47 protein-coding genes (1 of these 47 running past the window's edge) are annotated in these 57,671 nt (G+C 63.6%); 12 read left to right on the forward strand and 35 right to left on the reverse strand.

Going from position 1 to position 57,671, the window contains the following annotated elements; genetic code table 11:
- Nucleotides 1-238 precede the first annotated feature (238 nt).
- The 9 genes from R2N11_RS04775 to R2N11_RS04815 form a co-directional block, all read right to left on the reverse strand.
- On the reverse strand, nucleotides 239-1,114 hold the full coding sequence (locus R2N11_RS04775; RefSeq protein ID WP_316680347.1) for a hypothetical protein: 876 nt from the start codon (nucleotides 1,112-1,114) through the stop codon (nucleotides 239-241).
- A 9-nt stretch (nucleotides 1,115-1,123) separates the two neighbouring features.
- Nucleotides 1,124-3,751, reverse strand: a complete 2,628-nt coding sequence (locus R2N11_RS04780) for a S8 family peptidase (RefSeq protein WP_316680348.1) — start codon at nucleotides 3,749-3,751, stop codon at nucleotides 1,124-1,126.
- A complete protein-coding gene (locus tag R2N11_RS04785; protein ID WP_316680349.1) occupies nucleotides 3,636-4,631 on the reverse strand; it encodes an AAA family ATPase in 996 nt (331 codons plus the stop codon). The genes R2N11_RS04780 and R2N11_RS04785 overlap by 116 nt, the downstream gene beginning before the upstream one ends.
- Before the next feature lie 82 nt (nucleotides 4,632-4,713).
- A complete protein-coding gene (locus R2N11_RS04790) occupies nucleotides 4,714-5,004 on the reverse strand; it encodes a hypothetical protein (protein ID WP_316680350.1) in 291 nt (96 codons plus the stop codon).
- Nucleotides 5,005-5,296: 292 nt separating this feature from the next.
- Entirely contained in the window at nucleotides 5,297-6,073 is a 777-nt protein-coding gene (locus R2N11_RS04795) for a metallophosphoesterase (protein WP_316680351.1), read from the reverse strand.
- On the reverse strand, nucleotides 6,051-6,290 hold the full coding sequence (locus R2N11_RS04800) for a hypothetical protein (RefSeq protein WP_316680352.1): 240 nt from the start codon (nucleotides 6,288-6,290) through the stop codon (nucleotides 6,051-6,053). The genes R2N11_RS04795 and R2N11_RS04800 overlap by 23 nt, the downstream gene beginning before the upstream one ends.
- Nucleotides 6,291-6,417: 127 nt before the next feature.
- Nucleotides 6,418-7,638 (reverse strand): AAA family ATPase, encoded by a 1,221-nt coding sequence (locus tag R2N11_RS04805; protein WP_316680353.1) that lies wholly within the window; start codon nucleotides 7,636-7,638, stop codon nucleotides 6,418-6,420.
- 333 nt (nucleotides 7,639-7,971) lie between these two features.
- Complete coding sequence (locus tag R2N11_RS04810) at nucleotides 7,972-8,817, reverse strand: DUF2971 domain-containing protein (protein WP_316680354.1); 846 nt, start codon at nucleotides 8,815-8,817, stop codon at nucleotides 7,972-7,974.
- Between the two features lie 125 nt (nucleotides 8,818-8,942).
- Nucleotides 8,943-9,698, reverse strand: coding sequence for a DUF1353 domain-containing protein (locus R2N11_RS04815; protein ID WP_199032417.1), 756 nt, complete (start codon nucleotides 9,696-9,698; stop codon nucleotides 8,943-8,945).
- Between the two features lie 525 nt (nucleotides 9,699-10,223).
- On the opposite strand from R2N11_RS04815, the gene R2N11_RS04820 reads away from it, so the two are divergent.
- From R2N11_RS04820 to ubiA, 5 genes are all read left to right on the forward strand, one after another.
- The gene (locus R2N11_RS04820) at nucleotides 10,224-11,171 is read left to right on the forward strand and encodes a LysR substrate-binding domain-containing protein (RefSeq protein ID WP_316680355.1); all 948 of its coding nucleotides are present in this window, start codon (nucleotides 10,224-10,226) and stop codon (nucleotides 11,169-11,171) included.
- 345 nt (nucleotides 11,172-11,516) lie between these two features.
- Nucleotides 11,517-11,759: a hypothetical protein gene (locus R2N11_RS04825; protein WP_199032419.1), complete on the forward strand. Its 243-nt coding sequence runs from the start codon at nucleotides 11,517-11,519 to the stop codon at nucleotides 11,757-11,759.
- A 141-nt stretch (nucleotides 11,760-11,900) separates the two neighbouring features.
- The gene (locus tag R2N11_RS04830; protein WP_199032414.1) at nucleotides 11,901-12,401 is read left to right on the forward strand and encodes a Dps family protein; all 501 of its coding nucleotides are present in this window, start codon (nucleotides 11,901-11,903) and stop codon (nucleotides 12,399-12,401) included.
- A gap of 125 nt (nucleotides 12,402-12,526) precedes the next feature.
- Nucleotides 12,527-14,698 (forward strand): catalase/peroxidase HPI, encoded by a 2,172-nt coding sequence (katG, locus tag R2N11_RS04835; RefSeq protein WP_199032413.1) that lies wholly within the window; start codon nucleotides 12,527-12,529, stop codon nucleotides 14,696-14,698.
- Nucleotides 14,699-14,779: 81 nt separating this feature from the next.
- Nucleotides 14,780-15,655, forward strand: coding sequence for a 4-hydroxybenzoate octaprenyltransferase (gene ubiA, locus R2N11_RS04840; protein ID WP_316680356.1), 876 nt, complete (start codon nucleotides 14,780-14,782; stop codon nucleotides 15,653-15,655).
- Here ubiA and R2N11_RS04845 read toward each other — a convergent pair.
- Genes R2N11_RS04845 through R2N11_RS04855 form a run of 3 tightly spaced genes read right to left on the reverse strand, consistent with a single transcriptional unit; the run spans nucleotide 15,652 to nucleotide 17,529 of the window.
- Nucleotides 15,652-15,927 carry a hypothetical protein gene (locus R2N11_RS04845; RefSeq protein WP_316680357.1) on the reverse strand — a complete coding sequence of 92 codons (276 nt, stop codon included), beginning with the start codon at nucleotides 15,925-15,927 and terminating at the stop codon, nucleotides 15,652-15,654. The genes ubiA and R2N11_RS04845 overlap by 4 nt on opposite strands.
- A 17-nt stretch (nucleotides 15,928-15,944) precedes the next feature.
- Nucleotides 15,945-16,769 (reverse strand): pyrroline-5-carboxylate reductase, encoded by an 825-nt coding sequence (gene proC / locus R2N11_RS04850; RefSeq protein WP_199032410.1) that lies wholly within the window; start codon nucleotides 16,767-16,769, stop codon nucleotides 15,945-15,947.
- Nucleotides 16,770-16,806: 37 nt separating this feature from the next.
- Nucleotides 16,807-17,529 (reverse strand): YggS family pyridoxal phosphate-dependent enzyme, encoded by a 723-nt coding sequence (locus tag R2N11_RS04855; RefSeq protein ID WP_316680358.1) that lies wholly within the window; start codon nucleotides 17,527-17,529, stop codon nucleotides 16,807-16,809.
- A gap of 122 nt (nucleotides 17,530-17,651) precedes the next feature.
- Between R2N11_RS04855 and R2N11_RS04860 the strand changes: the two genes are divergently transcribed.
- From R2N11_RS04860 to R2N11_RS04870, 3 genes are all read left to right on the forward strand, one after another.
- The gene (locus R2N11_RS04860) at nucleotides 17,652-18,695 is read left to right on the forward strand and encodes a type IV pilus twitching motility protein PilT (protein WP_024974790.1); all 1,044 of its coding nucleotides are present in this window, start codon (nucleotides 17,652-17,654) and stop codon (nucleotides 18,693-18,695) included.
- A 68-nt stretch (nucleotides 18,696-18,763) separates the two neighbouring features.
- On the forward strand, nucleotides 18,764-19,903 hold the full coding sequence (locus tag R2N11_RS04865; protein ID WP_199032408.1) for a PilT/PilU family type 4a pilus ATPase: 1,140 nt from the start codon (nucleotides 18,764-18,766) through the stop codon (nucleotides 19,901-19,903).
- 400 nt (nucleotides 19,904-20,303) lie between these two features.
- Nucleotides 20,304-20,807 carry a glutathione peroxidase gene (locus tag R2N11_RS04870; protein WP_199032452.1) on the forward strand — a complete coding sequence of 168 codons (504 nt, stop codon included), beginning with the start codon at nucleotides 20,304-20,306 and terminating at the stop codon, nucleotides 20,805-20,807.
- Here R2N11_RS04870 and R2N11_RS04875 read toward each other — a convergent pair.
- From R2N11_RS04875 to R2N11_RS04925, 11 genes are all read right to left on the reverse strand, one after another.
- Nucleotides 20,804-21,502, reverse strand: a complete 699-nt coding sequence (locus R2N11_RS04875) for a helix-turn-helix transcriptional regulator (RefSeq protein WP_199032451.1) — start codon at nucleotides 21,500-21,502, stop codon at nucleotides 20,804-20,806. The genes R2N11_RS04870 and R2N11_RS04875 overlap by 4 nt on opposite strands.
- A 66-nt stretch (nucleotides 21,503-21,568) precedes the next feature.
- Entirely contained in the window at nucleotides 21,569-22,048 is a 480-nt protein-coding gene (locus R2N11_RS04880) for a cupin domain-containing protein (RefSeq protein ID WP_199032450.1), read from the reverse strand.
- A gap of 70 nt (nucleotides 22,049-22,118) precedes the next feature.
- Nucleotides 22,119-22,514 (reverse strand): VOC family protein, encoded by a 396-nt coding sequence (locus tag R2N11_RS04885; RefSeq protein ID WP_199032449.1) that lies wholly within the window; start codon nucleotides 22,512-22,514, stop codon nucleotides 22,119-22,121.
- Nucleotides 22,515-22,682: 168 nt separating this feature from the next.
- Nucleotides 22,683-23,414 (reverse strand): LrgB family protein, encoded by a 732-nt coding sequence (locus tag R2N11_RS04890; RefSeq protein WP_316680359.1) that lies wholly within the window; start codon nucleotides 23,412-23,414, stop codon nucleotides 22,683-22,685.
- A complete protein-coding gene (locus R2N11_RS04895; RefSeq protein WP_021195925.1) occupies nucleotides 23,411-23,788 on the reverse strand; it encodes a CidA/LrgA family protein in 378 nt (125 codons plus the stop codon). The genes R2N11_RS04890 and R2N11_RS04895 overlap by 4 nt, the downstream gene beginning before the upstream one ends.
- Nucleotides 23,789-23,840: 52 nt before the next feature.
- The gene (gene glcF, locus R2N11_RS04900) at nucleotides 23,841-25,094 is read right to left on the reverse strand and encodes a glycolate oxidase subunit GlcF (RefSeq protein ID WP_199032447.1); all 1,254 of its coding nucleotides are present in this window, start codon (nucleotides 25,092-25,094) and stop codon (nucleotides 23,841-23,843) included.
- A gap of 12 nt (nucleotides 25,095-25,106) precedes the next feature.
- On the reverse strand, nucleotides 25,107-26,240 hold the full coding sequence (glcE, locus tag R2N11_RS04905; RefSeq protein ID WP_316680360.1) for a glycolate oxidase subunit GlcE: 1,134 nt from the start codon (nucleotides 26,238-26,240) through the stop codon (nucleotides 25,107-25,109).
- A 24-nt stretch (nucleotides 26,241-26,264) separates the two neighbouring features.
- Complete coding sequence (locus tag R2N11_RS04910) at nucleotides 26,265-27,185, reverse strand: ion transporter (RefSeq protein ID WP_199032445.1); 921 nt, start codon at nucleotides 27,183-27,185, stop codon at nucleotides 26,265-26,267.
- Between the two features lie 17 nt (nucleotides 27,186-27,202).
- The gene (locus R2N11_RS04915) at nucleotides 27,203-28,696 is read right to left on the reverse strand and encodes an FAD-linked oxidase C-terminal domain-containing protein (RefSeq protein ID WP_316680361.1); all 1,494 of its coding nucleotides are present in this window, start codon (nucleotides 28,694-28,696) and stop codon (nucleotides 27,203-27,205) included.
- Nucleotides 28,697-29,203: 507 nt separating this feature from the next.
- Nucleotides 29,204-30,094, reverse strand: a complete 891-nt coding sequence (locus tag R2N11_RS04920; RefSeq protein WP_199032443.1) for a LysR substrate-binding domain-containing protein — start codon at nucleotides 30,092-30,094, stop codon at nucleotides 29,204-29,206.
- Nucleotides 30,095-30,121: 27 nt separating this feature from the next.
- The gene (locus tag R2N11_RS04925) at nucleotides 30,122-31,540 is read right to left on the reverse strand and encodes an FAD-binding oxidoreductase (protein WP_199032442.1); all 1,419 of its coding nucleotides are present in this window, start codon (nucleotides 31,538-31,540) and stop codon (nucleotides 30,122-30,124) included.
- A gap of 132 nt (nucleotides 31,541-31,672) precedes the next feature.
- Between R2N11_RS04925 and R2N11_RS04930 the strand changes: the two genes are divergently transcribed.
- On the forward strand, nucleotides 31,673-32,242 hold the full coding sequence (locus R2N11_RS04930) for a cob(I)yrinic acid a,c-diamide adenosyltransferase (protein ID WP_199032441.1): 570 nt from the start codon (nucleotides 31,673-31,675) through the stop codon (nucleotides 32,240-32,242).
- A 69-nt stretch (nucleotides 32,243-32,311) separates the two neighbouring features.
- On the opposite strand, the gene R2N11_RS04935 is transcribed toward R2N11_RS04930, so the two are convergent.
- The 6 genes from R2N11_RS04935 to R2N11_RS04960 form a co-directional block, all read right to left on the reverse strand.
- Complete coding sequence (locus R2N11_RS04935; protein ID WP_199032440.1) at nucleotides 32,312-33,214, reverse strand: mechanosensitive ion channel family protein; 903 nt, start codon at nucleotides 33,212-33,214, stop codon at nucleotides 32,312-32,314.
- 139 nt (nucleotides 33,215-33,353) lie between these two features.
- A complete protein-coding gene (locus R2N11_RS04940) occupies nucleotides 33,354-35,516 on the reverse strand; it encodes a c-type cytochrome (protein ID WP_316680362.1) in 2,163 nt (720 codons plus the stop codon).
- A gap of 219 nt (nucleotides 35,517-35,735) precedes the next feature.
- The gene (aroG, locus tag R2N11_RS04945; protein WP_199031365.1) at nucleotides 35,736-36,815 is read right to left on the reverse strand and encodes a 3-deoxy-7-phosphoheptulonate synthase AroG; all 1,080 of its coding nucleotides are present in this window, start codon (nucleotides 36,813-36,815) and stop codon (nucleotides 35,736-35,738) included.
- A 389-nt stretch (nucleotides 36,816-37,204) separates the two neighbouring features.
- Nucleotides 37,205-38,668, reverse strand: a complete 1,464-nt coding sequence (gene tldD / locus R2N11_RS04950) for a metalloprotease TldD (RefSeq protein WP_316680363.1) — start codon at nucleotides 38,666-38,668, stop codon at nucleotides 37,205-37,207.
- 166 nt (nucleotides 38,669-38,834) lie between these two features.
- The gene (locus tag R2N11_RS04955) at nucleotides 38,835-39,716 is read right to left on the reverse strand and encodes a carbon-nitrogen hydrolase family protein (protein WP_316680364.1); all 882 of its coding nucleotides are present in this window, start codon (nucleotides 39,714-39,716) and stop codon (nucleotides 38,835-38,837) included.
- 5 nt (nucleotides 39,717-39,721) lie between these two features.
- Nucleotides 39,722-43,978: a YhdP family protein gene (locus R2N11_RS04960; RefSeq protein WP_316680365.1), complete on the reverse strand. Its 4,257-nt coding sequence runs from the start codon at nucleotides 43,976-43,978 to the stop codon at nucleotides 39,722-39,724.
- Nucleotides 43,979-44,156: 178 nt separating this feature from the next.
- On the opposite strand from R2N11_RS04960, the gene glnE reads away from it, so the two are divergent.
- Both glnE and rrtA read left to right on the forward strand, forming a co-directional pair.
- Nucleotides 44,157-47,039, forward strand: a complete 2,883-nt coding sequence (gene glnE / locus R2N11_RS04965) for a bifunctional [glutamate--ammonia ligase]-adenylyl-L-tyrosine phosphorylase/[glutamate--ammonia-ligase] adenylyltransferase (protein WP_316680583.1) — start codon at nucleotides 44,157-44,159, stop codon at nucleotides 47,037-47,039.
- Nucleotides 47,036-47,665 (forward strand): rhombosortase, encoded by a 630-nt coding sequence (gene rrtA, locus R2N11_RS04970; protein WP_316680366.1) that lies wholly within the window; start codon nucleotides 47,036-47,038, stop codon nucleotides 47,663-47,665. The genes glnE and rrtA overlap by 4 nt, the downstream gene beginning before the upstream one ends.
- Nucleotides 47,666-47,731: 66 nt before the next feature.
- Here rrtA and R2N11_RS04975 read toward each other — a convergent pair whose 3' ends face one another.
- From R2N11_RS04975 to R2N11_RS05000, 6 genes are all read right to left on the reverse strand, one after another.
- On the reverse strand, nucleotides 47,732-49,780 hold the full coding sequence (locus R2N11_RS04975; protein ID WP_316680367.1) for a S8 family serine peptidase: 2,049 nt from the start codon (nucleotides 49,778-49,780) through the stop codon (nucleotides 47,732-47,734).
- A 239-nt stretch (nucleotides 49,781-50,019) separates the two neighbouring features.
- Nucleotides 50,020-52,011 (reverse strand): S8 family peptidase, encoded by a 1,992-nt coding sequence (locus R2N11_RS04980; protein WP_316680368.1) that lies wholly within the window; start codon nucleotides 52,009-52,011, stop codon nucleotides 50,020-50,022.
- A 186-nt stretch (nucleotides 52,012-52,197) separates the two neighbouring features.
- The gene (mprA, locus tag R2N11_RS04985; RefSeq protein ID WP_316680369.1) at nucleotides 52,198-53,853 is read right to left on the reverse strand and encodes an MprA protease, GlyGly-CTERM protein-sorting domain-containing form; all 1,656 of its coding nucleotides are present in this window, start codon (nucleotides 53,851-53,853) and stop codon (nucleotides 52,198-52,200) included.
- 278 nt (nucleotides 53,854-54,131) lie between these two features.
- Nucleotides 54,132-54,578, reverse strand: a complete 447-nt coding sequence (locus tag R2N11_RS04990; RefSeq protein ID WP_316680370.1) for a hypothetical protein — start codon at nucleotides 54,576-54,578, stop codon at nucleotides 54,132-54,134.
- 93 nt (nucleotides 54,579-54,671) lie between these two features.
- A complete protein-coding gene (gene recN / locus R2N11_RS04995) occupies nucleotides 54,672-56,378 on the reverse strand; it encodes a DNA repair protein RecN (RefSeq protein WP_316680371.1) in 1,707 nt (568 codons plus the stop codon).
- A gap of 22 nt (nucleotides 56,379-56,400) precedes the next feature.
- Nucleotides 56,401-57,330 carry an NAD kinase gene (locus R2N11_RS05000; RefSeq protein WP_199031376.1) on the reverse strand — a complete coding sequence of 310 codons (930 nt, stop codon included), beginning with the start codon at nucleotides 57,328-57,330 and terminating at the stop codon, nucleotides 56,401-56,403.
- Nucleotides 57,331-57,440: 110 nt separating this feature from the next.
- Between R2N11_RS05000 and hrcA the strand changes: the two genes are divergently transcribed.
- A protein-coding gene (hrcA, locus tag R2N11_RS05005) for a heat-inducible transcriptional repressor HrcA (RefSeq protein ID WP_199031377.1) crosses the window boundary here: on the forward strand, nucleotides 57,441-57,671 show its 5' end (the start). It continues 828 nt past the right edge of the window; only the first 231 of its 1,059 coding nucleotides appear in the window; its start codon is at nucleotides 57,441-57,443; its stop codon lies off the right edge, out of view.

Below are 57,671 nucleotides of genomic sequence, written 5' to 3' on the forward strand. Positions count from 1 at the left end.
CGCGACTGCCGACCCACAAGGCGGCCGACATCGCCGAACTGCTCCCGCATCGCTGGACGCCCAGCGCCACCTAGCTGGCAAGACGGGTTCACCGGGTGCTTACAGTTCATTTTCCGGAGTGAAAAAAAGCAGAGCCGGCGAAGCGGCTCTGCTTTTTTGGTTGAAGTCACCAACCGAAACGATGACGTGGGAAGACGCAGTCTCGGACAATGCGGTACTTGCCGAGTGTGCTACCGCGTCAAGAAAACGCTGAAACTCCGAAAACCATGTAGTTCACCCTTGTCTCAGCCCCATCTGTCATTTTCATCGACTGTGACTGGCTGTCCCACACCACACCGTCCCAGTTCCACGTGTTCTCGTTCGTCTGAACAACAACGTATGATCCTAGGCGCAGGCGCGCGGAGGTAGCGTTGTTACTGAAGTCCAAGCCAAGGTTGAATGTATGCACCTGGCGGTTCTTGTTTCGGGTCAACGCAGCTTTTACCACTGAGCCCGCGAGATCCGCGAAGGGCTTGAGCACGGGTTGGGCGGAGGTGATGAGCGAAAGGCCACTCTTGAAAGTCGAGCTATCCAAGGCGGTCAGGATTGCGTTGTCGGCATTGCTGCCGATGTTGACAGTTCGGCCTTCAAAAGAGATGCCATCGCTGCCAACCGTCAGCCCCAGAAATATTGGATGTCCACTGATGCTGGCGCTTTGTCCATCCTGGGCGAACGTGCGTAGCGCGAACCTCAACTCCTCTGTCTCACTGGAAATCTGGTTCTTGCCAGTGAACTCGCACAATATCTCATGCGAACCCAGGCCTGGATATGACGCGACATGGAACTTGTCCAGACTGATTTTGATCCGTGTCCCGATCAAGCTGCGGTCACTTTCGAGCGTACCTGCGCCAACGATAGGCGAGGTGCTTGCCGGAACCGTTCCGTGAGGTTGCACATAACCGAGGGCTAGACCAGTCTGTGAGTACGTTGGGGAGCGGAGTGAGAGTCCTTGACCGGAGACTCCCGAACCAATGAATCGCTGTGCCCCATCCAAATCGTCAAGAAGTAGCAGGTACTGAGCGATTTCATCGGGGCCGAGCGCACCCAACGATTCCGAGGCGTTAAATTGCGGCATGATTTTTCCTTATGTGCGAGTCCTGAGGCGACTACGTACGGTGACCGCATTGCTCACCTCGGTATAAACCATACCCTTGGCAGACTGAGCCAGCTCCAGGGATACCGCTAATGCATAGGGCACTTTGGCTGTTTCGCACGTAGGGTGAGTGGCGCGGCATTGGACTCCTATGAAGATGCCCTTGGGGTCTGCTGCGAGCCTGACAAGCTTCTTCCCTTCAAAGATGTGATGGATAATCGTGCCGCGCTCAGTGGTTGTGCTGTTGGGCTGATCGCAATGCCGCTGCACGCCTTTCCAGAACTTCCGCTCACCTTTTTCATCCACGAGTGCCAAGGTAACCCCTCGATATTCCGCTGTCGTTACAAGGACCGGGGTGGTCCACGCCAACGTAATCGTGATCCGGCGAAGCTCCCTATTGCCGATCATTTCCGATGGCACCGGAACGCGATATTCGTGCAGTGTCTCCGGTTCAATGACATCGTCAGCCAGTAGCGTGACGAGATTCTCGTTCCCTGAAAGTACTCTTTCGGCGTTTACACCTCCGTATCCAAGGAAGCGAGCAATGGTCTCCCTTCGAGCGTGCCTGCGATTTGGTTCCGCAGGGGGGTATGACGTGTCGAGACGCTCCCCGACGCTGCCCCAACTGCAACCATGAGCCAGTAGGGTTTTGAGAATGGCTGCTCGAGTCGGGCGGACCAGCCAGTCGTGGCCTCCAGCACGAAACACGGGTTCTATCGCTTCGGCGATACGTATGCCTGTGCGGGTAACCAGTGCTGCGGCATTGCTCGTGCCAGCTAATCTGACGACTTGACGGGTACTGCCGCCTGCTTGATCAGGCGCGGCGACCAACTGGCCAAGATGCTGCGATGACTCTCCGCGAACCGCGTAGCCGTTGTGGGCGGTTTGGGAAAATACAGCCGCGAGTCTGCCGCCGTGATGCAGTAGGTCTGGTTTTACGCTGCGATTGACGCCTAATCCGACAGCAGATCCCAAGTTTGGCATAGCCAGGGTGGGATATGGGTCAGCGACACCAGCGGGGCATGGTCCTGCGCGATCAGCGTGCAGGGCCCCCACCGTTATCGAGTTGATCGATTCCGCGGGGCTGAGCAACCCGCGTGTACCTTTCGCTCGTTCAATTGCTAGGATGATTTGGGCTTCTCGCGCTAGCGGATCCAGCGTGCGAATGTCCTCGGCCATGCCGTCATAAAGAGGCATCGGGAACGAGCTTCGAATATTGCCTGCGCTGACGATGAATAGAAGCCGGTGTTTATGGCTGAAGTAGTCCAGTAGCGTTGCCCACGGCGAGGGACGTTTGACGAAGGGAGCATATTCGTCGCATATCGAGTGATTGATAAGCACTACGTTCGGAAAAGCAGCGGGGCGATCATCTAGTCCCACGACCAGAGAGCGAATTGCCCGGTAGATCATCCCGATCGGCAGTTTTCCTGGGGGCGTGCTTTCAACGCTGTCTCTGCCGTTGCCTGTGAGCACTGGGACTATCACGACCTTCTGTTCTGGACTCGCCTTGGGTTCGTGCAGATCGTCGTGGGCGACTAATGAGGCCATGGCTGTGCCGTGGTAGCGTGAGCTAACTGGTACCTGGGCACCTGTCAGGTCGACCTCGTGAACAATGATCTTGCCGTCGAGTGCGGCGTGTGCGGCAATCGGGTAGCCATCGATGATTGCGGCAATGCACCGATTGCTCGCTGCCTGCGTCCGCACCAAATCCGGCAGGCCAGGGGCGGAGACCGTGTCTCCCGTTGTTTGGAAGAAAGACTGAGGGCGAATTGTCATCACCCCATTGGCATTGGCGAGTTTGCCATGCTGCTCGCTAAGGCTCTTCGCAATTTGGGCGGGGACTCTTACGAGAGCCGCTTGGTATCGAATCTCCGGTATGGTGACGAGGTCAAGCATTTCCCCGCCCACTTCGTCTAGCAACGCGTGCAGTGTAGCTACCGCCTGATCTTGCAGTTGTTTGTCGTTGCGATACCAGAGGTCGACTTCGATCACAATGGGTCGGTTTGGGTCGCTGTTAAGCAACGCCTCCACATACCGTTTGATCGAGGGGTCGATACGATCCTGTGCCGAGAAAACACGGACATCGCGCAGATATCCGAATAGTGCCCACCATGCCCGCCATTCGGGTTTCGGCTCGGTGCCCTTCAAGAAGGCGTTCCATCGAGCAAGAAGCGTTTTGAGCGCTTCCTTGCTAGGCATGGTGAGGTAGAGCCTTTCCCACGCGTTTTGGGAGGATGCTCCCTTCTTCTCCTCGTTTTCCTCCCAGTCTTCCTCCTCGTCATCTAGCTGATTTGAGGAGTCGACATCGGGGCTTCTACTAGTGAGCCATTCAAATCCGAGGTCACGTGCGGCTGCCTCAAATTCTCTTACTGGTCCGATTAGTTCGAAAACGAGAGCTCGTTCCGGAGAAACTGCACGCGGGTCGTCAGCTACATCGACGCCAACGTTGAGGCGGTCAAGGGATTCAGCAACGTTTGCAAAACCCGCTGCCAGGCGCTCATTTTTACTCTGAACCTGATAGGAGATCCTGCTCGGGAAGTACGGCTTTCTTTTTGCTTTTAGACGTTTTTTGCGCTGAGGTTCGCGTTGGAGTCTTACGAGCGGAAAGCTTTCGGCCATTCGTGTCGAGTTCTTGTCGGGTCAAGCGTTTCTGCCAACGGGACAAAACTTCATGAATGGCCATCTCGGGCGTCAGCGCGCCCTTCGAGAGGACCAATTTTCTGCGGATGTCGAGCGTAAATGCCTCGACTTCCGACATGCTTTCCCCCGTCATGCAATCCACAAAATCACTGGCGCTAATACCTATCGGTGCACCAAGCGATTTCTCGAAATTTTCAAACCATTTACTTAACTCAATCGGCCCCGGCAATGGTAGTTCGAGTTTGAGCTCGAATCTACGCCAAACTGCTCGGTCGAGTAGTTCAGGGTGATTTGTGGCACATACTACAATCGAATGACTGGGGAGTCTATCGAGCTGAGTAAGTAGGGAGCTCACGACCCGCTTAATCTCGCCCGTTTCTTGGACGTCGCCACGCTCCTTGCCGACTGCATCGAATTCATCAAAAAATAGGATGCAGGGATTTAGGCTTGCATAATCGATGAGTTTACGAAGTCGGTTTGCGGTCTCGCCCAGGAAACTGTCCACGACAGCGTCATAGCGGACTGATAGTAGCGGCAGGCTTAATTCCGTTGCGATTACTTCGGCAAGACTGGTCTTGCCGTTACCCGGCGGGCCGACTAGTAAGGCTGTATGCCGAGGTTCAAGCGAGTGCTGGCGCAACAGGCTCGAATGCATGTACTCGTACAAAAACTCGCCGACATGCTCCCGAACGGAGGGCGGTAGTACGAGGTCATCCAAACGCCGCCGGGTGGGCACGTCGAAAACCAGCTCTGCAATGCGGTCAGGCAGCAAGTGCGTGCCGGGTGCCGTCACGCCTTGGGCAGACGATCCGACCTCGCGAAGGCCTTTGGCCCGCGCCTCAGTAAGGATGGCGTTCATTGTTCGCTGCAAAGCACTGCGGTCGCCGCGCAAATTTGGCTGGGCCATAAGCTAGCACCGTAGGTCAGAGGTTTCGATCGGATCAGTTAGTACGCACGCTGAGTGCCTGCTGGGCCTGGTCTTGCGGCAGGCCGGGGCTCGCCCGTGTGTACGCGTCAACAAGTGCGACCATGGTTTGGAAAAATGCTCGCATGCGCACGAGTTCTTCCATCGAGATTTCCGGCGTCAAATTGCTTGCCGATACCAGCGTTGCGTTTTCTGTTGGGCTTGTTGCGTTATTTTCGCGAGCCAAACCTTCAGTCAAGCGGGAGCGGGTGCGCTCTATTGCTCGTCCGCCAGATTGGCAAAAGCGCCATAAGCTGCTGCGGTCCATTCCTAATCTTTCCGCAGCGTTACCAATGCCTCCGCACGCCTTTACAAATACCTGGACCCGTTCGAACAACTGACTATCCTGGGCAACCCTAGGCATCCCTCTCTCCCCATTGTATCTGCGGGGAGTTTAGCGCGCTTAACACTAAAACGCAACGAAAATCACAAAGCGCAACGCTTATTTTCGGATTTGTGTTGCGCGTTGTTGCGTTTTTGGTGCTGCGTTTTGAGAACGACAGCGTCGCCGCTGCATCGGCGTTGCTGAAAAGTGTCCTTCTAGGGCGGTGCCGAGTGCCCTAAATCTGCGCAGTCAATCCCGGGTCGAATGAGGTGTTTTCGGCGCTTCTTCCCTTGGGTGCGTAGCCTCTGGGATTGCAGACGACCCGGCATGCTCCAACGCCGTAGTCGAAGCTGTCGTGCATATGGCCATGAATCCATAGGTCGGCCAGTTGGACCACATCATCCATGCGGCTCGCATATGCAGACGTCAGCGGATCATCTTGATAGCGCGGTGAAACACTCCTGGCCGAAGGGGCGTGATGGGTAACGACCACCCGTCGGCATCGTGAAGGGGACATCAGCTCCGTGCGGAGCCAGTCGCGTGCGACGTGGTGCATCCGTGTCGTGTCCCGCGGTTGCAACTTTCTGAACACCCCATGCGATTCAAAACGAATGGCTCCGGTGAAGTCGGTCATGCCTCGACCGGCGTAGCCCTCGGCGGTGCGCACGTTTTCTTCTGTACCCCCGTACAAAGCGAAGTCTGTCCAGAGCGTGGCACCTAGGAACTCTACCTCCCCGATCACGAATCTATCCATGTCGAGGAGATGAACGTTCGACGTTGCCGCGCACGCCGCTCGCAGATCTCGCAGCACTCGGCTGTGCTCGCCTTTGTAGAACTCGTGGTTGCCAGGCACATAGATGACCGGCAGGCCACGACTCTGGGCTTCAATCCAAGGCATTCCCCGCTTGCCTATATGAATGTCACCAGCAAGCACGATGACATCAGCGCCCGTCGTGTCGATGTCGAGGGTAGTGAATTCGAGGTGAAGGTCACTTAGAATCAGGAGATTCATGCTGACTTGTGACGTCCGGACTCACATCAGGAGGGTTGTTGCCTGGGGCCGCCTCAGATTTTGACTGCTGCTCAGGTTGACGTCGGATGTAAGCCGGTACGATGCCTTGCTTTTCGAGGCGGCGTACTGCCGCGGCAACGGCCGCGTTCGCGCGCGTCAAAAATGTATCGCTGGTCATGAATCGGCCGAATTTGTCTGCCGGCATGGTTTGCTCCATTTGTCCTGCTCCCAGATTACTCCGCCCAAGCCTTTGCGGCTGCGCGGGTCTCTCTGCAGGGCGATCTTGCTTGGGCCGTACTGAATAGCGCAAGTCGCGGGCCTAGTCCTTCATTGCCAGCCACTCCCTAGGCTCGCTCGCCAGATTGTCGGTCTGCCACGAAGCCGATAGCCTGTCGCCCGGCGCGCCGCGGCATCTTGGGCGCGGCGACGTGCTTTCCTGATGCCATCGCAGTCGCGAACGCATCTTGTACCAAACGATGTGTTGCGCGTAGATCGAGGTCGCTCCGTTCTGCCAAGGCTTCTGCCACGCTGGCGTCCAACTCAATGCGCTTGCCGGTGGCACGCTGCAGCCGCCTCACCTCCGTCAAGATAAGCAGCAACCGCTGCTCGGGCTCAGGTGCCAGGATGTCGAACACCTCTACGCGACTCAATAGCGGGGCAGGCACAGCATTGAGATCATTGGCCGTCAGGACAGAGATGATCCGGCTGGCGTCAAACGTCATGCGGAGAAATGTGTCTTGGAATGTGCGTGCTGTTTCTGGCTCAAGGAGATCTAGCAGTACTGGGGTTACTGGATAGCGGACATCGCTGCCAATCTTGTCCACTTCGTCCAAGATGAGCACAGGCGTCGCCGAACTGCCGCGGGCGAGCATCTCAATAACCATCCCGGGTCGAGCGCTGTGCCAAGCGCTATCGCCACCGGTCAGTTGGAAGCTTGCCTGGGCACTTCCAGCGGACCACTTCCGCATTGGCACATTCAGAAGCTCTGCTAACCTCAGCGCAAAGTGCGTTTTCCCGATGCCTGGTGGTCCTGTCAGCAGGATCGGCCGAACGCGGAAATCCTTTGTCCGCATCGCACTGTTCAACGTGAGATCGATCCTCAGCTTTTCAATTGGCTCACGCAGATTGCCGAACGCACTCTGTGCCGTTTCGAGCTTCTTCAGGGCAGATCGAACACGAGGCAGCGCGCGGTAGCCCTCATTGCTTCCGGCGCGCTCCAACAATGACTCGGCATACCGCTGCTGGCTGCGGTCTGCACCTTGCAGATGCTCGCTGACGAGCGCCAGCGCTTCAGGCCCAAAAATTTGAATATGCCGGGGCCGAGCACGGCGAGGAGCGGAAACCACTTCTGCCGGCGTCGCTACAGCCGTTCCAGCAGATGAGGATTCGTGCTCGTCCTCCTTCATCACCGCAAGGTCCAGTTTGGCTTGTCGGGCAGCATCAAGGACGGTGTGCGTGTTCGAGGGGATGAGCAGATGCCATGCCGCCGCACTACGCAGTTCGGAGAGATCCCCTAAAGGAACAAATCCAGGTGGATGCTCCGGAGGGTGCCGGGGAGCAGACATGACGATTCTCCATACGCGAATCAATGGCGTGCAGTCGCAGCCATCGAACCCGGCAACGCCGGGAACCGAAGAAGCCCGAGGTCAGTCAGCTATTCGCGAGTGAGTTCGCTCTGACGGAGCGAACGCGCGGCTGCCGACATCGACCGCTGGGGTCGATTGGTGACGGCGAGTGTCTTTGGCAGCCATGGAGGTGTGAGAGGTGTGATGCGGCTCGTGTAACTACATTCTTCAACCATACAACACCAAGTGGGTTGGGGCTATCGGGCAAAGTGTTCATGTCCGATGCCCTTCAACTTCTGCGCCAGACTAGCTTCCATTGGTGCGCCGAGTGAGTCAGCCGCGATAAGGGGATTTCGAGACTGCGATCGTGACGTGGCTCAAACCGTGAGCGTCGAGGAAGTGTCGGACTAAGTGCATGCTGCTTGGCTCGTGATCTGGGTTGATCGGGCCAAGAATGACCTCGCGCAGAGCGGTTGGCTGAAAATCGAACGCAAAGTATGGCGTGATGCCGTGCGGGCCGGACCGCCAGAGCATGTCCTGGAGCTCGCCAATGATTACTTGACCATTGGCTATCACGGGAAGATATGCCAGTCGCCATTCTTCTTCATGTATGAAGGAGCTGTCTTTGCAAACAGCTGCGCACCCGTGAAGAAAGTTCGAAACGTACGGATCGCGTTTGATGTCGGGAAGACTGAGTATTCCACGTAGGAATTCGTCGATACGCTGCTGTATGTCTGGTGTCAGATACAGGACCGGAGTCAGCACCATGGTCCGAGCGGGAGGGGTCGCCCATTTTGGAAGCCACACCGGCTGATCGGAGCCGAGGTCTACCGGCTTTGATACGTTAGTCCAGAGCAGATCACTATCAAAACCTAGAGAAAAGCCGCGGCCTGCAGCCGCGTAGGTCTTCCATTGAACGGTGGCGTCGCCTTGTGCTGAGAAGCATGCAACATAGAGCTCGGGGCGATTGACTGCTAGATCATCAAGAAGCGAGCGCAGTTTCTGATCAGTCCAATTCGCGCTCCGTGCTTCGACCTCGATCAATTCGCGGAATGCCCGCTCCATACCGACAACTTCGGAAGCATCGTTCATCCGTCGCGTGTTCGAGAGCCAGAGCACCCTCTTCTGTATGACCGAAGTAAATGCCGTAGCGTCGCAGTAGTGATAGATGGTTGGCATCGGCTCTCCTGTTGACTTCGTGCCGTGCATTCAGTGGTGGTGCACTACGGACTTTTTGCTGTTTGGCTACGAATATGGCGAGATTCCAACGATCACTCGTGGCCGTTGCCACTGGCGATCCAGCGCTAGTGCTGACCGGCGCGTGCGGCATTGAGGTCAAATGAGCGAATTTGCGCTAATGAAGCGTCGGTCTTTTCGATTGACTCTTTGAGCGCAGCAAACTCCGCAGGAGGTTCGTCCGCTTGGGTTGCTGGGGACGCGATGGTGACGTCTAACTGATAGTAGGGGTGTGGCAAATTGGCGAAGGTGCCATCACCGGCGACCTGCCGTGCGGCAGACGAAACTTGTATGCCTGGTTGTATGTAAGCTCTGAACTCTTCGGTTGCCTTCGACTGATATGCCAGCGCTTCTCCTAGGCTCGAATACTTCTTGGGGAGGGTGGTAACGGTCCATCTGGGGCCGAAGTGGTACACGGCGGCGTACATCACCTTGGCCAAGGATTCACTAACGCCTGCAGCCCGCATGGCGTTATAGAAGGTGAGATGCACGATTTCCCATTTTTGCTTCCTTTCGACGCATCCGACATCGTGGATGACTGCTGCGTTACGGTACTTGTCGTCCAAAGGACCACCGACGAAGGACCATGCCCATTTCGGAATGGAAGCACCATCCGAGACAAATCCTTTGGGCGCGGTCCATCTGCGTTGAGCGGGGTCGATGTACGAATACGGTTGGAGGAGGCGAACATCGCGCCCGTTGTCCATAAACTTCACCAGCAGTTCGCCTTCAAAGTGTCCGAACTCGTCGGCTGCGATGCTAGGTGAAATGAAAGCGGCTGAAAGTGCACCCACAGAAAGAACCCAGAGCAATCTCTTCTGCATACATCCCCCTCTTTACCAAGCGAATTGTTGTCGTTCACCCTCTATGCGGCGGGGTTGGTGTTTGTCGTGATGCGTAGCCGGCAGCGAGCATTGGTTCCAATGACTCGGATGGGTAGGTTCACGATGCCACATCCGTTGTCAGCGTATTCCAAGCCGTACTCGACTGATGCCATACGAAAGAGGGGGCGCTGGCGTGGACTTTCAGCCCAAGATCATTCGTTCGTGGAGTTCTGGTCGCGAGGTTGCCTGAGACTTATTGCTTTGTTGCAGGCTCAGCGGTTTTGCTCATCGTGCTGGCACAGAGTTTGTGCAGTGCGGAAGATTGCTCAATGGGCTATCGCCTGAAGAGCGTTGCAGGGAGCAGCAGAAGCGGACTCGTCACCATAAAGCAGCTTCGATATTTTCTAACCTACTTCGCTATTTTCTAATTTCCTTCGCTACGCCAACACATATTCTCAACAAGGTCGAGCAGCGCCAGGCATCCTAAGATAAAATCTATCGGCCCCCAAAAGCCGATTGATTGCCATGACGCTCACCGAACTCAAATACATCGTCGCTGTTGCACGAGAACGCCACTTTGGTCGTGCCGCCGAGGCCTGCTTCGTCTCGCAGCCGACGCTGTCGGTCGCCATCAAGAAGCTGGAGGACGAGCTGGCCGTGCAGATCTTCGAGCGCGGCGCGTCGGAGGTGAGCGTCACGCCCGTGGGCGAGCAGATCGTCACGCAGGCCCAGCGCGTGCTGGAGCAGACCATGGCGATCCGCGAGATTGCCAAGCAGGGCATGGACCCGCTGGCCGGGCCGCTGCGCCTGGGGGTGATCTACACGATCGGGCCCTACCTCCTGCCGACGCTGGTCAAGCAGATGATCGACACCGTCCCGCAAATGCCGTTGATGCTGCAGGAGAACTTCACTGTGCGACTGGTGGAGCTGCTCAAGCAGGGCGAGATCGACTGCGCCATCATGGCTGAGCCCTTTCCCGAGGCGGGGCTGATGACGGTGCCGCTGTATGACGAGCCCTTTGTGGTCGCTGTGCCGCGCGGCCATGAACTGGCCAAGGTGTCAGCGGTGGACCCGGAGGCGCTCAAGCAGCAGACCATGCTGCTGCTTGGCAACGGTCATTGCTTCCGTGACCACGTGCTGGGCGTGTGCCCGGAGCTATCGCGCTTCTCGCAGAACGCAGACGGTATCCAGAAAACCTTTGAAGGTTCGTCGTTGGAGACGATCCGCCATATGGTCGCCAGTGGCGTGGGCATCACGGTGCTGCCGCGCACCTCGGTACCTAGGATGCAGCCCGCCCCCACCGATCTGCTGACCTACGTGCCGTTTCAGGAGCCCGTGCCCGACCGCCGCGTTGTGCTGGCCTGGCGCAAGAGCTTTACCCGTATCGCCGCCATCGAGGCGGTGGCCAAGGCGGTCGCGCAATGCGATCTGCCGGGCATCAAACCGCTGCCCTTCACGCCGCTCGTGCACTAAAAACAGCGCTTTTCCCCTGTGAGGGGATTTGTTACGTCCTGTTTATAGTTAATTTCTACCGATGCTATTCATTTAATAAATTTCATTTATCCATGATCCATCAATAAACTTGGTAGATGGATGGCGACTGCACCATGCTTCACTCGGGACGGTTATCAGGCACTTCGGGTTGCTGAGCGGTTCGCGCGGCACCATCACCCGTGCGATGGCGAGTGTGCTGGAGCGCCCCCAGCTTGCTGAGCGGCATGGGCGTTAAGGTGGCGCTGGGCTCGAAATCAATCAATGGCAGTACGGTGCGTGGCGAAAACCAAGCCACGCCATGCGCCGATGCTTAGGAGGAAGATCATGGCGATGGTGCAGATGTTTGTTTCGGAGTGGCAGGCGTTTGCGGGCGCGGTACGGGCCTCGCGCGCCGAGGTGCCGACGTTGTCTGGCATGCCCGGCAGCGCGGCCGACAGCCGAGGCACACGCACCACCGAGTACGCCCGCCTGCAGCGCAAGTGGGTACGCAAGCAGATCGGCCTGACTATCGTGGCCGCCGGCGTCATGATTGTGTTCTTGCACGGCATGGTGCAACTGACGGCCTGATTGCCTGCGTCATAGACGCAGGCCATCATCGGAACTTGTCGCGTTAGCGGCAACCGAACGAGATGCTTGAAGCACGTGCGGTCCGACCCAACCCGGGTTAGATCGCGCGTTTTTGCACACCACTTTTTCAGGGGAATCCAGATGGCAAAGAAGAACAACGGCACCACTGTCGCCGCCCAGATCAACATCGGTATCGCCGACAAGGACCGCAAGAAGATCGCCGAGGGCTTGTCGCGCCTGCTGGCTGATACCTATTCGCTTTACCTGAAGACCCACTACTTCCACTGGAACGTCACGGGCCCGATGTTCAACACGCTGCATCTGATGTTTGAGACGCAGTACAACGAACTGTGGAACGCCGTTGATCCGGTGGCTGAACGCATTCGCGCCCTGGGCTATCCGGCACCGGGCTCGTATACCGAATTCGCCAAGCTGTCGTCGATTCCGGAATCGAAGGGCGTGCCTGAGGCAATGGACATGGTGCGCGAGCTGGTGGCCGGCCATGAAGCCGTGACGCGCACCGCCCGCAGCCTGTTCCCGGACGTCGATAAGGCTGCTGACGAACCGACCGCCGATTTGCTCACGCAACGCATGGACATCCACGAAAAGACCGCGTGGATGCTGCGCTCGCTGCTGGCATAAGTCTGCACGAGCGGTCGCGCCGCCAAGAGACGACAGGCGTTTCGACAACATTGAATTCCTCCCCCCTCCCGTCAGCCTGCTGTGTTGCGGGTGGGGCTTTCCTCCCAGACCCAAACGAGAGAGCGATGACTACTGAAGCCAAATGCCCGTTTTCCAGCCAGGCGCTTGCGGCCTCCCAGGCCGTGAGTGGTGGCACGACCAACAAAGACTGGTGGCCCAATCAACTGCGCGTTGATCTGCTCGCCCAGCATTCCGAAAAATCTGATCCGCTTGGTACCAAGTTCGACTACCGCAAGTCTTTCCAGGCGCTGGACTACAACGCCCTCAAGGCTGACCTGCGCCGCTTGATGACCGATTCGCAGGACTGGTGGCCGGCAGACTTCGGCCACTATGGCCCGCAGTTCATCCGCATGGCCTGGCATGCTGCCGGCACCTACCGCACCGGCGACGGCCGTGGCGGTGCTGGCCGTGGCCAGCAGCGTTTTGCACCGCTGAATTCGTGGCCCGACAACGTCAACATCGACAAGTCGCGCCGCCTGCTGTGGCCGATCAAGCAGAAGTACGGCCAGGCAATCTCGTGGGCCGACCTGCTGATCCTGACCGGCAACGTTGCCCTCGAGACCATGGGCTTCCGCACCTTCGGCTTTGCTGCTGGCCGTGAAGACACCTGGGAACCGGACAACGACGTCTACTGGGGCGCCGAGAAAACCTGGCTCGCCCCGACCAACAACCCCCACAGCCGCTATTCGGGCGAGCGCGATCTCGACAACCCGCTCGCCGCCGTGCAGATGGGCTTGATCTACGTGAACCCGGAAGGCCCGGACGGCAACGGTGACCCGATCGCCGCTGCACACGACATTCGCGAAACCTTCGCCCGCATGGCGATGGACGATGAAGAAACTGTGGCGCTGATCGCCGGCGGTCACACCTTCGGCAAGACGCACGGCGCCGGTCCGGCGAGCAACGTCGGCCCGGACGTTGAAGCTGCACCGCTTGAGGCGCAGGGCCTTGGCTGGGCGAGCACCTACCAGTCCGGCAAGGGCGCGGATGCGATCACCAGCGGGCTGGAAGTCACCTGGACGCAGACGCCTGCGCAATGGAGCAACTCCTTCTTCGAGAACCTGTTCAAGTACGAGTGGGTGCAGGAGAAGAGCCCGGCAGGCGCGCTGCAATGGGTGGCCAAGGATGCCGAGGCGATCATCCCGGGCCCGACGCCCGATTCGCCCAAGCGTCGCCCGACCATGCTGACCACGGACCTGTCGCTGCGTCTGGACCCGGCCTACGAGAAGATTTCGCGTCGTTTCCTCGACAACCCGCAGGCCTTTGCCGAAGCCTTCGCACGCGCCTGGTTCAAGCTGACCCACCGCGATCTGGGACCGAAGTCGCGCTACCTCGGCCCCGAAGTGCCGCGTGAAGATCTGATCTGGCAAGATCCGCTGCCGGCCGCAACGCACAAGCCGACCGAGGCTGACATCGCCGACCTGAAGGCGAAGATCGAGGCGTCTGGTCTGTCGGCGTCGGAACTGGTGGCGGTGGCCTGGGCATCTGCCTCGACCTTCCGCGGTTCAGACAAGCGTGGCGGCGCCAACGGTGCCCGCATTCGCCTGGCACCGCAAAAGGATTGGGCCGTCAACCAGCCGGTCGCAGGTGCACTGGCCAAGCTGGAAGCGATTCAGCAGGCCTCGGGCAAGGCTTCGCTGGCAGATGTGATCGTGCTGGCAGGCAGCGTGGGTATCGAACTGGCAGCCAAGGCGGCGGGTACGAGCATCACTGTGCCGTTCACGCCGGGCCGCGTCGATGCCACGGTCGAACAGACCGATCCGGTCGCGATGGCCGTGCTCGAACCGATTGCCGATGGCTTCCGCAATTTCCAGAAGGCCAAGTTCTCGGTGCCGGCTGAAGCGCTGCTGATCGACAAGGCCCAGCTGCTGACGCTGACGGCGCCCGAGTTGACGGTGCTGATCGGTGGCCTGCGCGCCATCAACATCAACGCGGATGGCAGCAAGAACGGTGTCTTCACCGCCACGCCCGGCGCGCTGACCAACGATTTCTTCGTCAACCTGCTCGACATGGGCACGGAGTGGAAGGCAGCCGGTGACATCTACGAAGGCGTTGATCGCAAAACGGGTCAGGTCAAGTGGACTGGCACGCGCGTTGATCTGGTGTTCGGCTCGAACTCGATCCTGCGTGCGCTGGCCGAGGTGTACGGCAGTGCTGACAGCAAGCAGCGTTTCCTCAGTGATTTCGTTGCCGCCTGGGTCAAGGTGATGAATGCCGATCGTTTTGATCTGGCCTAAGCCTCAAGCCTGAGCCATCAGGCAACAGGACTAAAATGGCGCCTTGCCTCGTGCAGGCGCCATTTTTCTTTGGTGATTCCCATGCAGTCGTCCGCCGCTCAACCCAGCCGTCTCATCCTCTATGCGCGCCTGATGCGCATGGATAAGCCGATCGGCACGGTGCTGCTGCTGTGGCCGACGCTGTGGGCGCTGTGGATGGCGTCCGACGGGCATCCGCCGCTGTCGCTGGTGCTGATCTTCACGGTCGGCACGTTCCTGATGCGCTCGGCCGGCTGCGCCGTCAACGATTGGGCCGATCGCGATTTCGACAAGCACGTCAAACGCACCAAGGAGCGGCCGATTACCGCTGGCCTGATCGCGCCGTGGGAGGCGCTGGCCGTGGCCGGTGTGCTGTCGCTCATCGCCTTCACGCTCATCCTGCCGCTCAATGCGCTGACCAAGTGGATGTCGGTCGCGGCCATTGTGATTGCCGGCACGTACCCGTTCTTCAAGCGTTTTTTTGCGATTCCGCAGGCGTATCTGGGCATTGCGTTCGGCTTCGGCATTCCGATGGCGTATGCGGCGGTGCAGGATCAGGTGCCGATGCTCGCCTGGCTCATGCTCATCGGCAACGTGTTCTGGGCCGTCGCCTACGACACTGCCTACGCCATGGTCGATCGCGACGACGATCTGCACATCGGCATCAAGACTTCAGCCATCACCTTCGGCCGTTATGACGTGGCGGCCATCATGCTGTGCTATGTGGCCTTCTTCGGCATCATGGCCTGGGCCGGCTATGTGATGGCGCTGGGCGTAGCCTTCTGGATCGGGATGGCGGCGGCCGTAGCACTTGCGCTCTGGTACTACCCCATGCTGCGCACGCGGGACCGCATGAAGTGCTTCTTCGTCTTCCGCCACAACAACTGGCTGGGCGCGTGCGTGTTTGCCGGCGTGGCGGTGGCCTACGCGCTGCGCTAGAAGAGCAGTTTGAGCGTCTTGTAGACCAGTGCGGTGCTGGCGCCACATGCCGCCGCAAAGATGAGCACGCGCATGGCCTCCCAGAAGGCGTCGGTGTATTCGCCGAGCAATGCCGACACGATGTCGGGTTGCAGCGCCATGCGCAGGCTGCGCAGAAAGCCGTGGCGATCGCCAAAGAGCTGGACCCACAGCCAAGCCTCCAGCGGCAGCGCCAGCACGGCTGCTGCCTTGAGCAATCCCGGCTGCTCGATCAGGAGGGGGCTGGTGTCCATGCGGCGCTTGCCTGCGATCAGTCGCGACCGAATTCCTCGCCCATTTCCTTGCCGCGCGCAGCGGCGGCGTGCATCGCGCGCACGAAGGCAGCCTTGATGCCGGCGCCGTCCATGGCGGTGAGCGCCGCGTAGGTCGTACCGCCCTTGGAGGTCACGCGCTCGCGCAACACTTCCACCGGCTCGTTCGACTGCCCAGCCAGCGTAGCCGCACCGATGAACGTTTCCACAGCCAGCGTACGGCCATCTTCCGCCGACAGGCCAAGTTCCTGCGCCGCCTGTTGCATCGCCTCGATGAAATAGAACACGTAGGCCGGGCCGCTGCCCGAGATGGCAGTCACGGCATCGATCTGTGCCTCGGCAGGGACCCACACGCTCTTGCCGACGGCATTGGCGACGGCACTGGCCGTGGCGCGATCCGCTTCGGACAGGCCGGTGTTGGCCGCGAGCCCTGTCATGCCCAGGCCCGACAGCGCGGGTGTGTTCGGCATCGCACGCACGATGCGCGCATGGCCATTCAGCCAGCGCGACAGGTCTTGAATGCGGATGCCTGCCGCCACCGACAGCACCAGGCTGTTGCCCAGATGCGGGGCGAGTTGTGCGCACACTTCGCGCATCTGCTGCGGCTTGACAGCCAGGACGATCACGTCGCGGTCGGCCAGTTCGGCGCCGGGGGCGGCAGCCGTACGGGCGCCCCAGGTTTGTTCGGCGCGGGCGCGGGCCGGCTCGGTCGGGTCCACCACCACGATGTTGGCGCCGTGCGCGCCCTTGGCAATCAGGCCGCCGATGAGGGCTGCCGCCATGTTGCCGCCGCCGATGAAGCCGAGTTTCAGAGTGTCGAGCATGAGAGTGGTGGGGTGAAGAACAACAGGAAACAGGAAATCAGGCGGGCGCGTGCGCATACTGCCGCGCCCCGAAAATGGCGCTGCCGACACGCACAATAGTGGCGCCTTCGGCAATCGCTTCTTCCAGATCGGCGGACATGCCCATCGACAGTGTATCGATGGCAATGCCGGCGTCTCGCAGCTGATTGGCCAGTCTGCTCAGGGCGGCAAAAGGTGCGCGCTGGGCAGCCGGGTCGTCGGTGGGCTCGGGCACGGCCATCAGGCCGCGCAGTTGCAAGCGGGGCAGGGCGGCCACGGCACGTGCCACGGCAAGGACCTCGTCAAAGTCGGGCAACAGGCCGTGTTTGCTGGCTTGGCGGCTGATATTGATTTCCAGGCAGACCTGCAGCGGCGGCAGGATATCGGGGCGCTGGGCAGACAGGCGCTCGGCAATCTTGAGCCGGTCGACGCTGTGCACCCAGTCGAAACGCTCGGCCACGGCACGCGTCTTATTGCTTTGCAGCGGGCCGATGAAGTGCCAGCCGATCGGGTTGGGGCCCGTGCGGAGGTCGGCCAGCGCATCGATTTTGGCGATGCCTTCCTGCACGTAGTTCTCGCCGAAGAGGCGTTGTCCGGCAGCGTGCGCGGCACGCACCGCATCGGCGTCGAACGTCTTGGAAACAGCCAGCAATATGACACCGGCAGGGTCGCGCGAAGCCAGTGTGCAGGCCGTTGTGATCCGCTGACGCACGGCTTGCAAGTTGGCGGCGATTACAGACATAATCCGGCGACGTTTGTTACAAATAAACAAGGCTCCGGCACGTTGTTGACAGTGTCGGCAGCACCCGGGGAAGCGCCATTGCGACGCCTGGGCGACATAAAAAAGTCGGGGGTCATTATAAGATGGACATCGCGCAGCTTCTGGCGTTTTCCGCCAAGAACAAAGCGTCGGACTTGCACCTGTCGGCCGGCTTGCCGCCGATGATCCGGATTCACGGCGATATGCGCCGGATCAACGTGCCACCGCTCACGCACCAGGACGTGCACTCCATGGTGTACGACATCATGAGTGACGGGCAGCGCAAGGTCTACGAAGAAAACCTGGAAGTCGACTTTTCGTTTGAGATCCCGGGGCTCTCACGTTTCCGGGTCAACGCGTTCAACCAGAACCGCGGCGCTTCGGCTGTGTTCCGGACGATTCCGTCCAAGGTGCTTTCGCTGGACGATCTGAAGGCGCCGGCTGTGTTTGCCGATCTCGCCATGAAGCCGCGCGGCCTGGTGCTGGTGACGGGCCCGACGGGCTCGGGCAAGTCGACCACGCTGGCGGCAATGGTGAACCACCGCAACGAAAACGACATGGGCCACATCCTCACGGTGGAGGACCCGATCGAATTCGTGCACGAATCCAAGAAGAGCCTGATCAACCAGCGCGAACTGGGGCCGCACACGCACTCGTTCGCCAACGCGTTGAAGTCGGCACTGCGTGAAGACCCGGACGTGGTCCTGGTCGGCGAATTGCGTGACCTTGAGACCATTCGTCTGGCGCTCACCGCGGCCGAAACCGGTCACTTGGTGTTCGGCACGCTGCACACCAGTTCGGCCGCGAAAACCATTGACCGTGTCGTCGACGTGTTCCCGTCGGACGAAAAGGAAATGGTCCGCACCATGCTTTCCGAATCGCTGGAAGCGGTGATCTCGCAGACGCTGCTCAAGACGCGCGACGGTTCGGGCCGGATTGCAGCGCACGAGATCATGATTGCCACGCCGGCCATCCGCCACCTGATCCGCGAGAACAAGATCTCGCAGATGTACTCGATGATGCAGACCAGCAGCGGCATGGGCATGCAGACGCTCGATCAGTGCCTGTCGGAGCTCATCAAGCGCTCGGCGATCAACTACGCAGACGCACGCGCCATCGCCAAGAACCCGGACGCGTTCGCGAGCTGATGCACTGATGCGCTAACTGGCACTGACCCGTTAGCGCGCACACCAATTCCTTTCAGGAGGGGCACGCCATGCTGGACCGCGAAGCCGCCACCAAATACATCCACGAACTCTTGCAGTTGATGGTGAACAGCCGTGGCTCGGACTTGTTCATCACGTCGGAATTCCCGCCCGCCATCAAGGTGGACGGCAAGGTCACGCCGATCTCGCAGCAGCCGCTGAACGCAGGCCAGGCCATCGGTCTGGTCAAGTCGATCATGAACGAGAGGCAACTGCGTGAGTACGAAGACACCTCCGAGTGCAACTTCGCCATCACGGCACCGGGCGCGGGGCGTTTCCGTGTGTCGGCGTTCATCCAGCAGGGCCGCGCCGGCATGGTGCTGCGGACCATCAATACGAAGATCCCCTCGCTGGGCGAGCTGGACCTGCCGCCGATCTTGAACGAGATCGTGATGAGCAAGCGCGGGCTGGTGATCGTGGTGGGTGCCACGGGCTCGGGCAAGTCGACCTCGCTGGCGGCGATGGTGGGCTACCGCAACGCCAATTCGTACGGCCACATCATCACCATCGAAGACCCGGTCGAATACGTGCACGCGCACCAGAACTGCGTGGTGACGCAGCGTGAGGTGGGTGTCGATACCGAGTCGTGGCACGTGGCGCTGAAGAACACGCTGCGCCAAGCGCCCGACGTGATCCTGATCGGCGAAATTCGTGACCGCGACACGATGGAATACGCCATCCAGTACGCGGAAACCGGCCACCTGTGCCTGGCTACGCTGCACGCCAACAGCTCGAACCAGGCCATCGACCGGATCATCAACTTCTTCCCGGAAGAGAAGCGACAGCAGTTGCTGATCGACCTGTCGCTGAACCTGCGCGCGATGATTGCGCAGCGTCTGCTGCCGCGTCAGGGCAAGAAGGGCCGCGTGCCGGCGGTGGAGATCATGCTGGCGACGCCGCTGGTGCAGGACCTCATCTTCAAGGGCGAGGTGCACGAGCTGAAGGAGGTCATGAAGAAGTCCCGCGAGCAGGGGATGATCTCGTTCGACCAGGCGCTCTTCGAGCTGTATGAAGAGGGCAAAATCAGCTACGAAGATGCGCTGCGCAATGCCGACTCGCTCAACGACCTGCGCCTGCAGATCAAACTGCACAGCAAGCGGGGTGGGCAGACTGATTTGTCGGCGGGTACTGAGCATCTGAACGTGGTGTGATGTTGTTCTGGGATGGATGCTGTTGGTCCATCCCTTGTTTCATCGCCTGCCGGGGCTGACTCACTTTCTTTGTCTTGCCAAAGAAAGTAAGCAAAGAAAGGCGCGCCCGATGCGGCGACCCCCTCCTTGGATTTCTGTCGCGGGGAGGGAAGGGAGGCAAACTCGCTTCGCTCAGACAGGCCTCCCTTCTTTATCCTCCCCGCAACAAAAATCCAAGGCGCCGCATAGGGCCCAACGGCCAAACAGGTAGCATGCATGCGCGAGCGCCAAGGCGCATTCCGATTGTCTGCCGGCCCCCTTGCCGCAGGGCAGGGAAAGCCACACCGGCGCGGGACTGGCGTTTCTGGCATTCTCCGGCCAGACTTGAATTGTCCTTTCCACTCTTCTCTCGGGGTTTCCCATGTCTGATGTCTACGCATTCGAGGCGGATTCGCTGACAGGACAGCGCGTGCCGCTTTCGCAATATCGCGGCAAGGTGCTGTTGATCGTGAATACGGCAAGCAAGTGCGGGTTCACGCCGCAATACGCGGGGCTGGAGGCGGTGTACAAGCGCCTGGGCGAGAAGGGCCTGGAAGTGCTCGGCTTTCCCTGCAACCAGTTCGGCAAGCAGGAGCCGGGCGAGGCGGATGAGATCGGCGCGTTCTGCGAGAAGAACTACGGCGTGTCGTTCCCGATGTTCAGCAAGATCGACGTGAATGGCGACAACGCGCATCCGCTGTACAAGTGGCTGACCTCGGAAAAGCCCGGTGTGCTGGGCTGGGAAGCGATCAAGTGGAACTTCACCAAATTCCTGCTGCGCCGTGACGGCACGGTCTACAAGCGCTATGCGCCGCTGACCAAGCCGGAGGAGATCATTGGCGATATCGAGATGTTGCTGGCGGAGCCCGATCCGCTGCCGGCCTAGTCGCCTGACCCACGCACCTTGCGCATGAAATCCGCCAGCGAGCGCTCGGCGGATTCCGCAAACTGCCGCTCCAGGATGTCGACCTTGACGCAGCGGTCCAGGCGGAAGGTGCGGTAGTCCTGACGGTGCTCGCACCACGCGGCCACCAGCCACACCTGCCCCCAGAAGAACAGCCCGAGCGGCTGGATGCACCGCTCGGTCAACTGGCCTTGCGCGTCACGGTAGGAGAGTCGCGCGACCGCGTGGCGCCCCAGTGCGGAGTGCAGCGTGTCGAAGACCTGCTTGACCTCGCTGCCCATGCCGTAGCCGGGCGCGAAGATGCGTGTGGTTTCGGCTTCGGAGCGGCGCTCGGCGGGCAAGGCGCCCATCAGCTTTTCCAGCGCGGCTTCGACGGAGCCGGCCATCGTGCCGCCGCTCCACGCCTTGATCATGCGCGCGCCTGCGACCAGCGCTTCCACTTCATCGGCGGTGAACATGAGCGGGGCCAGATCGAAGCCGGCGCGCATGCGGTAGCCGATGCCGGCCTCGCCCTCAATCGGCACGCCCGAGACGGAGAGATCGCGGATGTCGCGATACACCGTGCGTTCGGACACGCCCAGGCGGTCGGCAAGCATTGCCGCCGTGGTCAGGCGGCGGCCTCGCAGGATCTGGGCAATCTGGAAAAGGCGGTCGGCGCGGCGGGTCATGCGCGGCATTGTAGTGGGCTTCGGCCCGGGTGCCATGCGCGCCATGGTTTGACCACCTAAGCCCGCCTGAGCCCACTACGCCCCGAAGGGCGTCAGCTCGCGTTGCGGGTGGATATCCACCACGTCAACCTGCTCGCCACGGCGCAGCATGCGCTTGCCCAGACGGGGGAAATCGGCAATCTCGATGTTCAGGTGTTCGCCGCCGCACAGGTAGAGCAGGTCGTCCTTGCCGCAGTTGCGCAGGTGGTGCGCCACGCCCACGGGGAAGGCCATGAAATCCCCCGCGCGCACGGTGAACATGCTGTCGGCAATCTCGGCCTGCGCTTCGCCCGAGAGGATGTAGATCCACTCCTCTTCGCGCTGGTGCGAGTGGTAGACAAACGACTCCTTGCCCGGCGGCACGCGCGCGAAATTCACGCCCGTGCGCTTGAGCCCGAGCAGCCGGCCCATCATCGTGCCGTGGATTTCCGACAGGCTGTTCCAGGGGTGCGAAAACGACTGCGTGCGCGCAGCAATATCGGCGGCGCGCATGAGATACGGGGACTGACTCGGCATGGTTTTTCTCTGTCTCGGTAAGTCAGGCCGACGCCCGCGCGCCGGCCTTTTGGGGCCCCTTGGGGGGGGCTTACTGCTGTAGTAGGTACGCCTGCGTCTTGGCGTCCGGCTCGTGCAGGCCGACGCGGTTGCCTTCGGTGTCGACAATGTGGGCGATGCGGCCCATGTTGTCGGGCAGCGTCATCGGGCCGAACACGCATTGGCCGCCGCTGCCGTTCACGCGCTCAAGCACGGCATCCAGGTTGGGTGCGTTCAGGTAGACCACGCTGCCCTTGTCCGACGGGGCAAAGCCTTCGCCCTTGACCAGCGCGCCGTGGATGGTCGTTTCACCTGCCGGGAACACGCCCATGGTCAGGTCGCCCATGTCCTCCTGCTTGAGCTGCGTGTCGAAGACGTTCTCGTAAAACTTCACCGCGCGCGGGAAATCGTTGGCGGGGATTTCAAACCAGTTGATGACGCTTGCCATGGTGCTCGCTCCGGTTGATGGCTCGGGCGGTTGGGGGTGCCGTTGCCGTTAAGGTGGAGCGATTCTGGCGGGGGGCTCCTGACAGCGTTCTGTCAGGAGCCTTCAGGAGGGAGTGGGGGTGTTGCGGATTGCCCAGGCAGTGAATGCCGGGGCGGAGTGAGGCAGGGCTCAGTGCGGAATCCAACCCGCCAGCAGCGGCACGAGTATCGCCGTCAGCACACCGTTCAAGCCCATGCCCAACGCCGAGAATGCACCCGCTTCCGGGCTGACCTGGAACGCGCGCGCCGTACCGATGCCGTGCGCTGCAATGCCGGTCGCAAAGCCGCGCACGCTGTACTCGCGGATGCGCAGCAGGTTCAACAGCCGTGTGGCGGTGGTTGCGCCCACGATGCCGGTAATCAGCACCAGCACGGCCGTGATCGTCGGCGCACCGCCGATCTTCTCCGAGATGCCCATGGCGATCGGGATCGTTACCGACTTCGGCGCCATGGAGCGCAGTGTTTCCGGCGAGGCACCCAGCAGCCACGCGATGCCAACCGCTGATACCACCGCCACGACCGACCCGGCCAGGAGCCCGCACATCAGTGGTAGCGCATGCCGGCGCAGTTTCGACCACTGCTGGAACAGCGGCACCGCCAGCGCCACGGTGGCGGGCCCCAGCAGGAAGTGCACGAACTGCGCGCCGTCGAAGTAGGTCTTGTACGGCGTGTGCGTCACCGTCAGGAGCGTGCCCAGAATGACCACCGCAATCAGCAGTGGGTTGACCATCGGATTGAAGCCGCTGCGCTCGTGCAGGCGCACGCCGATCAGGTAGGCAATGAGCGTGGCGGTCAGGCCCAGCAGCGGGCTGGCGGCCAGGTAGACCCAGAGCTGGTACAGGTTGGGTGCCATCGTGTTCATGGGGCAAGCTCCTCGTTGGCCTCGCCGTGGTCACCCATGCGGCGCATCAGCGCGCGCGTGACGAGTGCCCCTGCGGCAATCGACAGCCACGTCGACACGACGGTCGCCACCACAATCGGCAGCCATTCCTGCCCGATGCGATGCAGTTGCGTGATCACGCCCACGCCGGCCGGCACGAACAGGATGGTCAGGTGCCGCAGCAAGTCGCTGACGGTGCCCTGCATGACTTCGAGCACGCGGCCCTTGTCCACCAGCAGGTAGATCACCAGCAGCACCATGCCGATCACCGGGCCCGGCACGGGCAGGTGCAGCGAATACGTCAGCAGCTCTCCGATCGACTGGAACGTCAACAGGATCGCGAAGGTTTGCAGCATGGGGCCTCCGGGCAAAACGAAGCGGGCAGTATAGAACCGACGCGCTGACGTTTCAGGCCAGCATCCGGTCCACCAGCTCGATCCAGTGCTCGACCGGCGTATCGGTGCCGCTTTGCAGATGCGTGACGCAGCCGATGTTGGCGGTGACGATGCGCTCCGGCTGCGTGGCTTGCAGTTTGCTGAGCTTGTCGTCGCGCAGGCGGTAGGCCAGTTCCGGTTGCAGCACGGAGTACGTGCCCGCCGAGCCGCAGCACAGATGGCTGTCAGCGCAGAGTTTGACGTCCACGCCGAGCGAGGTGAGCAACGTTTCCACTGCCCCACGAATCTGCTGGCCATGCTGCAGCGTGCAGGGCGGGTGCCACGCCACGCGCGGGCCTTTTGTCCCCCCGGCGGCGGGTTTGGCCTTCTGCAGCAGCGCATCGGAGAAGGCCGGCAGCACTTCGCACAGGTCCCGCGTCATGGCGGACACGCGCGCCGCGCGCTCGGCATAGGCGGGGTCGTCGCGCAGCAGGTGGCCGTATTCCTTGACCATCGCGCCGCAGCCGGAGGCCGTCATGACGATGGCTTCGGCGCCGGCTTCGATATGCGGCCACCACGCATCGATATTGGCACGTGCGTTGCCGAGGCCGCCCACGTGGTCGTTCATGTGGTAGCGGATGGCGCCGCAGCAGCCGGCGCGGTCTGCGCTGATGAGCTGCACGCCCAGCTTGTCGAACACGCGCGCCGTGGCCGCATTGATGTTGGGCGACATGGCGGGCTGTACGCAGCCTTCGAGCAGCAGCATCTTGCGTGCGTGTGTGGCGACCGGCCGCACACCGGCGCGTGGCTGCTTGGCGGGGACCTTGTTGCGCAGCACGGGCGGCAGCAGCGGACGCACGGCCTGCCCCAGCCTGAGCGCGGGGCCGAACAGCGCAGGCCGCGTCAGGCTCTCGCGCAGCACCCAGCGCACCGCGCGCTCGCCCAGCGGACGCGATTCACCACGCGCGTCGAGCTGGTCGTCGACGATCTTGCGGCCGATCTCCACCAGCCGCCCGTAGGTCACGCCGGAGGGGCAGGTCGATTCGCAGTTGCGACAGGTCAGGCAACGGTCCAGGTGCAGGCGCGTGGCCTGGCCGGCGGGCTGGCCTTCGAGCACCTGCTTCATCAGGTAGATGCGTCCGCGCGGGCCGTCCAGTTCGTCGCCGAGCAGTTGGTAGGTCGGGCAGGTGGCCGTGCAGAAGCCGCAGTGCACGCACTTCTGCACGATGCTTTGGGCTTCTTCGCCGTCGGGGGTGTTGCGCAGGAACGCCGCGAGCGTGATTTGCATGATGAGCGTGCGTTAGAAATCGGCGTACAGACGGCCCGGGTTGAAGATGCCGTGCGGATCGAAACTCTCCTTCAGGCGCTTGTGCACGGCCATCAGCGGCGCGGCGACGGGCGTGAAGATGTCGCTTGTGCGCTCGCCGTTGCGGAACAGCGTGGCATGGCCGCCGGCTTTGCTCACGGCATCGCGGATGGCGTCGGCGGGCGTATTGGCGGTATCGATCGACCAGCGCTGACCGCCGCCCCATTCGACGAGCTGTTCATCAACAGAGGCGTGGCCGAGTGCCAGCGGTGGCGTCGCCGGTGGCAGAGCGATGCGCCACAGTGGCAGGCCGCTCTGCAGGGCACGCGCAAAGAATGCATGCGACTGCTCACGCAGGTCGCGCCAGAAGGTGGCGGCTTGCGCATCGTCAACGCGTTCGCCACCAAGCTTGGTGATGGCGGCACGCACCGCCGCATCGGCGCCGCTCAGGCGCAGCCACAGCGCACCGTCGATCCACGCAGACGCGGCAATCGGTAGCGGCTGACCGCCCCAGCGGTTGAGCGTATCGATGGCCTCGGCTTGCGCCATGGCAAAGCGCAGCGTGGCATCGCAGAACGGCATCGGCAGCACCTTCAGCGACACCTGCACGACAAGGCCCAGCGTGCCGAGCGCGCCCGCCATCAGGCGCGAGACGTCGTAGCCGGCCACGTTCTTCATCACCTGGCCGCCGAAGTTGAGCACGTCGCCTCGGCCATCCATGACCACCGCGCCGAGTACAAAGTCGCGCAGCGCACCCACCGATTGCCGGCGCGGGCCCGACAGCCCGGAGGCAAACGCACCGCCTACGGTTGCCTGCTTGCCGTCCGCGGCAAAGTGCGGCGGCTCGAACGCCAGCATCTGCCGGTGCTCGGCCAGTGCGGCCTCAATCTCGACGAGCGGCGTGCCGCTGCGTGCGGTAATCACCAGCTCCGCGCAGTCGTAGTCGACGATGCCCGACCATGTGCGCGTATCAAGCACGGTGGCGTTGGCCGCAGGCGCGCGGCCGTAGAAATCCTTCGTGCCGCCACCGCGCAGGGTGAGCGGCGTGCGGGTGTCGGCGGCTTGCAGGATCGCCTCACGAAAGCGTGCAAGTGTGGGCGGGAGTGCGGTGTCTGGCGTGGTGGGCATGTCGAGACGTCCGGGCGCTGCAGCTCACTGGCTGCTGGCGGTTTCCGTGGAAAGAGGGGGCAGCTTGGTCGCGCAACGCTTGCAGAAGACGGCGTCGGCGTCGTGGCCTTCGGTGGCACAGTGCGTGCAGGTGCGCGCCTTGGGGGAGCGCTCGCGCATGGTGTTCACCAGTTCCGCACCGATGATGCCGGTGGGGAACGCGATGATGCTGTAGCCGAGCAGGATGGTCATCGATGTGATGAACTGCCCCAGCGGGGTCTTCGGCACCAGATCGCCGAAACCTGTGGTGGTGAGCGTGACCACCGCCCAGTACATGCTGACCGGAATGCTGGTGAAGCCGTGTTGCGGCCCCTCCACCACGTACATCACCGTGCCCAGGATGATCGTGATGATGAACACGGTGCCCAGGAACACGAAGATCTTGCGTCGGGCGTTGACCAGCGCGCGCAGCAGCACCTGCGCTTCTTCAAAGTAGATGGTGAGCTTGAGTACCCGGAACACGCGCAGCAGCCGCAGCAGGCGCACGTCCACCAGATACGCCATTTCGGGCGCAAAGACGGCCAACCACGTCGGCAGAATCGACACGAAATCGATGACGCCGTAAAAGCTCAACACATAACGCCAGGGCTTCTGCACCACCAGGATGCGCATGACGTACTCTGCCGTGAACAGCAACGTGAACAGCCATTCGAGCACCGTGAACAGCGTGCCGGCCCGGTCATGGATGCTCGGCAGGCTGTCGAGCATCACCACCGCCACACTGGTGACGATGGCAAGCAGCAGGATCTCGTCGAAGCGCCGGCCGGCACGGGTCTCGGCCTCGAAGATGATGATGTACCAACGTCGGCGCCACCCGTCTTCTTCGGGTTTGCCAAGGTACTCGCCAAGGCGCGCGTTGTGGGCGTGCCATCGGTACCGGTCGGGGCGGGATGGGTTCTGGCTCATGGGTGGTTCGGGTGGGCTCAGAAGCGCGGCAGGTCTGGGTGCGGCAGCAGGCCGTTGCGCACGTGCAGCTTGCCGTATTCGGCACAGCGCGCGAGCGTGGGGATGGCCTTGTCGGGGTTCAGCAGGCGTACCGGGTCAAAGGCGGCCTTCACGCGCAGGAAGGCGTCGCGCTCTTCGGTCGAGAACTGCACGCACATCGAGTTGAGCTTCTCGACGCCCACGCCGTGCTCGCCTGTCACCGTGCCACCCAGCTCCACGCAGGTCTCCAGGATGTCCGAGCCGAACAGCTCGGCGCGGTGCCACTCGTCCTGGTCTTCGCCGTTGAAGAGGATGAGTGGGTGCATGTTGCCGTCGCCCGCGTGGAACACGTTGATGCAGCGCAGGGCGTATTTCTGCTCCATTGCCTGAATGCGCCGCAGCAGCGTGCCGATGTGCTTGCGCGGGATGGTGCCGTCCATGCAGTAGTAGTCGGGCGAGATGCGGCCGGCTGCCGGGAAGGCATTCTTGCGGCCGCTCCAGAACTTCAGGCGCTCGGCCTCGCTTTGCGAGACCTGGATGCGCGTGGCACCCGATGCGCGCAGCACCTCGCTCATGCGGGCGATCTCTTCGGCAACCTCTTCGGGCGTGCCGTCGGATTCGCACAGCAGGATGGCAGCGGCGTTCAGGTCGTAGCCGGCGCAGACGAATTCCTCCACCGCGGCGGTGGCGGGCTTGTCCATCATCTCCAGCCCCGCCGGGATGATGCCGGCGGCAATCACGTCGGCCACGGCGTTGCCGCCGGTTTCCACGTCATCAAAGCTGGCCATGATCACCTGCGCGAGTTGCGGTTTGGGGATCAGGCGCACGGTCACTTCCGTCACCACGGCCAGCATGCCTTCGGAGCCGATGATGGTGGCCAGCAGGTCCAGGCCGGGCGCGTCGGGTGCCTCGCTGCCGAACTCGACCACCTCGCCATCCATCATCACGGCGCGCACGCGCAGCACGTTGTGCACGGTCAGGCCGTACTTCAGGCAGTGCACGCCGCCGGAGTTCTCGTTCACGTTGCCGCCGATGGTGCAGGCGATCTGCGACGACGGGTCGGGCGCGTAATACAGCCCGTGCGGGTTGGCCGCTTCCGAGATGGCGAGGTTGCGCACGCCCGGCTGCACCACGGCGGTACGCGTGTAGGCATCGACCTTGAGGATGCGCTTGAACTTGGCCAGTGACAGCACCAGCCCGCCCGGCGTGGGCATCGCGCCGCCCGACAGGCTCGTACCGGCACCGCGTGGCACCACGGGCACGCCCATGCGGTGGCACACGCGCAATATCTGCACGACCTGCGCCTCGGTGTCCGACAGCACCACGGCCAGCGGCACCTGCCGGTAGGCGGCCAGGCCATCGCATTCATAGGGGGTGGTGTCTTCGCGTTCCCAGAGCAGGGCGTCGTCAGGAACGATCTGCGACAGCGCGGCGGTCAACTCGGCCTGCAGGGCAGACAGGTCACGGGCGGTGGCGGGTAGCGGCGCGTTCATGGGTGTCTCTCATGGTTCTGCCCGGCAGCGGTGGCCGGGTGGGAGGCACTATAGCCCGGCCGCCGCGCCACGCGGCGTGTTAAGGACTTTTGCGGCGATGAATTTGGCTCGCGCGAATGGCCAATCGCATTCATCGCGGTGCAGCAAGGCTGTCATGGTCGATGGCGGACCTTCAAGCGCCGCCATCGACGCTTCCACTGCCGACGGTGGAGCTCAAACCTGCGACATCGGCACTAAAAGTTTCGAATCCGGAGCCCCGGTGCTCCGGGCGCGGAGGTTAAACGGTCAGCGTTGATGAAAAAAGCAGCAACGCCGGAGCAAAAAAGGTCGGGCGTCGGACCTCTGAGGTGCAACGTCGGACCTCAAAGGTCCGGCGTTGCTGCTTTTTGCATCACCGTCGGAGGTCGGCAGCTCCAACGTCGGTACTAAAAGTTTCGAATCCGGAGGTTTGAGGTGCGATGGCCCGCCAGAGCGCCCTATCGGCGATCGGCGATAGGGCCAGGCGTGTTACCAATCCAACCCAAGCAGCCAGTCCACAAAGTGCTGCGCCTCGGGCTTCATCGGCGCCTGCTCGCGCTGGACGATGTAGTACGCATGCGGCGAGGTCGATTCGATGTCCAGCAGCCGCACGATCTGGCCTGACGCCAACCAGTTGCGCGCCATGGCCTGCCGCACCAGTGCCACGCCCTGGTTGGATGCCACGGCTTCGAGCATCAAGCCGATGTCGTTGAAGAGTGAGCCGGTGGAAGGCTCCGGGGCATCCAGCCCCGCTGCCTCGAACCACGGGCGCCACGGCTCCAGCGGGCTGCGCAGCAGCGTGAGGTTCAGCAGTTGCGAGGCTTCGGTGATGGTGGTGCCGCTGATCTGCTCGAAGTAGCCGCGCCCGCATGCCGGGAACACCGGCTCGTTGAGCAGCAGCGTCGTCTTCAAATCCGGATAGCGCCCCGTGCCGTAGCGGATTTCGACGTCGGTGTCCTCAGCCTTTACGTCCAGGAATGGGATGGAGAGATGCAGCTCCACGTCGATGTGCGGGTACAGCGCGTTGAACTCGGGGATGCGCGGCACGAGGTGCTGGCGCCCGAAGGTGGGTGGAATCGCCACGCGCAGCCGCGCGCGTTGCTTGCTGAATTCGGGCCGCGCCAGCTCGTGCAGGCTCTTGAGCGCGTCCTGCACGCTGCGCAGGTAGCGCGTGCCGGCAGCCGTCAGCCGCAGCGCAGTGCCGGTGCGCACGAACAGGTCTTCGCCCCACAGCTCCTCAAGGTTCTTGATGCGGTGGGACACCGCGCTGGGCGTGACCGACAGCTCTTCGGCCGCACGCGCGAAGCTCGCATGGCGCGCCCCCGCTTCGAAGGCAATCAGCAGATGCAGCGGAGGAACGCGCTTGAAGACGGAGGACATGCGGGCGGTCGCTGGTGGTTGAGCCGGTTACAGGTGGAAGATCTTGCCGGGGTTCAGGATGTGCTTCGGGTCCAGCGCCTGCTTGACGCTGCGCATCAGGTCGATGGCATCGTTGCCGTGCTCGGCGACGAGGAAGTCCATCTTGTGCAGGCCGACGCCGTGCTCACCCGTGCAGGTGCCGTCCATGGCAATCGCACGCGCGACGATGCGCTGGTTGATGCGTTCAGCTTCTTCCAGTTCTTCCGGTTTGTTCGGATCAATCAGCAGCGCGACGTGGAAGTTGCCGTCGCCCACGTGGCCGACGATGGGGGCGGGCAGGTGCAGCGCGCTGGCGAGCAGGTCTCGCTCGGTTTCCACTACGCACTCGGCCAGACGTGAGATCGGCACGCACACGTCGGTGGTGACGGCACGGCAGCCGGGCTTGAGTTGGAGGAAGGCGAAGTACGCGTTGTGGCGGGCGTTCCACAGGCGGCTGCGGTCCTCAGGCCGGGTGGCCCATTCAAAGCCCTGGCCTTTGTGTTCCGCGGCGATCTGCTGGACGGTCTCGGCCTGTTCCTGCACACCGTGCTCCGAGCCGTGGAACTCGAAGAACAGCGTCGGCATTTCGGGCAGCGTGAGCTTGTCGTACTGGTTGATCGCGCGGATGGCCAGCGCATCGACAAACTCCACGCGCGCAATCGGCACGCCCATCTGGATGGTGTCGATCACGGCAGACACCGCATCACCCATGCTCGGGAAGGCGCATACCGCGGCGGATACCGCTTCCGGCTGCGGATACAGCTTCAGCGTGATCTCGGTGATGATGCCCAGCGTCCCCTCGCTGCCGATGAACAGGCGCGTGAGGTCATAGCCCGCTGACGATTTGCGCGCGCGGTTGGCCGTCTTGATGATGCGGCCGTCGGCGGTGACGACCGTCAGGTTCAGCACGTTCTCGCGCATCGTGCCGTAGCGCACGGCATTGGTGCCGGACGCGCGCGTCGCGCACATGCCGCCGATGGACGCATCCGCACCCGGGTCGATCGGGAAGAACAAACCGGTATCGCGGATCTCGGTATTGAGTTGCTTGCGCGTGACACCCGGCTCGACCGTCACCGTCAGGTCTTCCGGGTGGACGGACAGTACATGGTTCATCTGCGAGAGGTCGAGGCTCACGCCGCCGGCCACGGCCAGCAGGTGACCTTCGAGCGACGAGCCTGCGCCGTACGGGATCAGCGGAATCTCATGTTCGAAGCAGAGCTTGGCGACGGCGGCGACGTCCTCGGTGGTCTGCGCGAAGACGACGGCGTCGGGCAGCATCGGGTCGTAGGCGGATTCGTCGCGGCCGTGGTGGGCACGCACGGCTTCGGCGGTGGAGAGGCGATCGCCAAAACGGGCACGCAGCGCGTCGAGCATGGCCTGCGGGATCGGTTTGCGGATCAACTGTGAGTGAGGAGCGGGGTGGTTCATGGCGTCTCGCGGTGGCTGCGGTCTGGGGCCGCAGTTTGGGAGCAACGTGGGCTGTCATTCTAACGCCGGGGTCGCGCGCGGCTTGCGATAATGGCCAGCATCGATATTGCACCGCATCCAGGGAGACACATCGTGGGCAACCGCTTATCCAAGATCGCCACGCGCACCGGCGACGACGGCACCACCGGCCTCGGCGACGGCAGCCGCACAGCCAAAGATAGCCTGCGCATCGCCGCGATTGGCGACGTTGACGAACTGAACTCGCACATCGGCGTGCTGCTGACGGAAACGTTGCCCGACGGCGTGCAGGACGGGATACATGCAGCGCTCACCGCGATCCAACACGACTTGTTCGATCTGGGCGGCGAGCTGTGCATCCCCGGCTACACGATGGTCACGACGGCGCACGTGCTGCGGCTGGACCAATGGCTGGCCGATTACAACGCCGATCTGCCGCGCCTGGCCGAATTCATTCTGCCCGGCGGCAGCCGTGCGGCGGCGCAGGCGCACATCTGCCGCACCGTCGCGCGCCGGGCGGAGCGCAGCATCGTCGCTCTCGGCCGCACCGAGGCGATTGGCGAGGCGCCACGCCAGTACGTCAATCGCCTGTCAGACCTGTTGTTTGTACTGGCCCGCGTGCTCAATCGTGCTGGCGGTGGCGCGGATGTGCTCTGGGAGCGCGACGTACATAAGCCGGCGTAACCCGCGTCGCCGCGCCAAAACAAAACGGCCCGGTATTTGTACCGGGCCGTTTGCTTTGCTGGGCGAGGGTCAGTTCATGCTGGTCGGTGTTGTTGTGCTTTGCGCCATTGCGGCCAGCCCTTGCAACTGCGCCGGCGTGGTGATGGTCAGCGCTTGCGACGGGGTTGGCGCCGGGAAGCCGGCTTCGGTCAGCGCTTCCTTGATCGTGCGATTGGTGTCGAAATACACCTGCCAGTAGTTGTCATTGTGTGCGTACGGGCGCACCGCCAGCACGGGGCCGACCAGGTTGAACTCCAGGATCTCCACGTCGACGGGCGGATCGGTCAGCACGTTCGGGATGGCCGCGATCTTCTCTTTGAGCAAGGCGATGGCGGCACGGTGGTCGGCGCTGCCGGCCAGCTGCGCCTTCAGCTCCACGCGGCGGAATGGGTTCGAGGTGTAGTTCTGGATCGTGTCGGCGAAGATCTTGCCGTTGCCGACGATGGTGACCACGTTGTCCGGCGTGTTGAGTGCGGTAGCAAACAGACCGATTTCCTTGACCGTGCCCGTGATGCCGCCGACCGTCACGAAGTCGCCCACCTTGAACGGCCGCAACACGATCAGGAATGCACCCGCCGCAAAGTTTGACAACAGCCCAGACCACGCCATGCCGATCGCTACACCCGCTGCCGCGATCAGTGCTGCAAATGTTGTTGTCTGGATGCCGAAGTAGCCCAGGATGCCGATCACCAGCAGCACGTTCAGCGTGACGGTGATGATCGAGCCGACGTAGCGCAGCACGGTCGGATCGACCTTTTGCCGACCCAGCGAGTTTTCCACCATGCGCACCGCCAGGTTGATCAGCCAGCGGCCGACCACCCAGAAGACGATGGCGGCAAGGATCTTCATGCCGACGTCGGCGGCGTACTGTTCGACGATCGCCTGGTACTTGCTTGCGGTGTTGGTGGCGGTTTCCACCAGGTTGTCTGCCATAGTTGCCTCCGGGGTGGGCAGGGGAATCTCCCTACGATATGCCAAAGACAACGCACTTGTGTGACTTTGATACGTTTTGGTCACATTTGTTATATATTGCGCCGCACCTACGTCCCCTGTTGGACAGGGGCCTCACGGGTCAATAGCGCGCGTCGGCAGGCTTCTTGTCGCGCGGCCAGTCGTTGACCTTAGGCGCGAAATCCGGGCGGGGCATGTGTGAGAAGAACTCCGCCACATCCAGGGCTTCCTGGTCCGTCAGCCCGCCTTGACCCAGCGGGAACCGGTTGTGGAACGCGATCGGCATGTTGTTTTTCACGAACGCGGCCGCGGTGTAGGTGCGTGCCATGCCGGCACCAATGTTGAACGACTGGTCGCCCCACAGCGGCGGATAGACGTGCTGGCCCTGAGCGTTCGTGATGCCTTCGCCGTTGGCGCCGTGGCACAGCGCGCATTGCGCCGCATAGATGTTCCGGCCGTTTTTCGCGTTGGGTACCAGGCTCTTGTCGATCTTGCCCACACCGCGCCCGGCGACCTTGTCTTCCGGCTTGGTCTCGCGCTTCATCCAGTCGAAATAGGCGACCATCGCTTTCATCTCTTCGGAATTTACCGGTAGCGGCTTGCCGTTCATCGAGCGCAGGAAGCAGCCGTTGATGCGGTCCTCGAGCGTAATGATTCGCCCCGCGCGCGGCGCGTAGCTCGGGAAGAAAGCAGACAGACCGACATACGGAGAGCCATCCGCTACCGTGCCCGCATTGAGGTGGCAACTGGCGCAATTGAGCTTGTTGCCAACATTCCGGGGCAGCATGTTGTGCGTGTCGATGTTCAGGCGCGCACCCAGCACCAATTGCTTGGCGTTGGGTTCGCTGAGCATGGCAGCCAGGCGCGGTGTTTCAAATTGGCTGGCATCCAGCTTCCTGACTTCCAGTTCCTTGCGTGCCTTGCTCACGTCGGACGCCGCCACCGGTTGCGGCTGCCGTGTGGCGTTGCTCCAGCTCTCGCGCGTGAAGTTCACGATGTCGGCAATTTCCTGGTCACCCAGCCGGGCGAACGACGGCATGGTCAGCACCCGGGCGTGGCGCGCCGTCTGCGCCGTGGCGGAGCCGGTCAGCATGATGTGCAGCAGCGTGGCGGGGTTGCTGTCGCCCAATACCGGGTTGCCTGCCAGCGGCGGGAACACGTTGGGCACGCCATCGCCATTGCTGCGGTGGCAATCGGCGCAGAACTGCAGATAGCCCAGGCCGCCGCGACTGGTGTAGAGGCTTGCGGGCGGCGTGAGCATGCCCGAGGCGGGCGGAACGATGACGGGCGCCGGACCTTGCGCCACCTGCATTGGCTTGTCGATGGCGCTGGCGGGCAGGGACTTGAGGTACTCGCCAATGGCCAGCAGATCGCCGTTGGTCATGTACTGCGTACTGTGCTGCACCACGTCCACCATGTTGCCGGACACGGCGCCATGGCGGTTGCGTCCGGTCTTGAGCATTTCGGCCACATCCTGCGGTGTCCACAGGCTGCGCAGGCTCAGGGCCCGCCAGCCTTCCACCGTTTCGCCGGCCAGGAAATATTTGCCCTTGGCGGCGGCCTCGGACATGGTCTTTTCCTGGAATCCGATACCGCGCGGCGTATGGCAGGCACCGCAGTGTCCCAGGCCTTGCACGATATACGCGCCCCGGTTCCATTCCACGGATTGCGAAGCATTCGGCTGGAAGGGCTCGCTCTCCAGAAAGGCCCAGTTCCACAGCGACAGCCCCCAGCGCTGGTTGAACGGAAACGACATGCCCAGCGGCTTGTTGGTCTGCTGCACCGGTGCCACGCCCTTCATCAGGTAGGCGTACAGCGCCTGCATATCCTCCGGTGTCGTCTTGGCGTAGGACGGATACGGCATGGCCGGGTACAGGTTGTGGCCATCTGCGGCCACACCCTTGCGCATCGCGCGGTCAAACTGCTCGAACGTATAGCGGCCAATGCCGGTGGTGGCGTCCGGTGTGATGTTGGTCGAATACAGGGCACCGAACGGCGTCTGCAGGGCAAGCCCGCCGGCCATCGGCTTGGATTTGTCACTGGTGTGGCAGGCAACGCAGTCCCCCAGACGCGCCACATAGCGGCCGCGCTCCACCTGTGCGCGCGTTACGTCGTCCATGTCCTTGGTGTTGCTTGCGGGCAGGTCGTCGATGACCTGCGGCACCTGGGCATGCGTGGATGCCACAGCGGACGGTTGTTGTGGTTGTGCCTGCGCCCCCCATTGCAACGCCGCAGAAGCCACGGTGATCAGGGTGAACTGCAGGACTCGCTTTTTCGTACGCATAAGTGTGTGGGCCTGGACCGTGCCGACTGGCTTTTCTTCTGGGGATCGGCATCCGCTGGTATGGCCCTATTCTATTGAGACGGGTAGCTTCAAGATCACATCATCCTTGCCTCTGTTTGATCCACCTCATGACGGTGGTGCGGTGCCGGTGCTGTACTCGGCGCAGGAAAAGAAAAAGGACGCCCGCAGGCGTCCTTCCTCAAATCACATCGGGGCAGATCAGTTGCCGCTGCCCGGCACCAGACGGCGCTTGCGCACGGCGTCGGCCAGCGTCTCCAGCACCTTCAGCGAATCGTCCCAGCCGATGCAAGCGTCGGTCACGCTCTGGCCGTAGGCCAGGTCGGACACCGGCGTGCCTTGCACGTGGTCCTGGCGGCCGGCGTTGATGTGCGATTCCACCATCACGCCGACGATGCGGTTGTCGCCCGCAGCCATTTGGCGGCCGATGTCTTCGCACACCGGAATCTGGTTCTCGTGCTTCTTGCTGCTATTGGCGTGCGAGGCGTCGATCATCAGGCGTGCGGCCAGGCCCGACTTGGCGATGGCGTCGCAGGCTTCCTGCACGCTGGCGGCGTCATAGTTGGGCGCCTTGCCACCGCGCAGGATGATGTGGCAATCCTCGTTGCCCGCGGTCGACACGATGGCCGAGTGACCGCCCTTGGTGACCGACAGGAAGTGGTGCGGCTGCGACGCGGCCTTGATGGCGTCCACGGCAATCTTCACGTTGCCGTCGGTGCCGTTCTTGAAACCAACCGGGCACGACAGGCCGGAAGCCAGTTCGCGGTGCACCTGGCTTTCGGTGGTGCGCGCGCCGATCGCGCCCCAGCTCACCAGGTCGGCGATGTACTGCGGGCTGATCACGTCGAGGTATTCGGTGCCGGCAGGCAGGCCCAGCTCGTTGATGTTCATCAGCAGCTCGCGCGCGGTGCGCAGGCCGTCGTTGATCTTGAAGCTGCCGTCCATGTGCGGGTCGTTGATCAGGCCCTTCCAGCCGACCGTGGTACGCGGCTTCTCGAAGTACACGCGCATGACGATTTCCAGCTCGTTCTTGAAGCGCTCGCGCTGTTCGACCAGGCGGCGGGCGTAGTCCATTGCCGCCTTGGTGTCATGGATGGAGCAGGGGCCGATGATGACGATCAGGCGGTCATCCATGCCGTGCAGGATGCGGTGCATCGCGTTCCGGCTTTGGTAGATCAGATCGGACACGGTGTCGCTGCACGGGAATTCGCGGATCAAGTGCGACGGCGGCGTCAGCTCTTTCAGTTCGCGAATGCGCAAATCATCGGTGTTCTTCGGCATGGAAAGCTCCAGGGGGATGTCTTGGTTCGAGTATTGGAAACGTCTACTGTGTTCGGATCATGTTTCGCGTCGGCGCCGGGGTGGGGCGGGTGACAGGGCGAAAAAAAACCGCCAGGGTCGCTGGCGGTTTTCGGTATCTGCTGGGTGCTTTATTTTTGTTGCAAGCGCCCCTCTCCTTCCGCCAGCGGTGCGAGATGCCAAAAGTAAAAGTAAAAAAACTTGGCGAAGGACATGGAGAGAATGCTAAGTACTGCAACAAAAATTAGGAAAGCGCTACTGCGCCGCACCAATCGAAACGTCTTTATAGCTGCTTTTCCGGGCCGCCGCAAGCGCGGATTTTCCGGGCCTGCGGCGCGCAAACGACAACGTTGCGGCCGCTTCCGGGGCCGTCAGACCGTGCCGCCCACCGTCATATTCTCCATGCGCAGGGTCGGCTGGCCCACGCCCACTGGCACGCTCTGGCCCTCCTTGCCGCACACGCCGATGCCCGAGTCCAGGCGCATGTCGTTGCCGATCATGGTCACGTGCTTGAGCGATTCGGGGCCGCTGCCGACCAGCGTCGCGCCCTTGACCGGCGCGGTGATCTTGCCGTCTTCGATCAGGTAGGCCTCGCTGGCCGAGAACACGAACTTGCCGTTGGTGATGTCGACCTGTCCGCCACCAAAATTGACGGCGTACAGGCCCTTCTTGACGCTGGCGATGATCTCCTGCGGGTCTTTGTCGCCGCCGAGCATGTAGGTGTTGGTCATGCGCGGCATCGGCAGGGCAGCGTAGCTCTCACGGCGGGCGTTGCCGGTCACGGGCATCTTCATCAGGCGCGCATTGAGCGTGTCCTGCATGTAGCCGGTGAGGATGCCGTCTTCGATGAGCGTGTTGCATTGCGTGGGGTTGCCCTCGTCGTCGAGGTTGAGCGAGCCACGGCGATTGGCCAGCGTGCCGTCATCCACCACGGTGACGCCCTTGGCCGCCACGCGCTCACCCATGCGGCCGGAGAAGGCAGACGAGCCCTTGCGGTTGAAGTCGCCCTCCAGCCCGTGGCCGATGGCTTCGTGAAGCAGCACGCCGGGCCAGCCGGGCCCAAGCACGACGGTCATGGTGCCTGCCGGTGCCGGCTTGGCTTCCAGGTTGACGAGTGCGGAGGAGACCGCCTCGTCCACGTATTCGCGCAGCAGGTCGTCGGTGAAATAGCCGTAGGCATAGCGGCCGCCGCCGCCGGAACTGCCCATCTCGCGGCGCCCGTTCTGTTCGGCGATGACGGTGACGGAGATGCGCACCAGCGGGCGCACATCGGCGGCGATCACGCCGTCGCTGCGTGCCACCAGCATTACGTCGTATTCACCGGCCAGGCCGGCCATGACCTGCACCACACGCGGGTCTTTGGCGCGGGCGAGTTTTTCGATGCGCTCCAGCAAGGCGACCTTTTCGGTGGCCGTCATCGAATCGAGCGGGTCGTTGGGCGCATACAGCGAATGGCCATTCGGACCGCTGGCGAGGCTGTTCGCCACCTTCACGCGGCCGGCGCCGGCTTTGCCGATGGTGCGCGTGGCACCAGCGGCCTGCATCAGCGCGGGCAAGCTGATGTCGTCGGAATAGGCGAATGCAGTGCGGTCGCCCGAGACGGCGCGCACGCCCACGCCCTGGTCGATGCTGAAGCTGCCGGATTTGACGATGCCTTCTTCCAGGCTCCATGCCTCGTTGCGGGTGTACTGGAAGTAGAGGTCCGCGTAGTCGACGCGGTGCGTGAAGATGTCGGCCAGCGCGCGCTGCAGGTGCGCCTCATCAAGGCCGTACGGATCGAGCAGCACGCGGCGCGCGATGGACAGATTCTGGATGGCGATGTCGCCTGCGTTCATGGTGGGTTCTCGCAAAGAAATTCGGTTGGAACCAGTTCTCGATCCTACTGCACTGCCCGATCTTGGCCCTGCGATGCTCGCCGTACCCGTGTACGGCTGCGCCGCATTTGGCACATTCGGGGCCAACCTCGGGCCGCTCGCTACGGATCGTAAACCGGTTCTTCGACTACATCACACGGTGTTTCAACGCCGGCAAGTCCTGGCGCACTTGCGCCAGGCGGGCCGGGTCCATGTCGCCGACGACCACGCCTTCGCCTTCAGGCAATGCGGCGATGACTTCGCCCCACGGGTCGACCAACATGGAATGGCCCCACGTGCGGCGGCCGTTCTCGTGGCGCCCGCCCTGTGCGGCGGCGAGCACGTAACACTGGTTCTCGACCGCGCGGGCGCGCAGGAGGATCTCCCAGTGCGCGGCGCCCGTCACGTAGGTGAAGGCCGCCGGCATCAGAATCAAGTTCAGATTGCCTTGCGACGACAGCGCGCGGTACAGCTCGGGAAAGCGCAGGTCGTAGCACACCGACATGCCCACGCGCCCACACGGCGCATCAAAGGCGACCGGTATGGCGCCAGGTTCGATGGTGCGGGCTTCGTCGTAGCGCTCTTCGCCGCGCACGAAGTTGAACAGGTGGATCTTGTCGTAGCGCGCCACGCGCAGCCCGGCCGGGTTGTAGGCGAGCGACGTATTGCGCACGCGCTGTTCGTCTTCGCACCACATCGGCAGCGTGCCGCCAACAAGCCACAGCTTGTGGCGGCGTGCTGCGTCGGCCAGGAACGTCTGGATGGGGCCATCCTCGTCATTCTCGCGGATGGCGACCTTGTCACTGTCTTTGCGGCCCATCTTGCAGAAGTACTCGGGCAGCAGCGCCAGTTGCGCGCCCTGGGCGGCAGCCTCGGCGAGTAGCACATCGGCGCGCGCCAGGTTGGCGTCCACCTCGATACCCGTCACCGTCTGGATGGCGGCGACGCGAAAAGGTGCGCCGAAGGGCACGCCCGAGGACGTATCCGGGCCAGGGGCGGCTTGGGCAGGAGCAACAGTCGAAGAAGTCATGGGGCCTATTTTGCCGAGGTTTCGGGATGGCTGCCTGCACCTGAGCTGGACGCGATCTTGTCGATCTTCGGTTTGGCCCAGCTGCCTGTGACGTGATACTGCGTGGCGAACGCCTTCGATAGCTGGTCACCCAGCACCAACTGCGCGGCCAGCGTGCCCAGCCCGATGGCCGGATTGATGAAGGCGGCCGCCAGCGACGCGGACGTTGCATCGACCTTGGGGGTGACCTTCACGTGCAGATCCTGCGTTTCATCGAGGATATTGGCCGAGCCCTGCATCGCGACCTGGAACTGCGGCCCCTTGACCGTGAAATCTTCCGTGCGCGCAACACCGCTGGCAATCGTGCCGGTGGCCGCCACGCTTTCGAACGGCGTGCCGCGGCCGGTGGCGCTGCGCAGGTCGGTAGCGAAGTGCAGCAGGCCCTGCAGGCTCAACACGCCCGCCAGCTTGGCAAGGCCCGGGTCAACCGGCAGGAACTGGCCGCGCTCCAGGTTCAGCGCCATGCGGCCGTTGAGTGTCGGGTAGTCGATCGACATGGGCGAACCGCGCCACACCACGCGGCCTTCGAACTTGCCCTTGGCACCGTCGAGCACCTTGGCAAAGCCCATCTTCTCCAGAAGCTCACCTGAGTCGCGCAGGTCGAGATGGAAGTCGAGCAAGGTGCGGCGCTCGGGGTCATCCTCGCCGCCGCGCAGACGACGCGGAATGCGCCACGTGCCTTGTGCGGTGAAGGTGGCGGCAGGCTGTTCGAGCTTGAGCGTCTCCAGCGTCCACACCGGGGCACCGTCGGTGATCTGGTTGCGCGCCTTGATTTCTAGCTTGCCCAGCGTCTTGCCGCGCAGGTCGAACTTGTCGGCCACCAGATCGAGTGAAGGGATTTCTTGCGAGCTGCGCGCCAGCGATTCGGTCAGCGCGGTCTCTTCCTGCGCATCGGGAATGCTCATGCGCGACAGGCGCATGGTCAGCTCGCCGAAGGGCACGGCGGCACTCTCTGCATGCCAGCGTGTGGTTCCTGCAATCTCGCGCGAATCGATGGTCGATTGCCAGTTCGCGCCGTCGCGTGTGGCATCAACGCTGACGCTGCTGAAATCGCGGCCGAGAATGCGCAGTGTCTGCGCGCGCCCGTTCAGGCGGGTGGGCAGGAAGGCGTTGTGGCTGCTGGCGGCGCTGGCGGCAGCGTGTTCGGCAGCCGATTGCGTGGCACTCTTTTCCCCTGCGGGCGTGGCGAAGACCTGGCGCCAGGCGTCGACGTCGAGCCGGTCCAGCGTCAGGTTGGCCTGCACGCCTTCGGCGGGCTGCGGTACGGGTTGGCGCACACCGATGCCGCCGCGCAGCACCTCGGTGCCGTTGCCGTTGCTGCGCAGTTCGTAGCGCGCGGAGGCGATGTTGCCGATCTGCAGCGTGACTTCATCGAGCGCGTTGTTGGTCGCCAGCGGCTGCATATCGAAGCGCACGGGCAGCGGCTGGCCGGCGGCTTTGTTCAACGGTGCAGGCAGGCGCACCGTCATCGGCGTCAGGTCGGATTGCACCTGGATGACGGGCCGATGCTGCTTGACGCTGATGGTGGCGTTGTACGGTGCGCTGCCGTCCAGCGTGCGGGCAATCGCGGCGATGGGGCTGCCTTCCGGGGTGGTTTCACGCAGGCCCTGGGCCGAGGCGGTGCCCGCGACCTGGATGCGGATCGTGCCGTCAGGCGCGGTACCGCCGGTCGGGCGAATCTCGCCGCCGGCAAAGCGGGCGCGCAGGTTATCGAAGCCGATGCCCTTGTGCGTGAAGGTGAGCGCGCCTGTGACGTCGGTGAGTGGCGGCGCCTGCGGGATCAGCGTGACGTCGTTGCGCAGGAAGGTCACGCTGCCCTGGGCGCGGGCCGTGTGCATTTCGTTGAGCGGGAGGTCAAGCTTGAGCGCGAGCGTGGCGTTGCCCTGTGCGCGCGCGTCCTTGGTGAAGTGGCCGATCCAGCCGCCAACCGGGCTGGCCTCGACGTACTGCAGGAAGCCCTGCGTGGCGCCATCGGCATGGCCGTCGATGGTGAGCAGCGGATGGTGGTCGCCCATGTCGGGCAGGGTGCCGGTCACGTCGGCCAAGGTCACGTCGCCCACCTTGGCGTGCGCCACTTTGAACGACATCGACGGCCCCTCGAACACCACGGTGCCTTCTGTGTCGGTAAACGCCGGCCAGCCGGTCGGGTGCGAGGCGTCGGCGGGGGCCGGCTGGTAGGTCACGTCCTTGACCGGCACCTCCACGCGGAACGTTCCCTTGTGCGGCGGACGGTACGGAAAGTCGTGCAGGTCGCCGGTGAGGACCAAGGTGACGTCGCTGGCTGTGCCGCCCTGCAAGGCGCCGGCCAGGTACTCGCGTGTATGCGGCCCGACAGACAGTGGCAGGTAGCGCGGCACACGCGTGACGGTGGCGCGTTCCAGCGTGCCCTTCAGGTCGATGGTGCCGATATGACTGGTGTCCGGCGCGTGACGGTAGTTGCCCGCAAACCGGGCAGACAGATCGCTGTTGGAGAGCGTCAGGTTGTCGCTGCTGACGATCAGTTCCTGTTTGCGATAGGTCCAGTTGAAGGTGCCTTGCAGGCGGTCCAGCGGCACCCGTGCTTCATCGAAAAGGCCGGGCAGGAGCAGGGCAGTATCGGAGGCGTCGATGCGCAGCGTGCCCTTGTCGTCGGAGAAGACGGCGTTGCCGGAGAGGTTCTCGACGCCGGGCACGGCTGGCTCGGGGTGATGGCCGGCCGGTACGACAGGCAGTTCCCCGGGTCCGAATGACACTTGCCGCAGCGTGGCGCGCCCCGTGAAGTGCACCGGCGCCGGTGTATTTGGCCGCCAGCGGGAGACATCGCGCTGCCAGTTGATGTCGAGGTCGTCGATGCGGCCGGCGGGCTGTTTGGTGCGCAGCGGTTCCAGCACGCCGGCCGGTAGCGGCAGGGCTATGGCGATGCTGCGCAGATCGGTCAGATCCAGCGTCGTGGCCTTGACTTGCAGGCTACGCAGTTCGTCGCGCGTATCCAGCGCCCAGCCGACACTCACATTGCGCAGCCCGCGCGGGGTGCCTGCCGGGTTGACGGGGGCCTCGATGCCGGGGCCAGCCAGTTCGGGCGCGGGCGCAGGTTGCGCAGGCGGGTTCAATGGCTGCCAGAGCAGTGTATCGATGCGCAGCGTGTGGCCGCCGTTTGCGGTGCGCTGCTGTGTGGCGAGCGCCTGCAGGCTGCGCAATTGGAGCGGTTCGAGATCTTTGCGGATCTGCAGATCGAGCTGCTGGCCGGTCAGCCGTGCCTGGCTGCGTGTGAAGGCGCCGCCTGCAAACTCCACCGAGCCGTCCGAACTGATGGTGCCGCTGTTGGCGGCTGCCATCACCGGCACATAGCGTTGCACCGCAGCCAGCTGCAGCGTGTCGACCTGCCAGTTGGCTTGGCCATGCCAGTGTCGCCAATCGCCCGGGCGGGCCAGCAGGTCATGGCGAAAATCGGCTTGCAGCTTGATCGGGCCGTTGAAGAGGCTGGGCGAGGTGCCGCTGGCGTCCAGCCGGTGGCGGGTCGGGCCGCTGCGCAATTGAACGTGCACATTGCCCAGCGCCACCTCGGGCAGCTTCTGCTGTTCGTCGAGCCAGCGCACCGCGCCTTCGCGAAAGTCGATGTCGCCCTGCGAGAGCAGTTGGTCTAAGAAGTTGCTGTCGCCGCCGGTGTCGGGGCCAAGCGGCATGCCGGCCACGAGGAGGGCGCCCTCGGGCGTGCGGCGCACCAGTACGTCGGCACGGCTGGCGTGCAGCGCGGCAAACGTGATCTGCATGCGCAGCAGCGAGCGCCACGACAGCCGTGCCTGCACGTCCTGCACGGCAAAGGTCTGGCGGCCGGCGGTGTCGCGCGCTTCGATGCGCTGCGCACGGAAGGCGGGGTGCCAGCCCTCCCAGTAGGTTTCCAGCGAGCCGATGCCGACGTTGGCGTGCAGTGCGCTCGACGCCTCGCGCTCCATCCATTCGCGCGCCACGCTCACGCGCGGCCACAGGACAAAGCGCACCAGCACCATGCCGACCATGGCCAGGACAACCAGTGCGACCACCGTTTTCCACAGGATGCGCCACAGCTTGCGCCAGATCGGCGCGCGGATGCAAGCCACAACGCCGTTGGCGATCTTGCCGGCCAGCCGCGCAATCCATGCCCAGATGGCGCCGGCCGTGCGCAGGCCTGTCCGGCGGGTAGGCAGGGTGCTGGCGTGTCCGCCATCGGACTTCGGCGATTCTGGGGGCTGGGGCAGACGGGGCATGACCGCGATTATCCGATATTCGTGGCGCAGTGCCACATTTGAAGCCAGGGCAACGCCGATCAACGAATGGCAAGCACACCCGATGCCCGTGAAAGTGCGTGACCACCGACCGGCCCGCACGCATTTCAGCGAGAATGGGTGTTTCTTCGCAGCTCCCTTGATGGTTCGCATGACCCGCATGACCGATTCCACCTTGTCTGCCCAGCCGTTCTTGCAAGCCCCGGCCCGTGCGCCGGAAGCCCCCCATGTTGCGTTGCCATACGCGCAAGCCTATTCCCGCTACGTCCAACGCCTGGCGCAGGCGCGCGAAGGTTGGGCTGAGCGCGTGCAGAGCGCAGCCGCCCGCCCGGTTGACGCTGCCTGGCTGTCCGCGCGCTTTACCGAGCTGTTCGACGCCACGGCCGTGGAGACCGAGCCCGCACTCAAGCGCGCACTGCGCCTGTTGCGCAACGAGGTATTCGCCACGCTTATCGAGCGCGATCTCTCTGGGGTTGCCACGCTTGATGAAGTGACCGGCAGCATGACGGACCTGGCCGAGTTTGCCGTGCGTGCGGCCATCTCCGTGATCGGCCAGGAACTGCGGGCGCTGCACGGGCAGCCGATCGGGCAATCCTCGGGCGAGGTGCAGGAGCTGGTGGTGGTCGGCATGGGCAAGCTGGGCGGGCGCGAGCTGAACGTCTCGTCCGATATCGACCTGATCTTTTTGTACGACGACGATGGCGACACGCAGGGCAAAGATGGCCAAGTTCGGCGTCCGCTGTCCAATCACGAGTACTTCACGAAGCTGGGCCGGCGCCTGATCAACGCACTGGCCGACGTGACCGAAGACGGCTACGTCTTCCGCGTTGACATGCGTCTGCGCCCGAACGGCGATGCCGGTCCGCTGGCCTGCAGCCTGGGCATGCTGGAGGAATACTTTGTCGTGCAGGGCCGTGAGTGGGAGCGCTACGCCTGGATCAAGGGCCGCGTCATCACCGACCCGACCAGCCCGCACGCGGCGCGCGTGATCCAGCAGCTTGATCGGGTGACCGGGCCGTTCGTGTTCCGGCGGTATCTGGATTACGGCGTGATTGCCGCCATCCGCGCGCTGCACGCGCAGATTCGCGCGGAGGCCGCCAAGCGCAGCAATGGTGCCAACCGACAGCCGGGCGAAGGTGACGCTCAGGTGCATGCGCGCTCGCCCAACATCAAGCTGGGGCGCGGCGGTATCCGCGAGATCGAGTTCGTTGCGCAGGTGTTCCAGCTGATTCGTGGCGGGCAGGACTTCGGGCTGCGTGTGCGGCCCACGCTGGAGGTGCTGCGCGCCGCAGCCGAGCGCGGCCTGATCGACGACGATGTGGTCGCACGCTTGACCGAGGCCTACCGTTTCCTGCGCCAGCTTGAACACCGCCTGCAGTACGTGGAAGACGCGCAGACGCACAACCTGCCGGGCGCACCGGAAGACCAGTTGCGTGTGGCCCGCATGATGGGCTTCGTTGATTACGCTGCGCTGGTTGCCAAGCTGGAGGCCTATCAGGACGAAGTCGCGCAGCAGTTCGAGCAGACCTTCTCTGACAAGCAGGACAGCCAACCGCCGTGCGCCTCCATCTGGCACGCCGATCTGCTTGACGACGAGCGCACCGAATCCGCTCGCGCGCAGCTTGCCGACCTGGGCTATGCCGACGCCGACGGCGTGCTCGAGCGCCTGCGGGCGTCGCGCAACTCGCCGCGTTACCGCGCGTTGACCGAGGTGAGCCGCCAGCGCTTCGATCTGCTGATCAACCGCGCGCTCGACCACGCAGCGCGCCAGACGGATGCTGACGTCACCATCGCGCGCTTCCTGAACTTCTTCGATGCGATCAGCCGGCGCTCGTCGTATCTTTCGCTGCTGTGCGAATACCCACAGGCGCTGGAACGCGTGGCCCACACGCTGCATGCCTCGCGCTGGGCGTCGGACTATCTGACGCGCCATCCGCAACTGCTCGACGAGTTGCTCGATGTTGAGGCGTTGTCGGCCGATCCGGACTGGCCCGCCTTCCGCGAGCGGGTGCGCGATCGGCTGCGCGCTGCTGAAGACCACGTCGAGATGCAGATGGACATCCTGCGCCAGGAGCATCACGCCGAGACCTTCCGCATCCTGCTGCAGGATCTGCAGGGCATGCTGAGCGTGGAGCACATCAGCGACCGGCTCTCTGACCTGGCCGACGCCATGCTGGACCTGACGCTGGAGACCGTGTGGAAGCAGGTGTCCACGCGCCATTGCGAGGTGCCGCGCTTTGCCGTCGTCGCCTATGGGCGCCTGGGCGGCAAGGAGCTTGGCTATGCGTCGGACCTCGACATCATCTTCCTCTATGACGATGACCACGAGCGTGCGCCCGAGGTGTATGCGTCTTTTGCGCGCAAGCTCATCACCTGGCTGACCAGCCACACCGCCGCCGGCATGCTGTTCGACGTGGACACGCGCCTGCGCCCGAACGGCGCGGCTGGCCTGATGGTCACGCACTTCGAAGCCTTCCGCCGTTATCAGATGCGCGAGGGGGACAACGCTGCGTGGGTGTGGGAACACCAGGCGCTAACACGCGCCCGCTTCTGTGCGGGCGATGCAGAGATCGGCGCACGCTTCGAGGCCCTGCGTACCGCCGTGCTGCGGCAGGAACGCGAGGCCGGCCCGCTGCGCGACGAGATCGTGGCGATGCGCGAGCGTGTGTTGGAAGGCCACACCAATCCCACGGAGCTGTTCGACCTCAAGCACGATCGTGGTGGCATGGTCGATATCGAATTCACCGTACAGTTTTTGGTGCTGCTGTATAGCGCTGCGCACGCTGAACTCACCCGCAACAAGGGCAACATCGCGCTGCTGCACATGGCGGGCGAGCTGGGGCTGATCGACGCCGCGCAGGCCGCGCAAGTGGCCGATGCCTATCGCGATTTCCGAGCGCGCCAGCACAAACTGCGGCTGGACGGACAATCCGCCGCGCGTGTCCCTGCGGGTACCTGCGCGCACGAGGCCGCCCACGTGCGAGCGTTGTGGGAGCAGGTGTTCGGCGCCCTGCCCGCGTCATCAAGCCCGCACGCCGGATGAGCGGGCGTCTGCACGCGGTGCATACCTGGGCTGCATGCCTGGGTGTGGCTGCGTTGTCGGCTGCGTTTTCATTCATTCCGTGGTTGCATGCCATCGGGCTGTATCAGCGCGATGCTGTGCGCGCGGGCCAATGGTGGCGCATCGTCACGGCCATGTGGGTGCACCTGGATACGTGGCACTGGTTGGCCGACGCGATGGCGGCGGCGGGGGTCATGCTTCTGCTCGCACGTGTGCTGCGGCCGCAGGCCATTGTTGGTGCGTTGGTGGCGTGTGGCGTGCTGGTGCAGATTGCGCTGCTCAGTCAACCGGGGGTGCAGTGGTACGGCGGGCTCTCGGGCGCGCTGCACGGTCTTGCTGCCTGGGGTGGGCTGCGGTTGCTGCGGCCACAAGCAGAGGCGGTTGAAGACACCGGCGACCACTTCTCGCGCTGGATCGGCTTGCTGCTGTGCGCGGGCGTGCTGGTGAAGGTGTGGTTCGAGCAATCGTGGCTGTCGCCCATCGCCTATGACCCGCACTGGGGCTTTGGCGTGGTACGCATTGCGCATGCGTTTGGCGCGGCGAGCGGACTGCTGATCTGGGTATTCGGAGAATGGCGCGCCCAAGCCGGGAAGCAGGCGCAAGGCTGATCGGCAGGATGCCGGGGGCCTCGGAGAGCGGACACGCCAGCAGGCGCCAGCGTGTCCGTGTTGCGTTTACTGCGCGCCAGAGATGCGACGACCACGGCCGAAGCCGAAGGCGCCGCCTGCCAACAGCAGGCCGGCCAGCCACAGTGGCAATGCACCGCCGCCACCGCCGCTTTGGTTCAGGGTGCCGGTGCCGCTGGTGCCGCCGCTGAAGGGTAGGGTGCCGCCCGATCCAGGCGTGGTGGTCGGGGGCGCGGTGACCGTCACGGAAGTCGAGGTGCTTATCGTCCCGCCCACGTTGTTGGTGACGGTGACCATGAAGGTGTACGTGCCAGCGCTACTCGGCGTGAACGTGACAGTGTAGTTGCCATTGCCGTCCGGGCCTGCTGTTGCAGCGTTCGTGTTTGGGCCTGCAGTTTGTGCCCACTGAACGCTGGACAGCGTGTTACCGAAGCCTGCGCCAACCGTGGCCGTGAGGGTTACCGGATTGTTGGCAACGATGGTGCTGGCCGAGCTTGAGACGCTTACCGTCGGGTTGCCGACCGCCAGTGCGATGGCTGCGCCCGCATCCAACATGCCGGCCCCGCACGCGCCGGAATGCTGTGCGCAGTAGGTTCCTGCCGGGAAAGGGCGGGCCGACTGCGTCAGGATTGCCTTGATGTCGTTCACACTCAGAGTGGGTTTGTAGGCCAGCAGCAGCGCGGCAACGCCCGCCACATGCGGCGTGGCCATCGAGGTGCCCATTTCGCTTTTGTACGTATTGGTGTCCGTGCCCGGGGTGGTCAGGCCGGCATTGGAGATTGAGCGGATTGCGATGCCGCTACCCGCGATGACCGAGCCTGAGCCGCCGCCCGGTGCGCTGAGGGTCGTGCCGGTGCCGACGTTGGCATAGTTGGCGTTGTCGCCGTCGATGGTATGCGCCGTGACCGCGACCACACCGCTGCAGTTGGCCGGCGAGCCGATGGTCGAAGCGCCGTCGTTGCCGGTTGCCACCACGATGGTGGCACCCCGCGCTTTTGCCGCTGTAATGGTTGCTTGCTCGGCGCCGGAGCAAGCCCCCGCACCACCCAGGCTCATGTTGACCACCTGCGCCATCGGCGCATTGACCGGCAGCGCAACACCGCTCGCACCAGGCACGCCGCTCGCGCCCGTTACCCAGGCCAGCGCGTCCATGATGTCCGACGTGGTGCCGCCGCACTTGCCCAGTGCCCGTGCCATCTGGATGGTCACGTTGGGCGCAATGCCCGCGATGCCTACCGAGTTGTGCTGCGCGACGATCTGGCCCGTCACGAAGGTGCCGTGCCAGCTGCTGTTGGAAGCGGTGCCGCAATAGGTGGGGTAGGCGGTGGCTTCCGACGCAAGTACCCAGTCGCCAGGGTCCGACGGATTGGGATCGCGACCCGCCGGCGTGTCGAGTGGATCGTTCTCCACAAAGCCCAGCGGCACCGTGTTGTGGCTCACTGGGTCGGGTGTGGAGTGATAGGCGTCGTTACTGATGAAGTCGTAGCCCGGGCGGATGTTGGCACCAGCCAGATCCTCATGGTTGGTCAGCAGGCCCGTGTCGATGACGGCCACGTAGACCGAGCTTGCGCCCTTGGTCGAATCCCACGCGGTGGTGACATTGGCCCCGCCGGCGGCCGTGGTCGCTGGGCCGTTGGCAACCACGGTGCTCGGCCACAGGTTCCACTGGCTGGCGAACTGCGGGTCGTTGGGTACGGCGGCCGGCCGCATGATGCGGTCGGGCGAGACATATTCAAATTGGCCGCTGGCCTCCATGCGCTGGGCGACCGTCTGTGCCTCTGCGGCCGACATGACGCTGGGCAGCGTCACCACATGCGCCCCGCCCGACATGGCGCGTTTGTAGGTCACCGGCAGCTGTGCCGCCACCGACCAGCGTTGCACCGTCGCAACGTCTGCGCGGGCAACCGTGCCGCCTGCCGCAACCGCTTGCGTCTTCAGCCCGCTGTTTTTCTCTTTCACGATCAGTTGCGTCACCCATTGCAACTGCGGCGCAGGTGCGGCGACCTTGCCCACCGCCAACGCCGGCACGGCGTGATACGACACCAGTCCGAGCGCTACCAGCGCACGAACAATACCCCCGGGAACCATCGATTTCATTGGAGCAGCCCTGTTCTTTTGTTATGAATCGCAAGATGCATCACAGCATTGTCCAAAAGGATTGAGAAAGCGTGTCTCAAGGGTGGATAAGCGTAAACCCTAGTATCTCCAGCCTGAGCAGATATGGCGGTGCAGCGGGTCTCGTTCACACGGGAGGGAAGAGCGGGCCCCAAGCGGGGGATGCCACAACGAAAAACGCCCCCACGCGGGGGGCGGTCGGGACCTGATGACAAGCGCAATCAACTTAGCGCTGGCTGCTTGCGCCGGTAGGCCAGCCCCAGGGCCAGCAGCACGGCTGCTTCCATCAGCGGGACGGTACCGCCACCGCCACCGCCACCGCTATTGGCCGTGCTGCCTGCGCCCGCGCCGGTCTCTGTGCCTGACCCCGGCGACGTGGCGCCTGTGACGGTCACGCTGGCGGTATCGGTTGCGGTGGCGCCGGCGTTGTTGGTCAATGACACGCTGAAGCTATAGACGCCTGCGGCAGTTGGCGTGAACGTAGTCGTGCTGATGCCATTGGCATTTGGGGCAGACGCCGTCAGGGTGACGGGGTTTCCGCCGGTTTGTGCCCAGACCGGGCTACCCGCCGTTTGGCCATAACCGGCACCGCCCACCGCCGTGAGCGTGACGAAAGCATTGGGCGCCACGGTTGCGGCTGATGTGGCGACATGCACGGTCGGCATGCCCTGGGCTTGCGTGACTGCTGAGCCGGCGTCCAGCATGCCGGCCCCGCAACTGCCCGCATGCGTGGCGCAGTAGGTACCGGGCGGGAAGGGGCGGGCCGACTGCTTGAGAATCGCCGTGATGTCGTCGGGCATCAGCGCTGGCTGGACCGACAGCATGAGCGCGGCCGTGGCAGCCACATGCGGCGTGGCCATCGATGTGCCGATGTCGTTGGTGTACGTATCGCCGCTGGGCGAGGCAACGGGTGCGGTACCGCCGCTGTTGGACAGCGACAAGATGGTGCTGCCCGTGCCTGAGATGACCGTGCCTCGGCCGCCGCCCGGCGCACTGATGGAGGTTTGCGCACCCACGTTGGCATACCAGGCGTTGTCACCCTCCAGCGTATGGGCTGTGACCGCGATGGCGCCGGTGCAGTTGGCGGGGGCATCTACCGGCCCGGACTCATTGCCGGCCGCCACCACGATGGTGACACCCAGCGCGCGCGCCGCATTGATCCGGTTCTGTTCCAGCACGGAGCAGGCTCCCGCTCCCCCAAGGCTCATGCTGATGACCTTGGCCGGCGTCGGGTTGCTGATGACACCAGGGACCGCGCCGCCGGCCAGCCACGTCATCGCATCCATGATGTCGGATGTCATGCCGCCGCACTTGCCCAGCGCCCTCGCCATCTGTACGCGCACGCTGGGTGCGATGCCCGCAATGCCGATGCCGTTATTGCGTTGCGCCGCAATCTGTCCGGCCACGAAGGTGCCGTGCCAGCTGCTGTTGCTCTGGCTGCCGCAGAGCGTTGGGAAGGACGCGGCATCGCTGGCACTGATCCAGTCGCCGGGGTCGGAAGGGTCGGTATTGCCAGCACTGTTGTTGGCGCCGTTGTTGACGAACCCGCTGGGGATGGCGGCGCCGGTCTTGGGATCGGTGGTGCCCGCCATTGCGCTGCTGCTGACGAAGTTGCGGCCGATACCGAAGTTCGTGCCGGCAAAGTCTGCGTGGTCTGCGCGGATGCCGGTGTCGACAATCCCGATGCCCACCGTGGGCGTGCCGGTGGTGGTGTCCCAGGCGGATGTCACGTTGGCGCCGCCGGCCACGCTGGCGCGGGGCATCAGGTTCCATTGCTGGCTGAATAGCGGGTCGGTTGCCAGTGCCATTGGCCGCAGGATGCGATCGGGCGACACGTACTCAAACTGGCCGCTGGCCTCCATGCGCTGCGCAACGGTTTGTGCGTCGGCCAGCGTCATGATTCTGGGCAGGGTCACCACATGGGCGTCGCCCGACATTGCGCGCTTGTACGCCATTGGCAGTTGCGCTGTGGCTGACCAGCGTTGCACGGTCACGGCATCCGCCGGATTGTTGACGCTGCCTGCCGATGTGGATTGCAGATTCAATGCGCCAGGTGTGGTCGCTTTTTCCTTGACGATCAACTGGGTGACCCACTGCAACTGTGTGTTGAACGTGGTCGATTTTTCTGCCGCCAGCACAGGCGCAGCGTGATACGACATCAGTCCGAGCGCCACCAGCACGCGGACCACACCCCCGGGAACCATCGTCTTCATCAGAGCGGCCTTTTTTTGTAAAGAATTGCTGAATTGGTGGATGAATTGTCCAAAAGGATTGCGATGGGGTGGTCCGGGTCGCGCTAGGTAAGAACCCTAGCCACTCAGTAAGACGGGCGTGCAGCGAAGGCCCAAATGAAAACCGCCTCCACATGGGAGGCGGCTTTGATCAATGTGATGGTGCGGTTATTGCGGCAGCGGGCGCTTGCGCCGACATGCTAGCCCCAGGGCCAGCAGCACCGCGGCACCCATCAGCGGGACAGTACCGCCGCCGCCGCCGCCACTTCCACTTCCACTTCCACTTCCACTTCCACTTCCACTGCTGGAGCCGCTGCCCGAGCTTGCCGTACCGTTGCCAATGCCGGCAGGCGTCGTCCGCTGGGCGTAACCCACTGCACCTGCCGTATCCAGCAAGCCTGCACCGCACACGCCGGTATTGACGGCGCAGTACGTGCCGCTTGGGTGCGGGCGGGCGGTCTGTTGCAGGCCGGCCAGGATCTGTGGGTTCGACAATTGCGGTTGCACGCTCAACATCAGCGCGATGGTGCCGGCCACTTCCGGGGTGGAGAAGCTTGTGCCCGCCACAGATTTGACGACGTAGTTGCCGAGGGTTTGCGCGCCATCGTTGGAGTCGGCCTGGATGACCGATGTGGTGCCCGTGCAGCCGCTGCTGGTCGCCTGCGAGTTGGCACAACCGCCGCCTGGCGCCGACAGCGCAACCTGTGAGCCGACGTTGGCGTAGCTGGCGTTTTCACCGCTGTCCACGTGTGCTGTAACGGCGATGGCGCCCGTGCAATTGGCCGGCGCGTCGGCGTTTTGTGCGGCTTCATTGCCCGAGGCCGCCACCACGGTGGTGCCGATCGACGCCAGCCGGTTCACCGCATCCTGTTCGGCCGCCGAGCACGCGCCCGTGCTGCCCAGGCTCACGTTGACCACGCGCGCCGGGTTGGCATTGGTGGGCACACCCGATACGGCGATGCCGCCCGCCCACAGCATGCCGTCCACCGTATCGGACAGCAGCGCACCACACTTGCCCGACACGCGCACTGGCACGATCTGGGTGTTCCAGCCCACGCCGGCAATGTCGAGCGCGTTGTTGGTATTGGCTGCCAGCACGCTGCTGACTTCGGTGCCGTGCCAACTGCTGTTGGCGACGTCGCTGCTGGTGCAGCCCGAAATGGTGGAAACCTGCGCCGAGGTCACGCCGTCGCCAAGGTCATGCGCATCCGTTCCGCGGCCAAACGTGTTGCCCGCGCGCGCCGGGTCCGAGATGAAGTTGTAGCCGGGCAGGATCTTGCCGACCAGGTCTGGGTGGTCGGTATAGCCGGTATCGACGACCGCCACCACGATGCTGCCCGAGCCCTGCGTGATGCTCCACGCCGAGGCCACGTTGATGCCGCCCGGCACCACCGTCGGCGAGGCCAGGTTGTTCTGCGTGGCAAACAGCGGATCGTTGGGGATCGTGTTGGGCCGCAGGATGCGATCCGGCACCACATAGGCCACGCGTGCATCCTGCGCGATCTTGGCGGCGGTGGCTTCAATGCTGGCGGCGTCGGTCAAGCCGGTGTGCATGAGCTGTGCCTCGGTAGCCAACGTGCGTTTGACTTGCAGTGCGCTCCCCGCGGTTTGCGCGACCGATAGCAGCCGGTTGCCGGATTCCGCCGCCGACAGCGGCTTGTGTGTGCCGCTGGTGTCATCGCGCCACTTGATGATGAGGTCGCCTGTGTACTGCGGTTGCGGCGTGGCGGCCATGGCTGGGTGGCCGCCTATCAACCAGGCGATACAGGCGACGCTGGCGCCTGCACGGAGCCAGGACTTCAACCGAAAGGAGGTGGGTGTCATCAGTGCGCGCTCCGAGGCATCTATCTTGTCGTCATGAGAAACGTCGTCAGGATGCGATTCTTGACAGTACGTTACACAAAACCAAAGGTAGCATGCGACCTGCCCGCCTGTGATGGCAGAAACTCGATTGCTAAGGGGCGGGGAGAACTCGCCAGTGCGCTGGCGCCGTAGCAGGATAGGCGCCCGATACGGGGCAGGATGCGTCCGGAATCGGGCCCATCCGCTTTTCACACTGTGTAGGTCGGGTGTGAGCGGTGCTGAATCGCACCGCATTGCATTTAGCGCTGGATCTTCACCATACGATCGGGATCGGCCGACGCGACGCCGGGAGCGGCGCGCAAGGCAGCGACCGCGCCATCCAGCGTGGCCGCCGCATCGCCCGAGCTGGCACGCACGACCCAGAACCCGCCCGACATTGGCCGCACCACTGCAAAGGCCAGGCGCGGCGTTGCACGCGCGCCGGCGGTGTCCAGCACGCCTTGCACGGTGGCGGAAGCGGTGGTTGGGGTGCTCAGTCCGACAATGATGTCGCCCAAACTGTGCGCGGCAGACACCGAGGCTGGCGGTTGGGTGTTGGCGGAGGCGGGATCCATGGCAGGCGGTTTGCCTGGATCAATGGCCGGCACCGACTTGCAGGCGGCCAGCAGGCACAGGCCAAGCGCCGCCACCAGCGCGGGCTTGGTGGACGACAGCAAGGATCGGGGGCGGGCAGCCGGTTGGGCCATGGAGTTCTCCTTGAATGTGTTCAATGGTGTTGGCGGCGTGCGGCACCGGAGCGGCCATGCCAGAGATGGCCGTAATGGTTCCGGTATAGGCGATCACTGCGCCACGCGCCGCGATTTACGTGCGACAGGCGCGGGTGCCGGTTGGGCGCGGCCAGCGGCCAGCATCTCGTCGGCGTGGCGGCGTGTGGTGTCGGTTAGCGATGCACCGCCCAGCATGCGGGCGATTTCATCCACGCGGCTGGTAGCGTCCAGCACCACAAGGTCCGAACGCGTGCTGCCGGCCACCGTCTGCTTGGCGACCTGGATGTGGTGATTGGCCAGTGCGGCCACCTGCGGCAGATGGGTCACGCACAGCACCTGGCGGCGCGTGCCCAACTCGCGCAGACGTCGGCCGACCACTTCGGCCACCGCGCCACCGATGCCGGAATCGACTTCGTCGAAGATCAGCGTGGGGGTCGGGCTCGCCTCGCTGGCGATCACGGAGATGGCCAGGCTGATCCGCGCCAACTCGCCGCCCGAAGCGACCTTCGCCAACGGGCGCGGCGATACGCCCGCATGCCCGGCGACGAGGAATTCGATTTGCTCCAGCCCCGCCGCACCACCGTGCTCAAGCGTGTGCAATGCGATGTCAAACCGTCCGCCTGCCATTGACAGACCCTGCATGGCATCGGTCACGGCTTCGGCCAGCTCGCGTGCGGCTTTGGCGCGGGCGCGTGACAGCGCCTGGGCGACCACCATGTAGGCGGCGTGGGTTTGCGCTTCCTGCGCCTGCAGCGCATCCAGATCGGATGCGGCCTGCAGCGCGGCCAGTTGCGCCTGGCGTTCAGCCAATTCGGCGGGCAGCGTTTCCGGCGCGACGCGGTACTTGCGCGCCATGGTGTGCAGCGCCTGCATGCGCGCGTCGACTTCAGCCAGGCGGTCCGGGTCCAGTTCCGCGCGATCGGCGTAGCGCGCAAGTGTGTGCACGGCTTCCTGAATCTGGACTTCGGCCGGCTCCAGTGCCGCCAGCACATCGGCCAGCGCGGGGTCGATCTCGGCGAGCTCACGCAGCGTGTGGAGCGTGGCGCCCAGTTGCGTGAGTACGGCGCCTTCCGATTCAGACAGGCCGTCGAGCGCCGCGCGCGTGCCTTCGATCAGGCTGGCGGCGTGCGACAGGCGATGGTGCTCGGCGTGGATGTCTTCCCACTCGCCGGGTTGCGGGGCGAGCTTCTGCAGTTCGTTCACCTGCCACTCGATGCGTTCGCGCTCAAGTTGCACTTCGCGCGATTGCTGCTCGGCCGCTTCGCGCAGGCGCACCACGGCTTGCCACGCGCGATAGTGCTCGCCGACCGCGCGCACCGGACCGTCCAGGCCGGCGTGGGCGTCGAGCAGGCTGCGTTGCGCATCGGTCTTGAGCAGCAGTTGATGCGCGTGCTGGCCGTGGATGTCGACGAGCTGTTCACCCACTTCACGCAGTTGTGCCAGCGTAACGGCCGCGCCGTTGATGAAGGCCTTGCTGCGGCCGGCAGCATCGACCGTGCGGCGCAGCAGGATGACGCCCTCGTCGTCGTGCAGTTCGTGCGCTTCCAGCCAGGCGGCCACGTGCGGATGCACGTCGAATTCGGCCGTGATATCGGCACGCGGCGCGCCTTCGCGCACCACGGCAGCATCGGCACGCTCGCCCAGCGTGAGCGCCAGCGCGTCGATCAGGATGGACTTGCCCGCGCCGGTTTCGCCGGTGAACACGGTAAAGCCGTCGGCCAGGTCGAGGTCCAGCGCGTGGACGATGACGAAATCGCGGATTGTGAGGCTGCGCAGCATGGTGCGTGGGGCGGTGTTTGGGTTACAGCCGGTTGTCTTCGGTGGGGTACTCGTGCCAGTGCAGCTTCTTGCGCAGCGTGGCGTAGTAGTTGTAGCCGATCGGGTGCAGCAGTTGGACGGTGCGCTCGGAGCGGCGCACCACGATGCGGTCACCCGGCAGGAGGGACGTGAGCGACTGCATGTCGAAGTTGACGCTGGCATCGCGCCCACTGGTGACCTGGATGACCACCTCCGCATCCTGCGGAATGACGATCGGCCGGTTCGACAACGAATGCGGCGCGATCGGCACCAGCACAAGGCCCGAGAGCGCCGGATGCAGGATCGGCCCACCCGCCGACAGCGCATACGCCGTCGAGCCCGTGGGCGTGGACACGATCAGGCCATCCGACCGCTGGTTGTACATGAAGAAGCCATCGACCGACACGGCCAGTTCCACCATGCCCGAGGTGCCCGAGCGGTTGACCACCACGTCGTTGAAGGCCAGGGCGGAGAAGATGACCTCGTCGTCGCGCACAACCTGGGCTTGCAGCAGCGTACGGGTCTCGGCTTCGTAGCGGCCGGACAACATGTCGGGCAGCACGGTGTGCACATCGTCGAACGGGATATCGGTCATGAAGCCGAGCCGCCCGTGGTTGACGCCGATCACGGGCACGCCGGCGCCGGCCAGATGGCGGCCGATGCCAAGCAAGGTACCGTCGCCGCCGAGCACCACGGCTACGTCGGCCTGACGCGCCATCTCTTCGGGCGGCAGGGCAGGGTAATCCTGCACGCCGATGTTGAGCGCGGTTTCTCGCTCGAACACGATGTCATGCCCGCGCGCGGCAATGCACGACGCCAGCTCCATGAGCGGGCCGGCAATGTTGGCGGCCGAATACCGGCCGACCAGCGCGACGGTCTTGAAGGGCGAGGCGGCGGGAGGTTTCGGGGCCACGGCGGACGGGGGAATCGACATGCGCGCATTACACCATATCGATATGCCCCCCGCTACGTTTGACGAGGTTTGGCGAGAAACGCCAACGTCACCCGCTGGTTGCAGTCGATTTTGCGTAAAATTGAAGAATCATGGACAAGCGCGCCACCATCCTCCTCAAGACCCTGATCGAACGGTACATCGCCGAGGGGCAGCCCGTGGGCTCGCGTACCTTGTCGAAGTATTCGGGGCTCGATCTGTCGCCGGCCACCATCCGCAATGTGATGTCCGACCTGGAGGAAATGGGCTTCATCGCCAGCCCGCACACCTCGGCCGGACGCATCCCCACGCCACGCGGCTACCGGCTCTTCGTCGACACCATG

Origin of the sequence: Ralstonia flaminis (genome assembly GCF_958415495.1) — a bacterium.
Lineage (GTDB): Bacteria > Pseudomonadota > Gammaproteobacteria > Burkholderiales > Burkholderiaceae > Ralstonia > Ralstonia flaminis.

Bases quoted from the DNA above. Each gene is read 5' to 3' on its own strand.
- R2N11_RS04775 (WP_316680347.1), bottom strand. From the start codon at position 1,114: ATGCCGCAATTTAACGCCTCGGAATCGTTGGGTGCGCTCGGCCCCGAT.
- R2N11_RS04780 (WP_316680348.1), bottom strand. From the start codon at position 3,751: ATGGCCGAAAGCTTTCCGCTCGTAAGACTCCAACGCGAACCTCAGCGC.
- R2N11_RS04785 (WP_316680349.1), bottom strand. From the start codon at position 4,631: ATGAACGCCATCCTTACTGAGGCGCGGGCCAAAGGCCTTCGCGAGGTC.
- R2N11_RS04790 (WP_316680350.1), bottom strand. From the start codon at position 5,004: ATGGACCGCAGCAGCTTATGGCGCTTTTGCCAATCTGGCGGACGAGCA.
- R2N11_RS04795 (WP_316680351.1), bottom strand. From the start codon at position 6,073: ATGAATCTCCTGATTCTAAGTGACCTTCACCTCGAATTCACTACCCTC.
- R2N11_RS04800 (WP_316680352.1), bottom strand. From the start codon at position 6,290: ATGGAGCAAACCATGCCGGCAGACAAATTCGGCCGATTCATGACCAGC.
- R2N11_RS04805 (WP_316680353.1), bottom strand. From the start codon at position 7,638: ATGTCTGCTCCCCGGCACCCTCCGGAGCATCCACCTGGATTTGTTCCT.
- R2N11_RS04810 (WP_316680354.1), bottom strand. From the start codon at position 8,817: ATGCCAACCATCTATCACTACTGCGACGCTACGGCATTTACTTCGGTC.
- R2N11_RS04815 (WP_199032417.1), bottom strand. From the start codon at position 9,698: ATGCAGAAGAGATTGCTCTGGGTTCTTTCTGTGGGTGCACTTTCAGCC.
- R2N11_RS04820 (WP_316680355.1), top strand. From the start codon at position 10,224: ATGACGCTCACCGAACTCAAATACATCGTCGCTGTTGCACGAGAACGC.
- R2N11_RS04825 (WP_199032419.1), top strand. From the start codon at position 11,517: ATGGCGATGGTGCAGATGTTTGTTTCGGAGTGGCAGGCGTTTGCGGGC.
- R2N11_RS04830 (WP_199032414.1), top strand. From the start codon at position 11,901: ATGGCAAAGAAGAACAACGGCACCACTGTCGCCGCCCAGATCAACATC.
- katG (WP_199032413.1), top strand. From the start codon at position 12,527: ATGACTACTGAAGCCAAATGCCCGTTTTCCAGCCAGGCGCTTGCGGCC.
- ubiA (WP_316680356.1), top strand. From the start codon at position 14,780: ATGCAGTCGTCCGCCGCTCAACCCAGCCGTCTCATCCTCTATGCGCGC.
- R2N11_RS04845 (WP_316680357.1), bottom strand. From the start codon at position 15,927: ATGGACACCAGCCCCCTCCTGATCGAGCAGCCGGGATTGCTCAAGGCA.
- proC (WP_199032410.1), bottom strand. From the start codon at position 16,769: ATGCTCGACACTCTGAAACTCGGCTTCATCGGCGGCGGCAACATGGCG.
- R2N11_RS04855 (WP_316680358.1), bottom strand. From the start codon at position 17,529: ATGTCTGTAATCGCCGCCAACTTGCAAGCCGTGCGTCAGCGGATCACA.
- R2N11_RS04860 (WP_024974790.1), top strand. From the start codon at position 17,652: ATGGACATCGCGCAGCTTCTGGCGTTTTCCGCCAAGAACAAAGCGTCG.
- R2N11_RS04865 (WP_199032408.1), top strand. From the start codon at position 18,764: ATGCTGGACCGCGAAGCCGCCACCAAATACATCCACGAACTCTTGCAG.
- R2N11_RS04870 (WP_199032452.1), top strand. From the start codon at position 20,304: ATGTCTGATGTCTACGCATTCGAGGCGGATTCGCTGACAGGACAGCGC.
- R2N11_RS04875 (WP_199032451.1), bottom strand. From the start codon at position 21,502: ATGCCGCGCATGACCCGCCGCGCCGACCGCCTTTTCCAGATTGCCCAG.
- R2N11_RS04880 (WP_199032450.1), bottom strand. From the start codon at position 22,048: ATGCCGAGTCAGTCCCCGTATCTCATGCGCGCCGCCGATATTGCTGCG.
- R2N11_RS04885 (WP_199032449.1), bottom strand. From the start codon at position 22,514: ATGGCAAGCGTCATCAACTGGTTTGAAATCCCCGCCAACGATTTCCCG.
- R2N11_RS04890 (WP_316680359.1), bottom strand. From the start codon at position 23,414: ATGAACACGATGGCACCCAACCTGTACCAGCTCTGGGTCTACCTGGCC.
- R2N11_RS04895 (WP_021195925.1), bottom strand. From the start codon at position 23,788: ATGCTGCAAACCTTCGCGATCCTGTTGACGTTCCAGTCGATCGGAGAG.
- glcF (WP_199032447.1), bottom strand. From the start codon at position 25,094: ATGCAAATCACGCTCGCGGCGTTCCTGCGCAACACCCCCGACGGCGAA.
- glcE (WP_316680360.1), bottom strand. From the start codon at position 26,240: ATGCCCACCACGCCAGACACCGCACTCCCGCCCACACTTGCACGCTTT.
- R2N11_RS04910 (WP_199032445.1), bottom strand. From the start codon at position 27,185: ATGAGCCAGAACCCATCCCGCCCCGACCGGTACCGATGGCACGCCCAC.
- R2N11_RS04915 (WP_316680361.1), bottom strand. From the start codon at position 28,696: ATGAACGCGCCGCTACCCGCCACCGCCCGTGACCTGTCTGCCCTGCAG.
- R2N11_RS04920 (WP_199032443.1), bottom strand. From the start codon at position 30,094: ATGTCCTCCGTCTTCAAGCGCGTTCCTCCGCTGCATCTGCTGATTGCC.
- R2N11_RS04925 (WP_199032442.1), bottom strand. From the start codon at position 31,540: ATGAACCACCCCGCTCCTCACTCACAGTTGATCCGCAAACCGATCCCG.
- R2N11_RS04935 (WP_199032440.1), bottom strand. From the start codon at position 33,214: ATGGCAGACAACCTGGTGGAAACCGCCACCAACACCGCAAGCAAGTAC.
- R2N11_RS04940 (WP_316680362.1), bottom strand. From the start codon at position 35,516: ATGCGTACGAAAAAGCGAGTCCTGCAGTTCACCCTGATCACCGTGGCT.
- aroG (WP_199031365.1), bottom strand. From the start codon at position 36,815: ATGCCGAAGAACACCGATGATTTGCGCATTCGCGAACTGAAAGAGCTG.
- tldD (WP_316680363.1), bottom strand. From the start codon at position 38,668: ATGAACGCAGGCGACATCGCCATCCAGAATCTGTCCATCGCGCGCCGC.
- R2N11_RS04955 (WP_316680364.1), bottom strand. From the start codon at position 39,716: ATGACTTCTTCGACTGTTGCTCCTGCCCAAGCCGCCCCTGGCCCGGAT.
- R2N11_RS04960 (WP_316680365.1), bottom strand. From the start codon at position 43,978: ATGCCCCGTCTGCCCCAGCCCCCAGAATCGCCGAAGTCCGATGGCGGA.
- glnE (WP_316680583.1), top strand. From the start codon at position 44,157: ATGACCGATTCCACCTTGTCTGCCCAGCCGTTCTTGCAAGCCCCGGCC.
- rrtA (WP_316680366.1), top strand. From the start codon at position 47,036: ATGAGCGGGCGTCTGCACGCGGTGCATACCTGGGCTGCATGCCTGGGT.
- R2N11_RS04975 (WP_316680367.1), bottom strand. From the start codon at position 49,780: ATGAAATCGATGGTTCCCGGGGGTATTGTTCGTGCGCTGGTAGCGCTC.
- R2N11_RS04980 (WP_316680368.1), bottom strand. From the start codon at position 52,011: ATGAAGACGATGGTTCCCGGGGGTGTGGTCCGCGTGCTGGTGGCGCTC.
- mprA (WP_316680369.1), bottom strand. From the start codon at position 53,853: ATGACACCCACCTCCTTTCGGTTGAAGTCCTGGCTCCGTGCAGGCGCC.
- R2N11_RS04990 (WP_316680370.1), bottom strand. From the start codon at position 54,578: ATGGCCCAACCGGCTGCCCGCCCCCGATCCTTGCTGTCGTCCACCAAG.
- recN (WP_316680371.1), bottom strand. From the start codon at position 56,378: ATGCTGCGCAGCCTCACAATCCGCGATTTCGTCATCGTCCACGCGCTG.
- R2N11_RS05000 (WP_199031376.1), bottom strand. From the start codon at position 57,330: ATGTCGATTCCCCCGTCCGCCGTGGCCCCGAAACCTCCCGCCGCCTCG.